This is a genomic window from Microbacterium martis, from assembly GCF_047246685.1.
In the GTDB taxonomy this organism is placed as follows: domain Bacteria; phylum Actinomycetota; class Actinomycetes; order Actinomycetales; family Microbacteriaceae; genus Microbacterium.
Genome location: NZ_JBFOKT010000001.1, coordinates 1,021,641 through 1,076,146, shown reverse-complemented (window position 1 = coordinate 1,076,146; position 54,506 = coordinate 1,021,641). Strand labels below are relative to the sequence as shown.

At 70.1% G+C, this 54,506-nt stretch carries 60 protein-coding genes (2 of these 60 cut by a window edge); 16 read left to right on the top strand and 44 right to left on the bottom strand.

Translation table 11 applies throughout. From position 1 onward, the window contains the following. The 9 genes from AB3M90_RS05160 to rpsB all read right to left on the bottom strand — a co-directional run. Positions 1-193, bottom strand: the beginning of a protein-coding gene (locus tag AB3M90_RS05160; RefSeq protein ID WP_412950378.1) for an alpha/beta hydrolase. 521 nt of this gene lie to the left of the window's left edge; the window shows 193 of its 714 coding nt (coding positions 1-193); its start codon is at positions 191-193; its stop codon lies beyond the left edge, outside the window. A 2-nt stretch (positions 194-195) separates the two neighbouring features. Then, positions 196-483, bottom strand: coding sequence for a hypothetical protein (locus tag AB3M90_RS05155; RefSeq protein ID WP_412950377.1), 288 nt, complete (start codon positions 481-483; stop codon positions 196-198). A 9-nt stretch (positions 484-492) separates the two neighbouring features. Then, entirely contained in the window at positions 493-1,176 is a 684-nt protein-coding gene (locus AB3M90_RS05150; protein ID WP_412950375.1) for an aggregation-promoting factor C-terminal-like domain-containing protein, read from the bottom strand. Between the two features lie 48 nt (positions 1,177-1,224). Then, on the bottom strand, positions 1,225-1,806 hold the full coding sequence (locus AB3M90_RS05145; protein WP_412950373.1) for a DivIVA domain-containing protein: 582 nt from the start codon (positions 1,804-1,806) through the stop codon (positions 1,225-1,227). Then, the gene (locus AB3M90_RS05140; protein ID WP_412950372.1) at positions 1,806-2,852 is read right to left on the bottom strand and encodes a phosphatidate cytidylyltransferase; all 1,047 of its coding nucleotides are present in this window, start codon (positions 2,850-2,852) and stop codon (positions 1,806-1,808) included. The genes AB3M90_RS05145 and AB3M90_RS05140 overlap by 1 nt, the downstream gene beginning before the upstream one ends. Positions 2,853-2,857: 5 nt before the next feature. Further along, the gene (frr, locus tag AB3M90_RS05135; protein WP_412950370.1) at positions 2,858-3,412 is read right to left on the bottom strand and encodes a ribosome recycling factor; all 555 of its coding nucleotides are present in this window, start codon (positions 3,410-3,412) and stop codon (positions 2,858-2,860) included. Between the two features lie 69 nt (positions 3,413-3,481). Beyond that, positions 3,482-4,198, bottom strand: coding sequence for a UMP kinase (gene pyrH / locus AB3M90_RS05130; protein ID WP_412950369.1), 717 nt, complete (start codon positions 4,196-4,198; stop codon positions 3,482-3,484). A 95-nt stretch (positions 4,199-4,293) separates the two neighbouring features. Beyond that, the gene (gene tsf / locus AB3M90_RS05125; RefSeq protein ID WP_412950367.1) at positions 4,294-5,121 is read right to left on the bottom strand and encodes a translation elongation factor Ts; all 828 of its coding nucleotides are present in this window, start codon (positions 5,119-5,121) and stop codon (positions 4,294-4,296) included. A gap of 48 nt (positions 5,122-5,169) precedes the next feature. Then, positions 5,170-6,117 carry a 30S ribosomal protein S2 gene (gene rpsB / locus AB3M90_RS05120; RefSeq protein ID WP_412950365.1) on the bottom strand — a complete coding sequence of 316 codons (948 nt, stop codon included), beginning with the start codon at positions 6,115-6,117 and terminating at the stop codon, positions 5,170-5,172. A gap of 323 nt (positions 6,118-6,440) precedes the next feature. Here rpsB and AB3M90_RS05115 point away from each other — a divergent pair, with 323 nt between their 5' ends. Continuing rightward, positions 6,441-6,974, top strand: a complete 534-nt coding sequence (locus tag AB3M90_RS05115) for a murein hydrolase activator EnvC family protein (RefSeq protein ID WP_412950363.1) — start codon at positions 6,441-6,443, stop codon at positions 6,972-6,974. 31 nt (positions 6,975-7,005) lie between these two features. Here the strand turns inward: AB3M90_RS05115 and AB3M90_RS05110 are convergent, their stop codons facing one another. Continuing rightward, complete coding sequence (locus AB3M90_RS05110; protein ID WP_412950362.1) at positions 7,006-7,908, bottom strand: tyrosine-type recombinase/integrase; 903 nt, start codon at positions 7,906-7,908, stop codon at positions 7,006-7,008. 65 nt (positions 7,909-7,973) lie between these two features. Here AB3M90_RS05110 and AB3M90_RS05105 point away from each other — a divergent pair, with 65 nt between their 5' ends. Further along, positions 7,974-9,695, top strand: a complete 1,722-nt coding sequence (locus tag AB3M90_RS05105; protein WP_412950361.1) for an alpha-keto acid decarboxylase family protein — start codon at positions 7,974-7,976, stop codon at positions 9,693-9,695. Here the strand turns inward: AB3M90_RS05105 and AB3M90_RS05100 are convergent. From AB3M90_RS05100 to AB3M90_RS05060, 9 genes are all read right to left on the bottom strand, one after another. Then, positions 9,676-10,404 (bottom strand): alpha/beta fold hydrolase, encoded by a 729-nt coding sequence (locus AB3M90_RS05100; protein WP_412950359.1) that lies wholly within the window; start codon positions 10,402-10,404, stop codon positions 9,676-9,678. The two genes, AB3M90_RS05105 and AB3M90_RS05100, sit on opposite strands and share 20 nt — an antisense overlap. A gap of 55 nt (positions 10,405-10,459) precedes the next feature. Next, positions 10,460-11,665, bottom strand: a complete 1,206-nt coding sequence (dprA, locus tag AB3M90_RS05095; RefSeq protein ID WP_412950358.1) for a DNA-processing protein DprA — start codon at positions 11,663-11,665, stop codon at positions 10,460-10,462. Then, positions 11,665-13,194, bottom strand: coding sequence for a YifB family Mg chelatase-like AAA ATPase (locus tag AB3M90_RS05090; RefSeq protein ID WP_412950357.1), 1,530 nt, complete (start codon positions 13,192-13,194; stop codon positions 11,665-11,667). Before AB3M90_RS05090 ends, dprA begins: the two co-directional genes overlap by 1 nt. Then, positions 13,191-13,553, bottom strand: a complete 363-nt coding sequence (locus tag AB3M90_RS05085) for a YraN family protein (RefSeq protein ID WP_412950356.1) — start codon at positions 13,551-13,553, stop codon at positions 13,191-13,193. The genes AB3M90_RS05090 and AB3M90_RS05085 overlap by 4 nt, the downstream gene beginning before the upstream one ends. A gap of 123 nt (positions 13,554-13,676) precedes the next feature. Further along, entirely contained in the window at positions 13,677-14,003 is a 327-nt protein-coding gene (locus AB3M90_RS05080) for a DUF2469 family protein (RefSeq protein WP_017204525.1), read from the bottom strand. Between the two features lie 94 nt (positions 14,004-14,097). Next, positions 14,098-14,757, bottom strand: a complete 660-nt coding sequence (rnhB, locus tag AB3M90_RS05075) for a ribonuclease HII (protein ID WP_412950355.1) — start codon at positions 14,755-14,757, stop codon at positions 14,098-14,100. Beyond that, positions 14,754-15,479: a signal peptidase I gene (gene lepB, locus AB3M90_RS05070; protein ID WP_412950353.1), complete on the bottom strand. Its 726-nt coding sequence runs from the start codon at positions 15,477-15,479 to the stop codon at positions 14,754-14,756. Before lepB ends, rnhB begins: the two co-directional genes overlap by 4 nt. Positions 15,480-15,597: 118 nt before the next feature. Beyond that, entirely contained in the window at positions 15,598-15,945 is a 348-nt protein-coding gene (rplS, locus tag AB3M90_RS05065; RefSeq protein ID WP_412950352.1) for a 50S ribosomal protein L19, read from the bottom strand. Between the two features lie 170 nt (positions 15,946-16,115). Continuing rightward, positions 16,116-16,604 (bottom strand): MFS transporter permease, encoded by a 489-nt coding sequence (locus AB3M90_RS05060; RefSeq protein WP_412950351.1) that lies wholly within the window; start codon positions 16,602-16,604, stop codon positions 16,116-16,118. 109 nt (positions 16,605-16,713) lie between these two features. Between AB3M90_RS05060 and map the strand changes: the two genes are divergently transcribed. Next, positions 16,714-17,496 (top strand): type I methionyl aminopeptidase, encoded by a 783-nt coding sequence (map, locus tag AB3M90_RS05055; RefSeq protein WP_412950350.1) that lies wholly within the window; start codon positions 16,714-16,716, stop codon positions 17,494-17,496. A gap of 8 nt (positions 17,497-17,504) precedes the next feature. On the opposite strand, the gene AB3M90_RS05050 is transcribed toward map, so the two are convergent. Beyond that, entirely contained in the window at positions 17,505-17,951 is a 447-nt protein-coding gene (locus AB3M90_RS05050; RefSeq protein ID WP_412950348.1) for a pyrimidine dimer DNA glycosylase/endonuclease V, read from the bottom strand. Then, positions 17,948-18,682 carry a class I SAM-dependent methyltransferase gene (locus tag AB3M90_RS05045; protein ID WP_412950347.1) on the bottom strand — a complete coding sequence of 245 codons (735 nt, stop codon included), beginning with the start codon at positions 18,680-18,682 and terminating at the stop codon, positions 17,948-17,950. Before AB3M90_RS05045 ends, AB3M90_RS05050 begins: the two co-directional genes overlap by 4 nt. Before the next feature lie 69 nt (positions 18,683-18,751). Between AB3M90_RS05045 and AB3M90_RS05040 the strand changes: the two genes are divergently transcribed. Continuing rightward, a complete protein-coding gene (locus tag AB3M90_RS05040; RefSeq protein WP_412950346.1) occupies positions 18,752-19,345 on the top strand; it encodes a histidine phosphatase family protein in 594 nt (197 codons plus the stop codon). A 14-nt stretch (positions 19,346-19,359) separates the two neighbouring features. On the opposite strand, the gene trmD is transcribed toward AB3M90_RS05040, so the two are convergent. Genes trmD through rpsP form a run of 4 tightly spaced genes read right to left on the bottom strand, consistent with a single transcriptional unit; the run spans position 19,360 to position 21,378 of the window. Continuing rightward, positions 19,360-20,076, bottom strand: a complete 717-nt coding sequence (gene trmD, locus AB3M90_RS05035; RefSeq protein ID WP_412950345.1) for a tRNA (guanosine(37)-N1)-methyltransferase TrmD — start codon at positions 20,074-20,076, stop codon at positions 19,360-19,362. A gap of 17 nt (positions 20,077-20,093) precedes the next feature. Beyond that, positions 20,094-20,708 carry a ribosome maturation factor RimM gene (gene rimM / locus AB3M90_RS05030; RefSeq protein WP_412950344.1) on the bottom strand — a complete coding sequence of 205 codons (615 nt, stop codon included), beginning with the start codon at positions 20,706-20,708 and terminating at the stop codon, positions 20,094-20,096. A 1-nt stretch (position 20,709) separates the two neighbouring features. After that, positions 20,710-20,940: an RNA-binding protein gene (locus AB3M90_RS05025; RefSeq protein WP_412950343.1), complete on the bottom strand. Its 231-nt coding sequence runs from the start codon at positions 20,938-20,940 to the stop codon at positions 20,710-20,712. A 6-nt stretch (positions 20,941-20,946) separates the two neighbouring features. After that, on the bottom strand, positions 20,947-21,378 hold the full coding sequence (gene rpsP / locus AB3M90_RS05020; protein ID WP_412950341.1) for a 30S ribosomal protein S16: 432 nt from the start codon (positions 21,376-21,378) through the stop codon (positions 20,947-20,949). 205 nt (positions 21,379-21,583) lie between these two features. On the opposite strand from rpsP, the gene AB3M90_RS05015 reads away from it, so the two are divergent. Continuing rightward, a complete protein-coding gene (locus AB3M90_RS05015) occupies positions 21,584-22,735 on the top strand; it encodes a glutamate--cysteine ligase (RefSeq protein WP_412950340.1) in 1,152 nt (383 codons plus the stop codon). A 3-nt stretch (positions 22,736-22,738) separates the two neighbouring features. Here AB3M90_RS05015 and AB3M90_RS05010 read toward each other — a convergent pair whose 3' ends face one another. Continuing rightward, positions 22,739-23,710 carry a sugar-binding transcriptional regulator gene (locus AB3M90_RS05010; protein ID WP_412950338.1) on the bottom strand — a complete coding sequence of 324 codons (972 nt, stop codon included), beginning with the start codon at positions 23,708-23,710 and terminating at the stop codon, positions 22,739-22,741. Between the two features lie 107 nt (positions 23,711-23,817). Between AB3M90_RS05010 and AB3M90_RS05005 the strand changes: the two genes are divergently transcribed. From AB3M90_RS05005 to glpK, 3 genes are all read left to right on the top strand, one after another. Beyond that, entirely contained in the window at positions 23,818-25,524 is a 1,707-nt protein-coding gene (locus AB3M90_RS05005; protein ID WP_412950337.1) for a glycerol-3-phosphate dehydrogenase/oxidase, read from the top strand. A 91-nt stretch (positions 25,525-25,615) separates the two neighbouring features. Further along, a complete protein-coding gene (locus AB3M90_RS05000; protein WP_412950336.1) occupies positions 25,616-26,371 on the top strand; it encodes an MIP/aquaporin family protein in 756 nt (251 codons plus the stop codon). Between the two features lie 39 nt (positions 26,372-26,410). Next, positions 26,411-27,925: a glycerol kinase GlpK gene (glpK, locus tag AB3M90_RS04995; RefSeq protein WP_412950334.1), complete on the top strand. Its 1,515-nt coding sequence runs from the start codon at positions 26,411-26,413 to the stop codon at positions 27,923-27,925. Between the two features lie 130 nt (positions 27,926-28,055). Here glpK and ffh read toward each other — a convergent pair whose 3' ends face one another. Together ffh and AB3M90_RS04985 are read right to left on the bottom strand one after the other, a co-directional pair. After that, positions 28,056-29,612: a signal recognition particle protein gene (ffh, locus tag AB3M90_RS04990; protein WP_412950331.1), complete on the bottom strand. Its 1,557-nt coding sequence runs from the start codon at positions 29,610-29,612 to the stop codon at positions 28,056-28,058. Between the two features lie 12 nt (positions 29,613-29,624). Then, entirely contained in the window at positions 29,625-30,236 is a 612-nt protein-coding gene (locus AB3M90_RS04985; RefSeq protein ID WP_412950329.1) for a TetR/AcrR family transcriptional regulator, read from the bottom strand. Positions 30,237-30,333: 97 nt separating this feature from the next. Here AB3M90_RS04985 and lipB point away from each other — a divergent pair, with 97 nt between their 5' ends. Further along, a complete protein-coding gene (gene lipB, locus AB3M90_RS04980) occupies positions 30,334-30,987 on the top strand; it encodes a lipoyl(octanoyl) transferase LipB (protein WP_412950328.1) in 654 nt (217 codons plus the stop codon). Next, positions 30,984-31,973: a lipoyl synthase gene (gene lipA, locus AB3M90_RS04975; RefSeq protein ID WP_412950327.1), complete on the top strand. Its 990-nt coding sequence runs from the start codon at positions 30,984-30,986 to the stop codon at positions 31,971-31,973. Before lipB ends, lipA begins: the two co-directional genes overlap by 4 nt. A 24-nt stretch (positions 31,974-31,997) precedes the next feature. On the opposite strand, the gene AB3M90_RS04970 is transcribed toward lipA, so the two are convergent. From AB3M90_RS04970 to smc, 3 genes are read right to left on the bottom strand one after another with little or no spacing between them, the layout of a single operon-like run. After that, a complete protein-coding gene (locus AB3M90_RS04970; protein ID WP_412950326.1) occupies positions 31,998-32,498 on the bottom strand; it encodes a DUF2004 domain-containing protein in 501 nt (166 codons plus the stop codon). Between the two features lie 55 nt (positions 32,499-32,553). After that, positions 32,554-33,426: a signal recognition particle-docking protein FtsY gene (gene ftsY, locus AB3M90_RS04965; protein WP_412950324.1), complete on the bottom strand. Its 873-nt coding sequence runs from the start codon at positions 33,424-33,426 to the stop codon at positions 32,554-32,556. Positions 33,427-33,452: 26 nt separating this feature from the next. Next, a complete protein-coding gene (gene smc, locus AB3M90_RS04960) occupies positions 33,453-37,001 on the bottom strand; it encodes a chromosome segregation protein SMC (protein WP_412950323.1) in 3,549 nt (1,182 codons plus the stop codon). Between the two features lie 515 nt (positions 37,002-37,516). Between smc and AB3M90_RS04955 the strand changes: the two genes are divergently transcribed. Together AB3M90_RS04955 and AB3M90_RS04950 are read left to right on the top strand one after the other, a co-directional pair. Then, on the top strand, positions 37,517-37,798 hold the full coding sequence (locus AB3M90_RS04955) for a hypothetical protein (protein ID WP_412950322.1): 282 nt from the start codon (positions 37,517-37,519) through the stop codon (positions 37,796-37,798). Between the two features lie 119 nt (positions 37,799-37,917). Then, positions 37,918-38,997: a GNAT family N-acetyltransferase gene (locus AB3M90_RS04950; protein ID WP_412950320.1), complete on the top strand. Its 1,080-nt coding sequence runs from the start codon at positions 37,918-37,920 to the stop codon at positions 38,995-38,997. Between the two features lie 18 nt (positions 38,998-39,015). Here the strand turns inward: AB3M90_RS04950 and mutM are convergent, their stop codons facing one another. The 6 genes from mutM to AB3M90_RS04920 all read right to left on the bottom strand — a co-directional run bounded on the left by mutM (position 39,016) and on the right by AB3M90_RS04920 (position 44,115). Next, positions 39,016-39,879, bottom strand: a complete 864-nt coding sequence (gene mutM / locus AB3M90_RS04945; protein WP_412950318.1) for a bifunctional DNA-formamidopyrimidine glycosylase/DNA-(apurinic or apyrimidinic site) lyase — start codon at positions 39,877-39,879, stop codon at positions 39,016-39,018. Further along, positions 39,872-40,564 (bottom strand): ribonuclease III, encoded by a 693-nt coding sequence (rnc, locus tag AB3M90_RS04940; RefSeq protein WP_412950317.1) that lies wholly within the window; start codon positions 40,562-40,564, stop codon positions 39,872-39,874. The genes mutM and rnc overlap by 8 nt, the downstream gene beginning before the upstream one ends. A 14-nt stretch (positions 40,565-40,578) precedes the next feature. Next, the gene (rpmF, locus tag AB3M90_RS04935; RefSeq protein WP_050721097.1) at positions 40,579-40,788 is read right to left on the bottom strand and encodes a 50S ribosomal protein L32; all 210 of its coding nucleotides are present in this window, start codon (positions 40,786-40,788) and stop codon (positions 40,579-40,581) included. 2 nt (positions 40,789-40,790) lie between these two features. Beyond that, entirely contained in the window at positions 40,791-41,339 is a 549-nt protein-coding gene (locus AB3M90_RS04930) for a YceD family protein (protein ID WP_412951221.1), read from the bottom strand. Positions 41,340-41,411: 72 nt separating this feature from the next. Beyond that, positions 41,412-41,909, bottom strand: coding sequence for a pantetheine-phosphate adenylyltransferase (gene coaD / locus AB3M90_RS04925; RefSeq protein WP_412950316.1), 498 nt, complete (start codon positions 41,907-41,909; stop codon positions 41,412-41,414). Between the two features lie 28 nt (positions 41,910-41,937). Next, the gene (locus tag AB3M90_RS04920) at positions 41,938-44,115 is read right to left on the bottom strand and encodes an ATP-dependent DNA helicase RecG (RefSeq protein ID WP_412950315.1); all 2,178 of its coding nucleotides are present in this window, start codon (positions 44,113-44,115) and stop codon (positions 41,938-41,940) included. Between the two features lie 62 nt (positions 44,116-44,177). On the opposite strand from AB3M90_RS04920, the gene rsmD reads away from it, so the two are divergent. Beyond that, complete coding sequence (gene rsmD / locus AB3M90_RS04915) at positions 44,178-44,795, top strand: 16S rRNA (guanine(966)-N(2))-methyltransferase RsmD (protein WP_412950312.1); 618 nt, start codon at positions 44,178-44,180, stop codon at positions 44,793-44,795. Here rsmD and thiL read toward each other — a convergent pair. Further along, a complete protein-coding gene (thiL, locus tag AB3M90_RS04910; RefSeq protein ID WP_412951219.1) occupies positions 44,765-45,760 on the bottom strand; it encodes a thiamine-phosphate kinase in 996 nt (331 codons plus the stop codon). The genes rsmD and thiL overlap by 31 nt on opposite strands. A 23-nt stretch (positions 45,761-45,783) precedes the next feature. Between thiL and AB3M90_RS04905 the strand changes: the two genes are divergently transcribed. After that, the gene (locus AB3M90_RS04905) at positions 45,784-46,266 is read left to right on the top strand and encodes a DUF3515 domain-containing protein (RefSeq protein ID WP_412950311.1); all 483 of its coding nucleotides are present in this window, start codon (positions 45,784-45,786) and stop codon (positions 46,264-46,266) included. Positions 46,267-46,288: 22 nt separating this feature from the next. Here the strand turns inward: AB3M90_RS04905 and AB3M90_RS04900 are convergent, their stop codons facing one another. The 6 genes from AB3M90_RS04900 to leuC all read right to left on the bottom strand — a co-directional run bounded on the left by AB3M90_RS04900 (position 46,289) and on the right by leuC (position 52,631). Continuing rightward, a complete protein-coding gene (locus tag AB3M90_RS04900) occupies positions 46,289-47,371 on the bottom strand; it encodes a D-alanine--D-alanine ligase family protein (protein ID WP_412950310.1) in 1,083 nt (360 codons plus the stop codon). Then, on the bottom strand, positions 47,271-48,413 hold the full coding sequence (locus tag AB3M90_RS04895; RefSeq protein ID WP_412950309.1) for an NAD(P)H-dependent glycerol-3-phosphate dehydrogenase: 1,143 nt from the start codon (positions 48,411-48,413) through the stop codon (positions 47,271-47,273). Before AB3M90_RS04895 ends, AB3M90_RS04900 begins: the two co-directional genes overlap by 101 nt. Continuing rightward, positions 48,403-49,158 carry a lysophospholipid acyltransferase family protein gene (locus AB3M90_RS04890; RefSeq protein ID WP_412951218.1) on the bottom strand — a complete coding sequence of 252 codons (756 nt, stop codon included), beginning with the start codon at positions 49,156-49,158 and terminating at the stop codon, positions 48,403-48,405. The genes AB3M90_RS04895 and AB3M90_RS04890 overlap by 11 nt, the downstream gene beginning before the upstream one ends. Before the next feature lie 5 nt (positions 49,159-49,163). After that, positions 49,164-50,531 (bottom strand): UDP-N-acetylglucosamine 1-carboxyvinyltransferase, encoded by a 1,368-nt coding sequence (murA, locus tag AB3M90_RS04885; RefSeq protein ID WP_412950308.1) that lies wholly within the window; start codon positions 50,529-50,531, stop codon positions 49,164-49,166. 61 nt (positions 50,532-50,592) lie between these two features. Next, entirely contained in the window at positions 50,593-51,189 is a 597-nt protein-coding gene (gene leuD, locus AB3M90_RS04880) for a 3-isopropylmalate dehydratase small subunit (RefSeq protein WP_412950307.1), read from the bottom strand. Between the two features lie 2 nt (positions 51,190-51,191). After that, positions 51,192-52,631: a 3-isopropylmalate dehydratase large subunit gene (leuC, locus tag AB3M90_RS04875; RefSeq protein WP_412950306.1), complete on the bottom strand. Its 1,440-nt coding sequence runs from the start codon at positions 52,629-52,631 to the stop codon at positions 51,192-51,194. Between the two features lie 192 nt (positions 52,632-52,823). Between leuC and AB3M90_RS04870 the strand changes: the two genes are divergently transcribed. Together AB3M90_RS04870 and AB3M90_RS04865 are read left to right on the top strand one after the other, a co-directional pair. Continuing rightward, the gene (locus AB3M90_RS04870) at positions 52,824-54,155 is read left to right on the top strand and encodes an O-acetylhomoserine aminocarboxypropyltransferase/cysteine synthase family protein (RefSeq protein ID WP_412950305.1); all 1,332 of its coding nucleotides are present in this window, start codon (positions 52,824-52,826) and stop codon (positions 54,153-54,155) included. Further along, on the top strand, positions 54,152-54,506 hold the start of the coding sequence (locus AB3M90_RS04865; RefSeq protein WP_412950304.1) for an LLM class flavin-dependent oxidoreductase. 959 nt of this gene lie beyond the right edge of the window; only the first 355 of its 1,314 coding nucleotides appear in the window; it begins with the start codon at positions 54,152-54,154; the stop codon falls past the right edge of the window. The genes AB3M90_RS04870 and AB3M90_RS04865 overlap by 4 nt, the downstream gene beginning before the upstream one ends.

Below are 54,506 nucleotides of genomic sequence, written 5' to 3'. Positions count from 1 at the left end.
CGGCCGCCTTGCGGAGGATGTGCGAGTCCATGAAGCCACCGGCCGTGGGCAGCGGATGCAGCGTCACCAGGGTCGCGACCGGGTCGCCGCTCTCCGGAAGGGCGAGCTCGCCGACGAGCGTCAGTCCGTCCGCCGTGCGCAGCTCGATGTCCTCCCGCCGGGCGGGCAGCTCGAGCGGTCCCCTGATCTCCATGCTCACGCGATCCTCCAGCAGTGTGTGTGCCAATGACGCCGTGCCGCCAGATCGGCGGCGTCGCCCAGCACGCCGTCCGCTCGCCAGGCGACCAGATGCGGGGTTCCCGCGGTGATGTCCTGCGCGCAGCCCGGACAGCGGTAGTCCTTCTGGGCCTGAACGGCCGACACGGGCTGAACGGTCCATTCGCTCCCGCGGCGGACCTCGGTGCGCTTCCAGCCCGCGAGCAGGCGATCGAGGGAATCCTCGGAGTCAGGGCGCGCAGGACGACGCCGACGAGAGCGTGGCACGGTGCCGGCTCACCACCAGTGGTTGCGCGTCCAGAAGGCGTGCGCGCCGGCCCAGCTGCCGTAGCGCCCGGTGGCGTATCCGGAAGCCCAGCGCAGATTGTCGACCGGGTCGTAGCCGTTCCCCGGGACCTTGCTGCACGGCAGAGCCTGGACCAGACCGCACGCACCCGACGACCTGTTCGTCGCGTTCGGATTCCAGCCGCTCTCCTTGGAGACGATGTAATCGACGTAGCCCCAGTCGCTCTCCGCGATGCCGGCCGCCGCCATCCACTCCGCAGGAGCACCGCCGCCGGTGTAGTACAGCGGGCCGCCTCCGCCGCTCGACCCCTGCTTGGCGGCGACCTTGGGGGCGGGCGGGGGCGTGGGCTTGGGGGTGACATAGACCGAGAACGAGCCGCGCTGCACCGGTGCGATCTCGGCTCCCTCGACCGTCACGGTGAGGTTCTGCGTGTCTTCGAGGGCCGCGGAATACGCCGACTCACTCGCTTCGGCGGGCGGCGGATCGGCGAGGGCGACGCCGGTCGGCGCGACCATGGCGCCCGCGAACCCGACCACGGCCAGGGCGCTGAACACGCCGACGACACCGCGTCGTCGCGACCACCGACGGCTGCCCGTGCGCGCGGAGACCACCGTCGCCGCGGGAGTCTGCGACGAGTCGTTCCGTCGGGGGGTCATGGTGTTTCGGGAGTTCACGATGTCCGACAGTCTACGCAAACCTCGCTGGGACGACCATCAGGAACGTCACCGGACGGCGAGGATCACGTCGATCGTCGCGTCGAGCAGGGCGTCGACCTGCTCTTCGCGGTAGCCGCCGCGCTGCATCCGGAAGGCCGCAGAGCGGAGCTGCTCCGCCGTCAATCCCTCGCCGTCGCGGAGGTAGCGGACGATCCGCGTGGCCACGTGATCGACCTCGTCGACGCGGTACCCGAAGGTCAGAACGCCGGTACGGGCGAACCGATGGCGCCGCGGGCGCGCGAGGTGGTCGAGGATCAGTTGCGCGTCCTCGCGCGCGCGCTCCACCCAGGCGCCTGCGCCCTGGGCGCGGACGATGCGCTCGCGCTCGCGCGCGGCGAAGGCGTCTTCCACGCGCCCGAGCGCGGCATCCACCTCGGCGACGACGTATCCGTTCTTGACCAGAGGGAACGAGGCCGTCCGCACGTCGGCCGCGCCCAGTTCCTCGTGACCGGTCTCGAACGCCCGCCGAGCCGAGGCGAGGAAGGTGTCGACCGCGGCGCGGTGATAGCCGCGGGTGCGTCCGCTGGTCAGCGTGAACGCCGGCGGCGCCTCGCCTGCGGCCTGCTCATCGATCCGTTCGTCAGTCATCACAGAACCACCCAGGGAGAGAGAAGGAAGTACAGTCCGAGCGCGGGGATCGTCGACGGCAGGATGCTGTCCAGCCGGTCGAGGAGTCCGCCGTGCCCCGGCAGCCACGAGCTCATGTCCTTGATCCCGAGGTCGCGCTTGAGCATCGACTCGCCGAGGTCGCCGAGCGTCGCCGTGAGGAGGATCGCCGCGCCGAAGACGAGGCCGGCCCACCACGGCAGCTCGAGCAGGAAGATCGCGAGCAGCACGCCGGCGCCGAGAGACGCGATCACCGCACCACCGAAGCCTTCCCAGGTCTTCTTGGGGCTGATGCGCGGGGCCATGGGGTGGCGTCCGAACGCCAGCCCGGCGGCGTAGGCGCCGGTGTCGGCGGCGACGGCGACGACGATGAAGCTGAGGACCCACCACTGACCGCCCTCCTGCTCGAGCAGGATGAGGGCGACGCCGGCCAGGAACGGCACGTAGATCTGCACGAATCCGCCGATGACCGCGTCAGCGAGCACCTCGCCGTAGGTGCGCCCGTCCTGGCTGAGCATCTGGCCGATCAGGCGCCACACGATCACGAACGCCACGGCGACGAAGAGCATCACCCAGCACAGCCACGCCTCGGCGAAGTAGGCCGAGAGCACGAGGAACCCGGCGGCGATCAGCTGCGGAACGGTGTCGACCCGACGGCCGGATGCACGCAGGGCGCGGGAGAGCTCGTAGACCCCCATCAGCGCCGCGGCCAGAGCGAAGGGGACGAACAGCGCCTTGATGAAGAGCAGGGAACCGAGCAGCGCCGCGCCGAACGCCAGGCCGATGACGATCGCGAGGACGAGGTCGCGACCGGTGCGCTCCTTGATGCGCTCGTTGGCCTGGTCGATCTGATCGCGGGCGTAGGAGACGTGGCTGTTCAGCTCGTCGCGGCGCGCACGCCACTGCTCGCGGATCGCGTGGTGATCGGCCGTGTTCAGGATGCCGGCCTCCCGAGGCGCATCCTCCGGCAGCGGAGGGCGCGGAGGGATGTCGGCCGCATCTCCCCCACCTCGCGTGTCGTCTGACATTCGGACTACACCTCGAGGAGTTCGGCCTCTTTGCGCTTGAGAGCGTCGTCGATGAGGTCGACGTGCTGGCGCGTCAGGGCGTCGAGCTCCTTCTCGGCGCGGGCGATCTCATCTTCGCCGAGCTCGCTCTTGAGCGCGTCGAGCTCGTCCTTGCCCTTGCGGCGGATGCCGCGGACGTGGACCTTGGCGTCCTCGCCCTTGGACTTCACCAGCTTGACGTACTCCTTGCGGCGCTCGGCGGTGAGTTCGGGCATCGTGACCCGGACGAGGTTTCCGTCGTTGGTCGGGTTGGCCCCCAGGTTGGGCATGTCGCGCACGGCCTGCTCGATGGCCTTCAGTGCGGACTTGTCGTAGGGCGTGATGATGAGCGTCCGCGCCTCCTGGTTCGCCAGCGAGGCCAGCTGCGCCAGGGGCGTCGGCGTGCCGTAGTAGTCGACCAGCAGCTTCTGGAAAAGCTGCGGGTTGGCTCGGCCGGTGCGCACCGTGGAGAAGTCCTCCTTGGCGGCCTCGACGGCTCGCGACATGCGGGAGGTGGTTTCAGCGAGGACGTCCGCGATCACGGTGGCTCCTATCGTCGGGGTGTTCAGGGGAATTCTATCGGGCCGAGTGCGCTCCGCCCGGTCGGACGGTCACGCGGTGACGAGTGTCCCGATCGGTTCGCCCAGCAGGGCGCGTGTGACGTTGCCCGCCGGCTCCATGCCGAAGACGCGCATGTCCATGCTGTTGTCCATGCAGAGGCTGAACGCGGTGGAATCGACGACCTTCAGGTCGCGCTGCAGTGCTTCACGATAGGTCACCCTGTCGATGCGCTCGGCGTCGGCATGCTTGTTCGGGTCGGCGGTGTAGATGGCGTCGACGCCGTTCTTCGCGACGAGCACCTCGGATGCGCCGATCTCGAGAGCGCGCTGCGCCGCGACGGTGTCGGTGGAGAAGTACGGCAGACCCGCACCTGCGCCGAAGATCACGACGCGGCCCTTCTCCAGATGCCGCTCCGCGCGACGCGGGATGTACGGCTCGGCGACCTGGGTCATCGAGATGGCGGACTGCACCCTCGTCGCGGCGCCGGCCTGCTCGAGGAAGTCCTGCAGCGCGAGCGCGTTCATCACCGTGCCGAGCATGCCCATGTAGTCGGCCCGGCCGCGGTCCATCCCCCGCTGGCTCAGCTCCGCTCCGCGGAAGAAGTTGCCGCCGCCGACGACGATGGCGACCTCGACCCGATCGACGGCCGCGGCGATGTCGCGCGCGATCTGCGAGACGACATCGGGGCTGACACCGAGCTGACCGGCTCCGAAAGCCTCACCGGAGAGCTTGAGAAGGACGCGACGGCGTCCGGTGCGTTCAGTCATCTGTGGGGGGTGTCCTCTCGTCCCGATTCAAGATAGCGCCTCGTGGGCATGAAGAAGGGGTCCGGATCGTGATGATCCGAACCCCTCCGACGGTGTTACGCGCCGACCTTGAAGCGCGCGAAGTCCGTCACGGTGATACCGGCATCCTTCGCCACCTGCGCGACCGACAGCTTGTTGTCCTTGGCGTAGTCCTGCTCGAGCAGTGCGACCTGCTTGATGAACGCCGACACGCGACCCTCGACGATCTTGGGCAGGGCCGCTTCCGGCTTGCCCTCGTTGCGGGAGATCTCGGTGACGATCTCGCGCTCCTTCTCGACGGCCTCGGCCGGGACATCGTCGCGCGAGAGGTACGACGGGTTGGCGAAGGAGATGTGCTGCGCGATGCTGCGCGCCGTGTCGGCGTCGTCACCCGAGTAGGCGACGACGACGCCGATCTGCGGCGGCAGGTCCTTGCTCGTGCGGTGCAGGTAGACCTCGACCTTGTCGCCCGAGATCGTGCGCACGCGACGCAGTTCGACCTTCTCGCCGATGATCGCGGCCTCTTCCGAGATGACGGTCTCGACGGTCTTGTCGCCGGACTGAGCGGCGAGGGCCGCCTCGACCGAGTCGGCCTTCACGGCGGCGACGGCGTCGGCGATCTTGTCGGCCAGAGCGATGAACCGCTCGTTCTTGGCGACGAAGTCGGTCTCGCAGGCGAGCTCGACGAGCGTCACGGCGCCGTCCTGCTCGCGGGCGACGACGAGTCCCTCGCTGGTCGAGCGATCGGCACGCTTCGCGTTGCCCTTGGCACCCTTCAGGCGCAGGATCTCGGTGGCCTTCTCGACGTCTCCGTCAGCCTCCTCGAGCGCCTTCTTGGTGTCGACCATGCCCGTTCCGAGCTGCTCGCGCAGCGCCTTGAGGTCGGCGATGGTGAAGTTGGCCATGTGTGGTGGCTCCTTGCTTCGAGATGTGTGTGCGGTGTCTTCGCGGGATTACTTGGCGTCGGCGGCCTCGGCGGCGGCGACCTCGGAGGCCTCCTCGCCCGACGCGGCGGCGATCGCCTCGTCGTGGGCCTCGGCGCCGGCAGCGTCCGCTGCGGTCTCGTCGGCCGCGGGGGTCTCGACGACGGCCGCCTCGTCGGCGGCCGGTGCGACGGCGCCGGCGTCAGCCGACTCCTGGACCTCGGCCGGGCTCTCGAGGAGCTCGCGCTCCCACTCGGCGAGCGGCTCGGCCTCGCCGGACTCGGGGTTGTGCTTCTGCTGCAGGCCCTCGGCCGCGGCGTCGGCGATGATGCGCGTCAGCAGCGAGACGGAGCGGATCGCGTCGTCGTTGCCGGGGATCGGGTACTGGAAGTCGTCCGGGTCGGCGTTCGTGTCGAGGATGCCGATGACCGGGATGCCGAGCTTCTTGGCCTCGTCGATCGCGAGGTGCTCGCGCTTGGCGTCGACGACCCAGAGCGCGGACGGCGTCTTGCTGAGGTTGCGGATGCCGCCGAGCGACTTGTGCAGCTTGTCGAGCTCGCGCTTCTTGAGCAGGAGCTCCTTCTTGGTGAAGCCGCTGTTCGCGGGGGTCTCGTAGTCGAGCTCCTCGAGCTCCTTCATGCGCGCGAGACGCTTGGAGATGGTGGAGAAGTTCGTCAGGAGTCCGCCGAGCCAGCGCTGGTTCACGAACGGCTGGCCGACGCGCGTCGCCTGCTCGGCGAGGATCTCCTGCGCCTGCTTCTTAGTGCCGACGAACAGGATGGTGCCGCCGTGCGCGACGGTCTCCTTGACGAAGTCGTACGCCTTGTCGATGTATCCCAGCGACTGCTGCAGGTCGATGATGTGGATGCCGCTGCGCTCCGTGAGGATGAAGCGCTTGACCTTCGGGTTCCACCGGCGGGTCTGGTGTCCGAAGTGCACGCCGCTGTCGAGCAGCTGGCGGATGGTGACCACAGCCATGGTCGTCTCCTTGTTCTGGCGCGTTTCTGCGCCGTTGAGGTTGTTCGGCCGACCGGATGATCGGACTTCCTGGTGCCCGGCGCACTCCCGCCCGCTCGTCGAGGGGACCTGTGGGAGTGGATGCCACGACCTTCGTCTCTGCAGACGGCGGTCGCTCTGGGCACGCGTAGTCACCCCGAGAACGAGGTGCCCGTCCAGCATACAGGATGCCGACCGTCCGACCTTCGCTCCCCACCGGCGGATTCCGACCGCCTCTCCCCCGTTTCCGGGTGCGGAGGCGAGACGGACGTGAAGACGGTGCACGCCGAGGGCAGGATGCCCCCATGCGCGCTGCTCCTCGAGTCGTTCTCGCGATCCTGCTCTGCCTCGTCCTGTCGGTCACGGCTGCGGCGCCCGGCTCCGCAGCCCCGCCGCCCGCGTTCGGCGACGGTCCCGTGTGGCTCTGGCCGCTCGACGGGCCCCGTCGGGTGGCCGAGCCGTATCGTGCACCCGCCCACGCCTACGGCGCGGGCCATCGCGGAGTGGATCTGGCGACTGCCGTGGGGGCCGTGGTGCGCGCGCCTGCCGCCGGGGTCGTGGCGTTCCGCGGGGTCGTGGTCGATCGTCCTCTGCTGACGATCGACCACGGCGACGGACTCGTCTCGACCTTCGAGCCCCTGGTCTCGCCGCTCTCTCCGGGTGACCCCGTGAGCGCCGGCGAGGAGATCGGCGTCGTGGACGTCGGAGGCCACACCGCTCCCGGTGCCCTTCACGTCGGCGTGCGGCTCGACGGCGAGTACGTCAACCCGCTGCTGCTCTTCGGCGCCGTCGAACGCGCCGTGCTGCTGCCGTGCTGCGATGCGATCCGAGCGCCGTGACGTGATCAGGCGCGCGGGTGCGCGAGCGAGATCAGGCGCGCGGGTGCGCGAGGCGATAGGTCGCAGTGAGACGCTCCGCCGAGACGTGCGTGTAGATCTGGGTGGTGCCGAGGCTCGCGTGCCCCAGGATCTCCTGAACGGCGCGCAGATCCGCCCCTCCGTCGAGCAGATGGGTCGCCGCGGTGTGTCGAAGCGCATGCGGTCCGACGGTCTCGGCCCCGACCACGGGGGCGAGCACCCGGGCGACGAGTCCGTACACCGAACGCGCCCCCAGGCGCGAGCCCCGTGCGCCGAGCAGCAGGGCCGGGGTCGCCGACGAGGCGCGCGCGGCCAGCGCCGGTCGTCCTCGGGTCAGGTAGGCCCCGACGGCGTCGCGGGCGGGGGTGCCGTAGGGCACGACACGCTCCTTCGAGCCCTTGCCCACCACGCGCGCGGTTCCGCGATCGAGATCCAGATCGTCGACGTCGAGGCCGCAGAGCTCGGACACGCGGATGCCGGCGCCGTACAGCATCTCCAGCACGGCGTGGTCGCGCATCGCGATGGGGTCGCCGGATGCCGCGGCGTCGCGGTGCGCATCGAGCAGCACGGCCATCGCGGCGCTCGACGCGACGGTGGGCAGCGTGCGCCCCCGCTTCGGCGCGACCAGACGAAGGCTCGGGTCGGTGTCGATGAGCCCCTCCTCGTGCGACCAGCTGAAGAACGATCGTGCGGCGGCGGCTCGTCGCGCGAGGGTGGATCGTGCGTCGCCCCGCTGCGTCGCCTGCCAGAGCCAGTCCCGCAGGACCTCCAGGTCGACCGCATCGACTGCAGGATCTCCGGCCGACGTCGCGAGGTCTCGCAGATCGGATCGATAGGCCCTGACGGTCGCCGGGGACAGCCGACGCACCCGTTCGAGGTGGACGACGAACGCCTCGATGGCGACCGTGAGATCCATGCGTCCAGCTTGCCCCCGATCGGAGTGGCAGGGATGTCGCCCCGCCGTCGCGATGCAGGTCTAGCATGCAGAGGACCGCCGAGACCGACGAAGGGACCGCTCCCGTGGCCTACACCGTGACCGACCGCCTGCTCGACCGCATCGCCGAAGCGGGTGTCGACCGCGTGTTCGGCGTTCCCGGCGATTTCACTCTCGGTCTCCTCGACCACGTCGAGGTGCACGAGCGGGTGACCTGGGTCGGCACCGCCAACGAGCTGGGCGCAGGGTACGCGGCCGACGGCTACGCCCGTATCCGCGGCCTCGGGGTGCTGTGCACGACGTTCGGCGTCGGCGAGCTGTCGGCCATCAACGCGGTGGCCGGCTCCTACGCGGAGCACGTTCCGGTCCTCCATCTGGTGGGCGCGCCGACCACGGCCACGCAGCGGGCGGCGCGCCCCACGCATCACACGCTCGGGGACGGCGACTTCCGCCATTTCGCCCGGATGAGCGACGAGATCACCTGCGTCCAGGGCTTCCTCACCGCCGACAACGCCGCGGAGGAGATCGATCGCGTGCTCACCGAGGTCATGCGCCGACGCGTACCCGGCTACCTGCTGCTCCCCGCCGATGTGGCCCAGGCCGAGAGCGCCCCGCCGACCTCTCCGTTCGTCGTCCCCGCTCCTCTCACCGAGGCCACGGCGCTCGCGGAGTTCCGGTCGGCCGCAGCGGAGCTCCTCTCCGGTGCGCCGTCGGTCGCCGTGCTCGCCGACATCCTGGTCCAGCGGATGGGTGCGCAGGATGCGCTGGACGCCCTGCTGGCCTGCGGGCTGCCGCATGCGACGCTCCTGTGGGGACGGAGGGTGGTCGACGAGCGCCGGCCGGGATATCTCGGCAGCTACATCGGTGAGATCAGTGCTCCGGAGGTGCGCGCGGGCATCGAAGGCGCCGACGTCCTGATCCAGGTCGGCGTGCAGTTCACGGATCTCACCAGCGGCTTCTACTCCCAGCACCTGCCGGCTTCGACCATCGAGATCCGCCCGAACAGCGCGCGCGTGGGGTCGCGGAGCTTCTCCCCCGTCGCGATGCACGACGCGCTGGAGGCGGTGACCGAGGTGGTGTCCGAGCGCCCGCGCCCGACGACCGTCGAGACCGACGATCCGGCTCATCCCGTGACCGCCGATCCCCGGATCGACGACGGCGCTCTGACGCAGATCTCCCTGTGGCAGACGGTCTCGGCCGCGCTGCGCCCCGGCGATCTCGTGCTCGCCGATCAGGGAACGGCCTTCTACGGCATGGCGACCCACCGTCTGCCGCATGATGCCCTGTTCATCGGGCAGCCGCTGTGGGCGTCGATCGGGTACACCCTGCCGGCTCTGCTCGGGGCGGCCACAGCAGCGCCGGAGCGACGGCCCATCGTGCTCATCGGTGACGGCGCCGCCCAGCTGACGATCGCCGAGCTCGGCACGCTCGCCCGAGCCGGTGTTCCGGCCACCGTGCTGATCGTCGACAACGACGGGTACACGATCGAACGCGCGATCCACGGTGCGCAGGCGCAGTACAACGACATCGCGCGCTGGGATTGGACGGCCCTCGCCGCGGCGCTGGCACCCTCGGCAGACGTCACCGCGGTGCGGGTCGAGACGGCGGCCGAGCTCGCCACCGCGCTCGACGAGATCGGGTCGGGTCTCACGGTGATCCAGGCGGTCGTCCCCCGGCTCGACATCCCCCCGTTCCTCGCCGCTCTCGCAGCGCTCGCCGCCCGCGCGAACGCCGATCCCCAGCGGGAGGTCAGCGACCCACGGCCGTGACGAGCAGGTCGGCCAGGCGATCCGGCGCAGCGAACGGCGACATGTGCGCCCACTCGTCCACGACGATCAGTCGGGCATCCGCGAATCCCTCCGACATCGCCCGCATCACCTCGGGAGGCGACACGCCGTCGAGTCCGGCTGCGATGACGGTGACGGGGGCGGAGACGGCAGCCGTCTCGCCGGTGGGCCGGTATCCGGCGATCGCCGTGAGGGCGGTGGCGTAGCGGTCGGGATCGGCGTCGCGCAGGCAGTCGGCGGCGTAGGCGACGGCGGGCGACGCGTCGGCGATCTCGTCGGCGGTGAACCATCTGCGCAGCGTGGACCGCCGGTCGGGCATGCCGTCGACGCGGACCGTGTCGGAGAGGGCCGCGAAGCCCGGGAACGGGGTGTCACGGGTGCAGAGCAGCGTCAGGCTGCCCAGCCGCCCTCCCAACTGCAGCGCCAGTTCGATGGCGACCTGCCCGCCGAAGGAATGCCCGATGACGTGGACGGGACCGCCGTCCAGTCGCGACAGCACCCTGTCCGCGAGGGCCCGTTGGAGAAGGCCGGGTCGCTCGCTCCGCCGTAGCGGATCGGCGACGCGCTCCCCGCGGAGGTCGGGGGCGATCAGACCACCGAGGGCCGCAGCGACCGGATCCCAGACCGCCGGGGTGAGCGGAACCCCGTGAAGCGCGACGATTGTCGGTGCAGACGCGTCACGCGGTGTCATCCCGTCACTCTAGCCGCGAGCGTCGACAGGAGAAGCGCGCACCCCGGAAGACGGATCAGGTCGGCCGCGCGCCCGAGGTGCGGCGCCAGCCCGCTCCGTCCGAGATCACGTCGCCGTCGAGCGCGAGCAGGCCGAGGAGGCTCCGCACCCGGTCGGCGGAGAGCCCGGAGCGACGAGCCAGCTCGACGACAGCGGTGCTCGACCGCGAGCTCATGGCATCGAGGAGCCGGATGCGCTCCGGTTCGGGAGTGCCGGAGAGAGTCTCCCTCGCGGCATCCGGATCCCAGAGTTCGCGCACCTCGGCGGCGCTGGTCACGCACAGGGCGTCGTACTCGCGGAGCAGGCGATGGCACCCGGCCGACGACGCGGAGGTCACCGGTCCGGGGACGGCGCCGAGCGGTCGACCCAGGGCTGCCGCGTGACCGGCGGTGTTCAGCGATCCGCTGCGCCACCCCGCCTCGACGACGATCGTCGCCTGTCCCACGGCCGCGATCAGACGATTGCGCGCGAGGAACCGCCACTTCGTGGGCGCGGTGCCGCACGGCGGCTCGCTGACCACCGCACCGTGCTCGGCGATCCGGCGCAGCAGCTCCTGATGCCCGGCGGGGTATGCGCGATCGACGCCTCCGGCGAGGAATGCGACGGTCGCGCCGTCGACGCCGAGGGCCGCCCGATGAGCCGCGCCGTCGATGCCGTAGGCGCCGCCCGACACGACGACCGCACCGGTCGAGGCGAGGTCGCCGGCGAGCTCGGCGGCGACGTGGTCGCCGTACCCGCTGGAGGCGCGGGCACCGACGATCGAGACCCGGGGACCGGCGACGAGAAGCTCAGGGCGTCCGCGCACCCACAGCCCAGCCGGGGCATGGGCTCCGAGGTCGTCGATCCCCGCGGGCCAGCATCCGTCGCCGGGTAGGATCAGCCGTGCGCCGACATCGTGCGCCCCCCGGAGCGCGTCCCGCACGGCTGCGGGATGCGCGCGCGGCGTCCACCGCTCGCGCGCCTCCGCCAGCGCCCGTCCGGAGGCCCGCGGAGCACCGGCTCGAGGGCTGAGCAGTCGCTCGGTCGGGTCCCCGAGTCCGAACGACAGCGCGTCTGCGGCACCGAGTTCCGCGATCAGCGTTCCGGCCACGACGTCTCCGGGCTCCGCGATCACCGTCCACGCCGCCCGCGCCACAGCGTCGTCCAGATCGTCCGTGTCAGTGCGGTCGCGGAGCCGGCGAGCGGCCTCACGCGTCTCGGCGTCCCGAAGAATCGGTGTCATCACGGTGTCGTCCCTCTCTTCACCTGCAGGGCGCGACCGATCTCGTCGATGCCGGGCGTGACGCGATCCGCGAGGTCGGCCATGGTCCAGGCGAGCCGCAGCACGCGGTCGTACCCGCGTAGCGTGAGCGCACCCCGCTCGAGTGCCCGATCGAGCGGAGCGCGGGCCGTCGCCGGCAATCGGAAGGCGCCCTGTCTCAGCCATGGGCCGGGCACGTCGGCGTTGCGCCGCCACGGCGTACCCCGCCAGCGGTCCGCTGCACGCTCACGGGCGGCGATGACGCGCTCGAGGGCCCGCGCCGTCGTGACGTCGGCGCGCCCGCCGGCGGCCGCTCGCGACGCGGCCACGCGCGTCACTGTCAGATCGATGTCGATGCGATCACGCAGGGGACCCGACAGACGGGTCGCGTAGCGCCGGATGGCCATCGGCGGGCAGACGCACTCGGCTCCCCTCACTCCGTGATGGCCGCAGGGACACGGATTCATCGCGAGCAGCAGCTGGAACCGTGCGGGGAAGCGTGCGGTGAATCCGGCACGGTTCACCTCGATCGCACCGGCCTCCAACGGCTGCCGCAGAGCGTCGAGGGCGACGCGCGAGAACTCCGCCGCCTCGTCGAGGAAGAGCACTCCGCGGTGCGCCCGGGCGATGGCTCCCGGCCGCGCCGCGCGCGAGCCCCCGCCGACCAGCGACGCCACCGAAGCGCTGTGGTGGGGTGATTCGAGCGGCGGCAGGAGGTCGAGCGCCGTCACGGCCTCGCCGCTGAGCGAGCGGATCGACGCGACTTCGAGCGCCTCGCTCTCGTCGAGAGGCGGCAGGATCCCCGGCAGACGTCGCGCGAGCATGGTCTTGCCCGCACCCGGCGGCCCGCTGAGGAGCAGGTGATGGCCCCCGGCCGCCGCGACCACGAGCGCCTCCACCGCCTCTTCCTGGCCGACGACATCGGCCAGATCGGGCACGGGTGCGATCCGGTCGCTCACGACCGCCGCCGCGACGGCTTCGACTTCCGGAACCACGACATCGGCGCCGTGCCACGCCGCCACCTCGGCGAGGGTCGCCGCGGCGCGGACGTCGACGCCGGGAACGAGCCTCGCCTCCGCCTCGTTCGCGCGTGGCACGATGACCTTCTCGAACCCCGCGCGCGCGGCGGCGAACACGGCCGGGAGAACACCGGGGACGGGTCGCACCCGGCCGTCCAGACCCAGCTCGCCGATGTGGATGGTGGTCGAGATCGCCCGCCGCGTGATCGAGCCTCCCGCCGCCAGGGCGGCGACCGCGATCCCGAGGTCGAATCCGGCTCCGTGCTTGGGCAGGCTCGCCGGCGACAGATTCACCGTGAGCCGTCGACGGGGCAGGTCGAGTCCGGCGTTCTTGCAGGCGTTGTGCACTCGCTGCACGGCCTCACCGAGCGACTTGTCCGGCAGTCCGATGATCTTGAACTCGGGGGTCTGGTTCGACAGGTCGGCCTCGACCTCGACCAGGTGTCCGTCGACGCCGGTGAGGGCGACCGCCCAGGTGCGCGCCGTGCTCACGCGAGATCCACGAGGTGCTCGAGCACGCCCACCGCCGGATCCGCGCCGGTGATCCCGATCGCCTCGAGGCGGAGCGCACGACCGTCCGCGAGGTCGGGGTGCGCCGCCATCCATGCGAACGCCAGGGACCACAGTCGGCGACGCTTGCGGTCGTCGATCGCCTCGAACGGATGGCCGAAGGCCGCCGATCGACGCGTCTTGACCTCGATCACCGCCAGGTGCGCCCCGCGGGCGGCCACGATGTCGATCTCGCCCTGCCCGCACCGCCAGTTGCGGTCCAGGAGGGTGTATCCCTGCCGGATCAGATGGTCCGCTGCCCGTTGCTCGCCTGCTCTCCCGAGCTCATCCTTCGCTGCCATCCCCACAGCATGGTTCGAGAGGAGGACGATGCGATCGTGGAATCGGTTCCGGAGACGGAGAACCGGGAGAACACGTGGATCATGCCACCTGTGGAGAGCGCAGGATGTCTCCGCTCGTCGATGTCACTCGCCGTCGAGGGAGAGCTCCTGGGGAAGCTCGAACTCCCGCCGCTGCAGCTCCTCGACGTTGACGTCCTTGAACGTCAGCACGCGCACGGCCTTCACGAACCGATCGGCGCGATAGATGTCCCACACCCAGACGTCGCTCATGGAGATCTCGAAGTAGAAGTCGTGCTCGGTGTCGCGACGGACGACGTTGACCTCGTTCGCGAGGTAGAACCGGCGCTCGGTCTCGACCACGTACTGGAACTGCGAGACGACGTCGCGGTACTCCCGGAACAGGGCGAGCTCGAGCTCACGATCGTAGTCGTCGAAGGCTTCCTCATCCATGATGTGTCCATCCTAGGGTCGCATCCCGCCGCACGCGGCATCCGTCGAGAGCGGACGTCCCGAAGCACGCCGACGACTGGACCGCGCGCCGACGTCAGAACAGGGTCGGCGCGTCAGTGATCGACCAGGACGCCCGGTGGAACGGCGACAGGCCGAGGGCGCGGATCGCCTCGCGGTGCTCAGGGCTGGCGTAGCCCTTGTTGCGATCCCACTGGTAGTCCCGGTGGCTGTCGTGCAGTTCGGCCATCAGCCCGTCGCGGGCGACCTTCGCGATGACCGAGGCCGCCGAGACGGAGGCGCAGTCGCGATCGGCCTTGATCACCGGGCGCACGCGCAGCGGAACGGGATGCACCTTCGACACGTAGTCGTGATTGCCGTCGAGGAGCACGAGCGCGTTCTCGACGGCGGCCCCCTGGGCCACGACGGCCTGGACGGCCCGCGACGCGGCGAGCCCGAGGGCGCGCATGATGCCGACCTCGTCGATCTCGGCCGCGCTCGCCCATCCGACAGCCGACGCCTGGACCCAGGCCGCGGCCCGCGCGGCGACGTCAGGACGGCGCTTCTCGGTGACGAGCTTGGAGTCCCTCAGCCCCTCCGGCACGCGCCGGCGCGCACCCGCGGCATCCATCACCGCCGCGCCGACGGCCACCGGACCCGCGAGTGCCCCGCGGCCCACCTCGTCCAGCGAGATGATCAGCTCGCACTCCCCCAGAAGACGGCGCTCCAGGGTGAGTCTCGGTGCGGCGACGGTCATTCGGGGTCCGGCACTCCGTTGAAGATCGCGTGGTGACCGTCGATGGTCCCCAGCCGATCGAGCGGCCATGTGGTCAGGAACGCCTTGCCCACGATGTTGTCCAGCGGGACGAAACCACCGCTCGGCAGCTCCTGATGCGCGCGGGAGTCGCGCGAGCGGTCGCGGTTGTCGCCGAGCAGCCACACCGAGCCCTCGGGCACCACGACATCGAACGGCTCGTTCGATGCGGCGGTGTCGCCCGCCGGCAGGTCGAGGTAGGCGAGTTCGTCGATCGCCGCCCCGTTGACCGTGATCTGGCCGAGCGCGTTGCAGCACACGACGTGGTCCCCCGGGGTGCCGATGACCCGCTTGACGAGGTGGTCCTGCGAGTCGGTCGCCGAGATCCCGACGAAGGTGAGCACCCAGTCGACGGCCTGGACGATCGGCGGCTGCGCGGGCGTCTGCGGCTGCGGGTCGAGCCAGCCGCCGGGATCCTTGAACACCACGACGTCGCCGCGCTCGTAGCCGGTCCACCGCGGGGTGAGCTCGTCGACGAGGATGCGGTCGTTGATGAGGAGCGTGCGCTCCATCGAGGCGGAGGGGATGTAGAACGAGCGCACCACGAACGTCTTGACGACGAACGACACCAGCGCGGCGATGAGGACGATCACCAGCACGTCGCGAAGGAAGATCAGGAATCCTCGACGGCGGCGGGTCGCAGGCGCGGACGGGGACTCGGTCATCAGGTTCCTTCGCAATCGTCACCGCCTCGAAGCGGCCGTATCAAGGTTCGCACACCCCGGGGAGAACAGAGCACCCCGGGACATCGTGTCCCGGGGTGCTCTCAGACCTGGAGGCGGCTCAGCGGTCGCGCTTCTCCTTGATCTTCGCCTTCTTGCCACGGAGCTGGCGGAGGTAGTAGAGCTTCGCGCGGCGCACGTCACCGCGCGTGACGACCTCGATGTGGTCGATCACCGGGGAGTGCACCGGGAAGGTGCGCTCGACGCCCACCTGGAAGCTGATCTTGCGGACGGTGAAGGTCTCGCGCACGCCGTCGCCCTGGCGGCCGATGACGACGCCCTGGAAGACCTGGATTCGGGAACGGTTGCCCTCGGTGATGTTCACGTGCACCTTCACGGTGTCACCGGGGTGGAAGACGGGGATGTCGGAGCGGAGCGAAGCCGCGTCGACTGCGTCGAGGATCTGCATGATCGTCTCTCTCTGCACTCGCCACAGGTCGGATGCATGATTTCGGAAGGGATGAGAACGGGAGTGTGCCGTACGGTGCTGATGCATCCGCGGGCTCCCCTGTGGCAGGGCCGGTCACGGCACAAGGAACCATTCTGCCATGGATGCCGAGCCCCGCCAAAACCGCTGCGTCAGATGCGGTCGTCTCTCTCGCGGACCACGATGACCTCGTGCGCCCGCGTCGGAGGCGACTGCTCGTCGACGGGCCGGATCGTCGACCAGGAGATGGTCTCGCGCAGGCGGGCGCCGCTGCCCTTCGCCTCGTTCCAGAGCTGCCACAGCTGCAGCCAGAACAGGCCGATGCCCACCAGGATCGCGGCCGTGAGGAGCCACCCGAACGCGCCGTCGATGAAGCATCCGACGGCGATCGTGAGCCCGTGCCAGAGGCCGAATCCGGCGACGTCCCACCACGACAGCGCCCGCTCGATGCGCACCGACGGACGGGACCGGGTGAGGAGCGTGAGCGCCAGCTGGCCGACGAAGACCGACGGGATGGCGATGAACAGCACCCAGATGATCGACCAGCCGCCCTGGAAGATCGCCCACCCGACGAAGAGCCACAGCGGCAGCAGGAAAGCCGCCGGGAACAGCCAGCGGAAGAACGCCTGTCGCAGCCACATGCTCCGATGCTACGTCGCCGACCCCCGGGCCGCACGGGTGTTCGCTGTGAGCGCGCGGACTCCCCCGGTCGCGACGTCAGGGAGAATGGGAGGGACGAGAGGACACCCGATGATCGAACTGCGCACCCCTGCCGAGATCGACGAGATGCGCGCCGCCGGACGCTTCGTGGCCGAGACCCTGGCGACGCTGCGCGACGAGACGAAGGTGGGGACGAACCTGCTCTCGATCGATCGCCGTGCGCACGACATGATCCGCAGGGCCGGCGCGGAGTCGTGCTACATCGACTACCACCCCTCGTTCGGTGCGAGCCCGTTCGGCAAGGTCATCTGCACCTCCGTGAACGATGCCGTGCTGCATGGGCTCCCCCATGACTACGCCTTGCGCGACGGCGACCTCGTCACCCTCGACTTCGCCGTCGCGGTCGACGGCTGGGTGGCCGATTCCGCGGTCTCGTTCGTGGTGGGCACGCCGCGGGAGGAGGACCTCCGTCTCATCGCGACGACCGAGACCGCGCTCGACGCCGCCATCGCCGCGTCGGTGGTGGGGAACCGCATCGGCGACATCTCCGCCGCGGTCGCGGCCGTCGCGCACGGCGAGGGGTACTCCATCAACACCGACTTCGGCGGTCACGGCGTCGGCCGCACCATGCACGGCGACCCCCACGTCGCCAACGACGGCCGCGCCGGACGCGGCTTCCCATTGCGGTCGGGACTCGTGCTCGCGCTGGAGCCCTGGTTCCTCGCGACCACCGACGAGCTCGTCACCGACCCCGACGGCTGGACCCTGCGCAGCGCTGACGGCTCGCGCGGCGCCCATTCGGAGCACACGATCGCCATCACCGAGACGGGACCGATCATCCTCACCGACCGCTCGTTCCTGGGCGTCGACTGACGAAGTACTCAGGCCGATGGCAGGGCGTGCTCCCACGAGGCGACCGCGCCCGGGACCTCGGTGAAGATCGGATGCGGCCGCGGAACGTCGACCGCCTTCCAGCGCGCCGCCACCTCCGGGCTGCGCGAGGTCAGCTTGGCGCGCAGGTGCTCCCACTCCCGCATCAGCTGGCCGGTCGTGACGGGGATCAGCACCGGATCCTCCGTCACGGGCCGCTCGATGCGCGACCGGTCGAAGCGATACCCCCGCGTGTCGGCCTCGTCGGCGAGCGACGAGAGATACGCCGCCACCGACGACAGCGGCTCGGGGACCGCACGGAATCGTTCGAGCTGGGGATGCCCCAGATATCCGCGGGTCCGCCCTGCGAGCACGGCCTGAGCGAGCAGCGTCTCGCGCCAGCAGGCGATCAGCCCCTGACGATCGAGGTACTCGGGATGCAGCGACCAGATCCTCATGCGCGTCGGTAGACGAAGACGTCGGTCACCTGCGGCAGCACGAGCTCGGCGCGGCCCCGCGTGTCCGGATCGGCGTCGAGGACGGCCTCGATCTCCGCGGTCATCCGGGCGCGCTCGGACGCCTCTGCCACGAGGAAGCTGCTGATCGTCGTCCATCGGCGCAGGTAGTGCTCTCGGGTGAGCGTCTCGGTCCATCGCACCTGTTCGCGCGAGACCGGGACGAAGCCGGGCAGCTCGGTCGCGCTGTCGGTCGTGCCGTCGGAGTCGCCGACCGCGGGGTGCGCGATGCGATGACTCGCCCGGTCCCACGCGCAGGAGGGATCGGAGCGGTTCCACAGGAGGCCGAGCACTCCGCCGGGCACGAGGATCCGCGCGATCTCGGCGCTGGCCGCTTCCCGATCGAACCAGTGGAACGCCTGCGCGACGGTCACGACGTCGACCGCGCCGTCGGGAACGGGGATCCTCTCCGCCGACCCGATGAGCGCCTCCGCGCGCGGCGACCGCGCTCGGAGGACGTCGAGCATCGGACGCGACGGCTCGACGGCGATGACCCGATCCGCGCGGTCGACGAGCAGGATGGTGAACTTGCCCGTCCCGGCACCCAGGTCCAGGGCGGTGGCGACGCGCACCGGGACGATGATCTGCGCGGCTTCGTCGGGGAAGCCGGGGCGGTAGCGGTCGTAGTCGTCGCCGATGCTCTCGAACGACCGTGCGAGTGCGTCAGCGGTCATCTGTCGACGGTATCAGGGCGCCTCGCGGCGTCGGAGACGGCGTGCGCGCACCTGTGCCATCCTGAGTCCATGATTCCGCAGGACCGTCACGTACCGGAACGGCTGTTCCTGGCGCGTCACGGGCAGTCGACATGGAATCTCGAACACCGGCTGCAGGGGCAGCTCGACTCTCCTCTCACCGCGGAGGGGGTGGCCCAGGCCCACGCGATGGCGGCACGCCTCATCGGCTCCGGCGTGACGACGGTGTGCTCGAGCCCGCTGGGCCGAGCGCTGCAGACGGCGCGCATCGTCGCCGCAGCGCTCGGGGCCGACCTGATAGAGGTCGCCGAGCTCGCCGAGCTCGACCACGGCCGACTGGCCGGGATGACCTGGGCCGAGATCGACGAGGCGCATCCCGGCCATCGCGAGGAGCGTGCCGCCAATCGCTACGGATGGGCGTTCCCCGGCGGCGAGAGCTACGCGGAGGCCCGCGGGCGAGCGCGCCGCGCCCTCAGCAGCTGCGGATGGGCGTCCGCCGGGACGCCGCTGCTGGTGAGTCACGAGATGATCGGGCGGATGCTGCGCGCCGAGCTGCGCGGCCTCGACGCGACCAGCGCCCTGGCGCTGCGGCATCCGCACGGGGTGGTGTTCGAGATCGAACGGGGCGTGGAGCGGATGCTCTGAGCCGCCTCGGCCGCTCAGCCTTCGTCGGCGTCGTCGGTCGGCAGCAGGTCGGGCCGACGGAGCCGGGTGCGCTCGAGCTGCTGTTCCCTGCGCCACCCCGCGATCGCCCCGTGATTCCCGCTGAGGAGCACGTCGGGCACCGCGCGATCGCGCCAGAGCGCCGGCTTGGTGTACGACGGGTACTCGAGCAGGCCGTCCTCGTGCGACTCCTCCACCAGGCTGTCGGGGTTGCCCACCACGCCCGGCACGAGTCGGCCGATCGCCTCGATCATCGCCATGGTGGCGACCTCGCCGCCGTTGAGCACGTAGTCGCCCAGGCTGATCAGCCGCACCTCGCCGAGGCCGGCCGCGTCCTCGAAGACCCGCTCGTCGATGCCCTCGTAGCGCCCGCAGCCGAAGATCAGGTGCTCGCGCGCCGACAGCTCCCTCGCCGTCGCCTGGGTGAAGACCTCGCCCGCAGGAGACGGGAAGACGATCGTCGGCCGGCCGGCCGCCGCCGGCGTCGTGCCGGCCAGCTCATCGAGGGCGAGTCCCCACGGCTCGGGCTTCATCACCATGCCGGCCCCGCCGCCGTACGGGGTGTCGTCGACCGTGCGATGGCGGTCGGAGGTCCAGTCGCGCAGGTCGTGCACGTGCAGGTCGAGCAGACCCGCGGCGCGCGCCCGTCCGAGCAGCGAGAGCGCGAGGCCGTCGAAGTACGAGGGGAAGATCGAGACGACGTCGATGCGCACGCGAACCGTCTCCGCCGTCACTCGGACGCGTCGGCGCCGGATGCTGCGTCGTCGGTGGCATCCGTCCCGTCGGTCAGCTCCTCGAAGAGCCCGGCGGGCGGGGTCACGATCACACGACCCGCTGCGACGTCGACCGTCGGCACGATGGCCTCGACGAACGGCACCATCACCTCGCCGCCTCCGCCGGATTCGGTGGACGGAGTGACGATCAGCAGATCCTGCGCCGGAAAGTGGTCGACACGGGCGACGCGGCCGATCACCTCGTCGTCGCGCACGACGTCGAGGCCGACCAGCTGGTGGTCGAACCACGCGTTGTCCTCGACCTCGTCGTCGTCGTGATCGATCCAGAGGATCGCCTTGACGAGGCTCTCGGCCGCATCGCGGTCGGCGACGTCGTGGAAGAAGACGACCGGGTTGCCGTTCATGACCCGGTACTCGCGAACCGTGACGTCCTTGCCGTGCCAGGGTGACGCCTCGGGCACCTGCAGCGTGAAGACGGCCCCCGGGACGAAGCGCCCCTCGGGATTGTCGGTGTACAGCTCCAGCTTCAACGCGCCCTTGAGGCCGTGGGCCTTGACCAGGCGGCCGACGCGGAGTTGGTTCTTGCCCTTGTTGCGGTCTTTCGGCACCACGTCAGTCGTCCGCGACGTCGACACGGACCCGACGTCCGTCGGCCAGAGCGCTGACCAGGGTGCGAAGGGCCTTGGCCGTGCGGCCGCCGCGCCCGATCACGCGTCCACGGTCGTCGGGGTGCACGCGCACCTCGAGGAGGTCGCCTCGCGGCGACGAGGACTCGTGGATGCGGACGTCGTCCGGGTGATCGACGATTCCCTTGACGATGTGTTCGAGCGCGGCGGCGAGCACGACGGATTACTCGGCGTCGGCGGCGGGAGCCTCGGCGGCGTCCGCGTCGGCGGCAGGGGTCTCCTCGGCGGGAGCCTCGGCCTTCTTCTCGACCTTCGGCTTCACGACCGACTTCTTCGAGGCGTCGGCCTCGAAGGCGCTCTTGGGCTCGGCGACCTTGAGGGTCGACTTCGCGTCCTTGTCGCCCTTGAAGGTGCCCCAGTCGCCGGTGATCTTGAGGATCGCGGTGACCTGCTCGGTCGGCTGCGCGCCGACGGAGAGCCAGTACTGCGCACGCTCGGAGTCGACCTCGATGAAGGAGGGCTCCTCGGTCGGGTGGTACTTGCCGATCTCCTCGATGACGCGACCGTCGCGCTTGGTCTTGGAGTCGGCGACGACGATGCGGTAGTACGGAGCGCGGATCTTGCCCAGGCGCTTGAGACGGATCTTTACAGCCACGATTCTCCTGAATTGTGTGGAAGGGAGGAACTGATCGCCTGGAGCGTGGGGTGCACACCCGGCGGAAGCTCAAAGGGAGGACGACTGCTGGATAGAGGGTCGAGCAGGTCGTCCGACCCTCTATTCTGCCAGATGCCGGGCGCGGGCGCGAAACGCGGAACGCGCGGCTCGCCGTGTCGTGACGCGTGCGTGTCAGACTGTGCTCGTGAAGCTCGAGTTCGCCTCATCGGCCCGATCCACTGTCGGCATCGAGTGGGAGATCATGCTCGCCGACCCGGTGAGCGGCGATCTCGTCGGGCGCGCACCGGAGTTGCTCGCCGCCCTGGAAGCCGCGAGCGCCGATGAGCGTCATACGGTGACCGGCGAGCTGCTGACCAACACCATCGAGGTGACCAGCGGCGTCGGCGACTCGGTCGCGCACGCCGTCGACGACATCGCGAACGCGATCTCGGCCGTGCGCTCGGCGACCGACCCCGCGGGCATCGAGCTGCTGTCGGCGGGGAGCCACCCGTTCGCGCAGTGGTACGACCAGCAGGTGACCGACAAGACCCGGTACCACACGCTCATCGAGCGCACCCAGTGGTGGGGCCGCAACATGATGATCTGGGGCATCCACGTGCACATCGGCGTGGAGGACCAGCGCAAGGTGTTCCCCATCATCAACGCCCTCGCCGCCTACCTCCCCCATCTGCAGGCGCTGTCGGCATCCAGCCCGTTCTGGGCGGGCGAGCGGACCGGGTACGCGTCGAACAGGGCCCTCGTCTTCCAGCAGCTCCCGACGGCGGGGCTCCCCTGGCCGCTGCGCGACTGGTCCGAGTACGAGTCGTACCTCGACGACATGGTGCGCACGGGCGTCATGGCCGATGCCACCGAGGTGCGGTGGGACATTCGGCCGGCGCCGCGCTGGGGCACGATCGAGATCCGCGCCTGCGACGGCATGTCGACGCTGCCCGAGCTCGCCTCGCTCGCAGCCCTGGTGCAGGTGCTTGTCGAGAGCCTTTCGCGGCAGCTCGACGAGGGCCGCACCCTCGCGGAGATGCCCGCGTGGTTCCATCGGGAGAACAAATGGCGCGCCGCCCGCTACGGTCTCGACGCCCGCGTGATCGTCGATGCCGAGGGGACCCAGCGCCCCGTGCGGGAGCATCTCGCCGAGACCCTCGAGGAGCTCGCCCCCGTGGCCGTCGAGCTCGGATGCGTCCGTGAGTTCGGCGGCATCACGACGATCCTCGACGCCGGCGCGAGCTACGAGCGTCAGCTCACGATCGCGAACGCCACCGCAGGCGACCTCGGGGCCGTGGTGCAGCATCTCATCCGGGAGTTCCGCTCCGGGCCGGAGTCGTCGATCGACGAGTCCTGAGCCTCACTCCTCCACGAGACGACGCGCGAGCCCCTCGTCGAGCACGACGTCCGTCACGATGTCCGCTGCGATCGCGGCACGCAGGCTGACCAGCTTCGGGATGCCGGAGACCACGCACATCCGCCGGGGAACGCGACGCAGGCGATCGAGTCCCGGCCCCGTCGCCCGGGCGTTGACGCGGATGTCGCGCCAGGTCCCGTCGGCGCGGAAGAAGACGGTGGCCACGTCGCCGATCGCGTGGTCCTCGCGCAGACTGCGATAGTCGTCGCGCCCCAGATAACCTCCGACATACACCCGGCTGGGCACTTCGGCAGCCGGCGACCCGAGGCTGAAGACGGCGATGTCCATCTTCGCCTGGAGGTCGAGCACGCGCCGGGTGCTGCGCTCGCGCCACATCGCCTCGCGCGTCGCCGGGTCGTCGAAGAAGGCGGGCACGGGGAAGTGCTGCACCTGGGCGCCGAACGCGCCGCCGAAGCGCTGCAGGATGTCGCTGGAGTACTCCACACCGCTGGTCTGCGTGTTGCCGGCTCCGTTGAGCTGGACGAAGGTCGTGTTGTGGGTCTCCTTCTGCGTGAGCGCACGACTGACCGCGCTGATGGTCGATCCCCAGGCGACTCCGATCACCATGTTGGAATCGACGAACTGCGACAGCAGTCGCCCCGCCGTCAGCGCGACGCGCTCGAGCCGCTCCACCTCGCTCACGATCTCCGGCATCGGTACGACGTGAGCGGCCACCCGATGCCGATCGCGGATGCGCTGCTCCAGCATCCCGAGCCGCTCCAGTGGTGAGTTGATGCGGATGTCGACGAGCCCGCTCTCGCGTGCGAAGCTGAGCAGCCGCGAGACGGAGGAGCGCGAGGTGCGCAGCTCCTTCGCGATGACCTCCATGGTCTTGTCCTGCATGTAGTAGAGCTGCGCCGCGGTGAGCGCGGCGATCAGCTTGGCGTCGCGGGATTGCGCTCCGGAAGCAGTCATGGATTCCTCCTCGCCGTCGATCCTTGCACATATGTGCAGGGGGGTTGCGCGTGATGGTCGCCCAGGTCGATGCTGGGGGCGAGCAAGGAAAGAGAGTTCGAGGAATCATGGAATCGACGCACTCATCGCCCGAGCGGACCGAGGTCCGCGCGATCCGCGAAGCGGGACGCACGAACGTCCTCGTCATCGGCGGCGGCATCAACGGCATCTCGACGTTCCGCGACCTGGCCCTCCAGGGCGTCGACGTCGTGCTGGTCGAGCGCGGCGACTTCGCCTCGGGCGCCTCGGCGGCCTCCAGTCACATGATCCACGGCGGCATCCGCTATCTCGAGAACGGCGAGTTCCGGCTCGTCCGCGAGTCCGTCGAGGAGCGCAACGGACTGCTGCGGATCGCGCCCCACTACGTCAAGCCGCTCCAGACCACGATCCCGATCTACTCGACGTTCTCGGGCATCCTCTCCGCTCCGCTGCGGTTCCTCACCCACAGGAGCGGCAAGCCGCAGGAGCGGGGCGCCTTCCTCATCAAGGTCGGGCTCACGATCTACGACACGTTCTCACGCGACGGCGGCACCGTTCCGCGTCACCGCTTCCTCGGACGCAAGAAGTCTCTCGCCGAGCTGCCCTCCCTCGATCCCGACGTCAAGTACACCGCCACCTACTACGACGCGTCGATGCACGACCCCGAGCGCCTCGCGCTCGATGTGCTGCAGGACGGACGCGCGGCGCACCCCGGTGCGCACGCGTTGAACTACGTCGAGGCGATCGGCCTCGACGGCGACGCCGTCGTCGTGCGCGACCGCGAGAGCGGCACGGAGTTCCGGATACGGGCCGACGTCGTCGTCAACGCGTCGGGCCCGTGGACCGACCTGACCAACGACGCGCTCGGCGTCGACAGCAGGTACATGGGCGGCACGAAGGGCTCGCACATCGTGCTCGACCATCCCGAGCTCCTCGAGGCCACCCGAGGACGCGAGATCTTCTTCGAGCACTCCGACGGCCGCATCGTCCTCATCTACCCGCTCAAGGGCCGAGTCCTCGTCGGCACCACCGACATCGACGCCGAACCGACCGAGACCGTGGTGTGCACCGAGGAGGAGGTCGACTACTTCTTCGACCTGATCCACCACGTGTTCCCGAGCATCCCCGTGACGCGCGAGCAGATCGTCTACAGGTTCTCCGGCATCCGCCCGCTCCCCCGCCACGAGGACACGGCCCCCGGATTCGTCTCGCGCGACTACCGCATCGAGGTCGACGAGAAGGGCGCCGTACCCCTGGTGAGCCTCGTGGGAGGCAAATGGACCACCTTCCGCGCCCTCGGCGAATCGCTGTCCGACGTCGTGCTCGGACTCATCGACCGCACGCGCACCGTCTCGACGGCCGGACGCGCCATCGGCGGCGGACGCGACTTCCCCCGGACCGAGAAGGCCAAGCGCATCTGGATGCAGGACCACCTCGCCGGCGCCGGGACTCGCGGCGACCTGCTCCTCGCGCGCTACGGGACCAGGGCCGCACAGGTGTGGGCGCACATCGAGCAGGGCGACGACACCCCGCTCGCCGGTGGCGACCTCTCCACCCGCGAGCTCGAGTGGATGGTGGAGAACGAGATGGTCGCGCGCCTGGAAGACGTGGTCCTCCGCCGCACCAGTATCGCCTTCGTCGGCGACGCCGACGCCGCCGTGCTCGATGAGATCGCCGACGCGCTGGCACCCTTGCTCGGCTGGGACCGCGAGCGGCAGGATGCTGAGATCGAACAGAGCCGCATCCTGCTCAACGAACGACATGGACTCCACATCTCGTCCCGCGCCCGCGGCTGACGAGACTCCGACCGCCGCCCTCCGGGCGGCGCGGCTCCCATAAGGTGTCCGGGCTGAGGGGCCCGGACGCAGAAGAAAGGTCAATGAAGACATGGACGAAGTGAATCTCGGTCTCTACTTCCTGTCGGAGTTCGTCGGCACCGCGATGCTGATCCTCCTGGGTTGTGGTGTCGTCGCCAACGTCGCCCTCGCGAAGAACAAGGGCTTCGGCGGCGGCTTCCTCATGGTCAACTGGGGATGGGGCCTGGCGGTCTTCGCCGGTGTGCTCGTCTCCGCGTACTCCGGGGCGATCCTCAACCCGGCCGTCGGCATCGGGCTTCTCGTCGCAGGGAAGATCTCGTTCGTGATGTTCCTCACCGCGACCGGCGCGGAGCTCGTCGGAGCCATCCTCGGCGCCATCCTGGTGTGGCTCGCGTACAAGCAGCACTTCGATGAGGAGCCGGAGCCGGCCAACAAGCTGGGCGTCTTCTCGACCGGCCCCGCGATCCGTTCCTACGGCTGGAATCTCATCACCGAGATCATCGGCACCTTCGTGCTCGTGTTCGTCATCTTCGCATTCGCCGACTACGGCGACATCGAGGTCGGCACGCCCGGCGGGCTCGGACCGCTCACGGCGCTGCCCGTCGCGCTCCTGGTCGTGGCGATCGGCGCCTCGCTCGGCGGTCCGACCGGGTACGCGATCAACCCGGCTCGCGACCTCGGTCCGCGCATCGCTCACGCCATCCTGCCGATCAAGGGCAAGGGGTCGAGCGACTGGTCGTACTCGTGGGTCCCCGTCGCGGGTCCGCTCATCGGTGGCGTGATCGCCGCCCTGGCCGCTCCCGCGCTGCTCGGCCTCGCCGGCTGACGCCCGCCCCATCCGCACACCTATTCAAAGGAGAAGCAAGTGGCTGACTACATCATCGCCATCGATCAGGGAACCACCTCGAGCCGTGCCATCATCTTCGACAAGAAGGGAAGCATCGTCGCATCCGGCCAGAAGGAGCACGAGCAGATCCTCCCGAAGGCCGGTTGGGTCGAGCACGACGCCATGGAGATCTGGCGCAACGTGCAGGAGGTCATCGGACTGGCACTCAGCCGCGCCGACCTCACGCGCCACGACATCGCCGCCGTGGGCATCACCAACCAGCGCGAGACCGCCGTGGTGTGGGATCGGACGACGGGCAAGCCGGTCTACAACGCGATCGTCTGGCAGGACACGCGCACCCAGGAGATCGTGGACCGCCTCGCCGCCGACGGCGGCGGCGACCGCTTCAAGGACATCGTGGGTCTGCCGCTGGCGACCTACTTCTCGGGAACCAAGATCACCTGGATCCTCGAGAACGTCGACGGGGCGCGCGAGAAGGCCGAAGCGGGCGACCTGGCCTTCGGGACCACCGACAGCTGGGTGCTGTGGAACCTCACCGGGGGCACCGACGGCGGCGTCCACGCGACCGACGTCACCAACGCCTCCCGGACGATGTTCATGGACCTCGAGACGCTCGAGTGGCGCGACGACATCCTCGAGGTCTTCGGCGTGCCGCGGTCCATGATGCCCGAGATCCGCTCCTCCTCCGAGGTCTACGGTGCGGCCGAGAGCTCGTCGCTGCTGCGCGAGACGCCGATCGCCGGCATCCTGGGCGACCAGCAGGCCGCGACCTTCGGTCAGGCCGCGTTCGACACCGGCGAGAGCAAGAACACCTACGGCACGGGCTGCTTCCTGATCTTCAACACGGGCGAGGAGATCGTGCGCTCGAAGAACGGACTGCTCACCACCGTCGGCTACAAGCTGGGCGACGGTCCGACGCATTACGCGCTCGAGGGCTCGATCGCGGTCACCGGGTCGCTGATCCAGTGGCTGCGCGACCAGCTCGGCATCATCTCCTCGGCCCCCGAGGTCGAGGAGCTGGCCGACAAGGTCGACGACAACGGCGGCGTGTACATCGTCCCGGCGTTCTCGGGTCTCTTCGCGCCGTACTGGCGCCCGGACGCCCGGGGGGCGATCGTCGGTCTCACCCGCTACGCGAACAAGAACCACATCGCTCGCGCGGCACTCGAGGCCGTCGCTTTCCAGACGCGCGACGTGCTCGACGCGGTCAACGCCGATGCCGGCGTCGACCTTTCGGAGTTGAAGGTCGACGGCGGCATGGTCGCGAACGACGCCCTCATGCAGTTCCAGGCCGACGTGCTCGGCGTTCCCGTCGTGCGCCCGGTCGTCGCGGAGACCACCGCCCTGGGTGCGGCGTACGCCGCCGGACTCGCGGTCGGCTTCTGGAGCGGCCTCGACGACCTGTCCGCCAACTGGCAGGAGGACAAGCGCTGGGAGCCCTCGATGGACGAGGGCGAGCGCGACCGTCAGCTGCGCCTGTGGCGCAAGGCCGTCACGAAGTCGATGGACTGGGTCGACGACGACGTTCGGTAGTCGCATCCATCAGGAAGCGGGCCCGGGGAACTCCTCCGGTCCGCTTCTCGTTCTCGCCGATGTCGGAAACCGTCGATCGCCGGAGCCGCAGGCCCCGGTCGGACTCGATGTCGAGAGGCTTTGAATCCCGTCAGTTCTTCCCGAACAGCTTCTGGATCTCGGCGAGATCGGCCTCGCTCGGTGCCTTCGCTCCCCCACCGAGACCGAATCCGGAACCGGTCGGCGTCGATGCGGCGGCCAACCCGGCGTTCTCGGCCGCCCGCTTCGCCGGGTTGCCCGACCGCGAGCCGCCGGAGGACTTGCCCTTCTTCCCGCGCTTCGACGAGGCCCCGGGGCGCCCCATACCGGGCACGGGTCCCATGCCGGGGATGTTCGGCGTGCCGCCGCGGGCGACGGTCTTCATCATCTTGGCGGCCTGCTCGAATCGCTGCACCAGCTGATTGACGTCGGTCACCGTCATGCCCGATCCACGCGCGATGCGCAGCCGGCGCGATCCGTTCAGCACCTTGGGGTTGCGGCGCTCCCCCGGCGTCATCGAGCGGATGATCGCCTCGGTGCGGTCGATCTCGCGTTCGTCGAAGTCGTCGAGCTGCTGCTTCATCTGTCCCATGCCGGGCAGCATGCCGAGCATCTTCTTCATCGAGCCCATCTTCTTCATCTGCTGAAGCTGGTCGAGGAAGTCCTCGAGGGTGAACGCCTCGTTCGCGATCTTCGCCGCCATCTTGGCGGCTTCCTCCTCGTCGAAGGCCTGCTGCGCCTGTTCGATGAGGGTGAGGATGTCGCCGAGGTCGAGGATGCGGCTCGCCATACGGTCGGGGTGGAAGGGTTCGAGGTCTTCGAGACGCTCGCCGGTCGAGGCGAAGATGATGGGGCGGCCGGTGACGGATGCCACGGAGAGAGCGGCTCCACCGCGCGCATCGCCGTCGAGCTTCGAGAGCACGACGCCGGTGAAGTCGACGCCCTCCTGGAAGGCCTTCGCGGTGTTCACGGCATCCTGACCGATCATCGCGTCGATGACGAAGAGGACCTCGTCGGGGTCGACCGCCTTGCGGATGTCGGCGGCCTGCTTCATGAGTTCGGCGTCGACGCCGAGTCGGCCGGCGGTGTCGATGATGACGACGTCGTGCTGCTGTCGGCGCGCGTGCTCGACACCGTCGCGCGACACCCGCACGGGATCGCCGACGCCGTTGCCGGGTTCAGGAGCGTACACTGCGGCGCCCGCCTGCTCGGCGACGACCTGCAGCTGATTGACGGCGTTCGGACGCTGCAGGTCGGCGGCGACGAGGAGCGGGGTGTGCCCCTCGCCCTCGAGCTGCTTGGCGAGCTTCCCGGCGAACGTGGTCTTTCCCGATCCCTGGAGCCCGGCGAGCATGATGACCGTCGGAGCGGTCTTCGCGAACTGCAGGCGGCGCTGCTCTCCGCCGAGGATCTGGACGAGCTCCTCATTGACGATCTGCACGACCTGCTGTGCGGGGTTCAGCGCCTTGTTGACCTCGTCGCCGAGCGCGCGCTCGCGCACCTTCGCCGTGAAGTCCTTGACGACGGCGAGGGCGACGTCGGCATCGAGGAGGGCACGGCGGATCTCGCGGACGGTGCCGTCGACGTCGGCCGCACTGAGCTTTCCCTTCGTGCGCAGATTGCGGAAGGTGTCGGTGAGCCGATCGGAGAGCGTGCCAAACGTAGCCATGGTGGTTCGATTCTACGCGAGCACCGCGGCGTCGCCGGGCGCATCCCAGGGCAGGTCGTGGATGGTCGAGAGGGCCTCGCGCAGCACGGCATCCGGAGTGCCGCGGCCGGCGCCGTGCTCCGCCCAGACGCGCAGGGCCGACATCACGGCCGCGGCATGGGCCGCCCCCGCGATGTCGGCGCGGACCACGTCGATGCCCGAGGCCCTCGCGGCCCCCGACACCGCCGCTGCGAGCCGCGCCAGGCGCAGCCCCGTGTCCTTGACCAGCTCGTGCTGCAGACCCATCGGCGCGGCGTTGCGCAATGCGAGCGCCAACGGGTCGGGCTCGAAGTCGCGCACGACCGTCAGGAGGATGGCTCGGACCGTGTCGCCGTCGGCGCCGCGGCCGAGTCGATCGAGGGAGGCGATCGCGTGATCGATGCGCTCGTCGACGCCCGACCACAGCACGTCGCTCTTCGAGGTGAAGTAGTTGAAGAAGCTGGAGCGGCTGACGCCCGCACGCTGCGTGATGTCGGCGACCGATGTGCCGTCGTATCCGCGTTCCAGGAAGAGTTCGCACGCCGCTTCGGCGAGCGTCTCCCGCGACGACGCCTTCGGGCGACCCGCACGACCGGTGGAAGTCATGCCCACACGCTACCGCGCCGCCGTTCGGCGACGCGCGCGGTCGCCGGGAGGAGTATTGTTGGACGCAATCCATCAACCAGGGAAGGCGGAAGCGGGCATGCTCGACATCCTCACGCCCGGGTTCGGCCCGAATGCCGTGCCCTATCTCGAGGGATGGGAGCTGCAACGTCGCATCCACGCCGACGTGGTGAGCGGCACCCGCCCCGACACCCTCATCCTGCTGGAGCACGAGGCGGTCTACACCGCAGGCAAGCGAACGGAGGCGCACGAGCGGCCGCAGGACGGAACGCCGGTGATCGACGTGGACCGCGGAGGGAAGATCACCTGGCACGGACCGGGCCAGCTGGTCGGCTATCCCATCGTCCGGCTGCTCGAACCGATGGACGTCGTCGCGCACGTGCGGCGCCTCGAACGCCTGCTGATCGAAGTCCTCCGTCCGTTCGGCGTCGACGGCCACCAGGTCGACGGGCGCAGCGGCGTCTGGGTCCGTCGGCCTCTCTCCGAGGACAAGGTCGCGGCGATCGGCGTACGCGTCCAGCAGGGGGTGACGATGCACGGTTTCGCCGTCAACTGCGACAACACCCTCGCCGGCTTCCGCGGCATCATCCCCTGCGGCATCACCGATGCCGGGGTGACCACGGTGAGCGAGGTCGTCGGAGCCACCGTCGGGCCGACCGATCTGGTGGATGCCGTCATCGCCGCGTTCCGCGCCGACCACGCACGCATCGAGCTCGAAGGAGCATACGCATGACCGCCGCACCGGAAGGTCGAAAGCTCCTGCGTCTCGAGGTGCGCAATGCCGAGACCCCGATCGAGCGCAAGCCCGAGTGGATCAGGACGAAGGCGAAGATGGGCCCGGAGTACACGGCGCTGCACTCGCTCGTGAAGAGCGAGGATCTGCACACGGTGTGCCAGGAGGCCGGGTGCCCGAACATCTACGAGTGCTGGGAGGATCGCGAGGCGACATTCCTCATCGGCGGTTCGCAGTGCACCCGGCGCTGCGACTTCTGCCAGATCGACACCGGAAAGCCCGCCGACTACGACACCGACGAGCCGCGCCGCGTGGCCGAGAGCGTGGTGCGGATGAACCTCCGGTACGCCACCGTGACCTGCGTCGCCCGCGACGACCTGCCCGACGGCGGGGCATGGCTCAACGCCGAGACGGTCCGGCAGATCCATGCGCACAATCCGAACACCGGTGTCGAGCTCCTCGCGACCGACTTCAACGGGGACCCGGCGCAGCTCGGCGTCGTGTTCGACGCGCGACCCGAGGTGTTCGCGCACAACGTCGAGACGGTGCCGCGCATCTTCAAGCGCATTCGGCCGGCATTCCGCTACGAGCGCTCGCTCGGCGTCCTGACCCAGGCTCGACAGGCCGGGCTGATCACGAAGTCGAACCTGATCCTGGGAATGGGTGAGGAGCCGGAGGAGGTCGTCCAGGCCCTGCGCGACCTGCACGACGCCGGATGCGACATCATCACCATCACGCAGTACCTGCGACCGTCTCCCCGGCACCTCCCCGTCGCCCGCTGGGTCAAGCCCGACGAGTTCGTGGCTTTCAAGGAGGAGGCAGAGCGCATCGGATTCCTGGGCGTGCTCGCCGGCCCTCTCGTGCGGTCGTCGTATCGGGCCGGCCGCCTGTGGGCGCAGTCGATGGCGTCGAAAGGACGGGAGATACCGGCGCATCTGGCGCACATCGCCGAGGGGGCCGACCTGGGCTTCGCACAGGCCGTGTGAGTCGTTCCGGTCGGACCGCGCGCGTCAGTCGGCGCTCATCACCGACTGCACGCTGCCGTCGGAGCCGAGGTTGACGAGCAGGACGTCGTCGGTCGAACTGTCGTCGAGCGCGTATTCGAGCACGGCGAACGGCTCGGATCCCCCGTGCTCGTCGGCGAGGATCGTCATGCTCACGAGGCGGAGCGAACGGATGATGTCGACGGCGGCATCGCCCGAGACGTCGATGAGGACATCGGGCAGGTCGTCGCCGAAGACTTCCTGCTGCTGCAGGATGTACTCGGTGACTTCGCTGGTGCGGTCGTCGACCTCGGCGAGCATGCCCCGACGCGCCGTGGCATCGACGTTCTCGAGACCCGCGATCAGGGCCGCCGCGATGTCGAGCGCGTCGGCGGACACGTCGTCCTGGTCGGGTGCCGTCAGGTCGACGGTCACGCTCTGGTCACCGAGCTCGACCGTCTCCGACCAGAAGATCGAGCCGTCCGGGCCGGACGACAGCAGTCCGAAGTAGTCGTGTTCGATCGCCATAACGCTATGAAACCAGCCTCGTGCTCGGTGCGGTAGTCCTGTCGGGGCCGTGTCGTCAGCCGACCAGCGACTGCACGAAGACGTGGGGGGTGAACCCGGTCAGATCGTCGATCCCCTCGCCCTGCCCGAGCAGTTTCACGGGGATGCCGGTGCGCTCCTGGACGGCGAGCACGAAGCCTCCCTTGGCCGATCCGTCGAGCTTCGTGAGGACGAGACCCGTGACCCCGGCGTGCTGCAGGAATGCCTCCGCCTGCATCACGCCGTTCTGTCCGGTAGTCGCGTCGAGGACGAGGAGGACCTCGCTGATGGGAGCCTGCTTCTCGATGACTCGTCGGATCTTGGTGAGCTCGTCCATGAGTCCGCCCTTGGTGTGCAGGCGACCGGCGGTGTCGATGATCGCGATCTCGATGGCCTCACGCTTGGCGAACTCGATCGTCTGGAACGCCACGGATGCCGGATCCTGGCCCTCCTGCTGAGGACGCACGATCGCCGCTCCCCCGCGCTGCGCCCAGGTCGCGAGCTGGTCCACCGCCGCGGCGCGGAACGTGTCGGCCGCGCCGACGACGACACTGCGCTGGTAGCCGCGGAGGAACTTCGTGAACTTCCCGATCGTGGTGGTCTTCCCCACGCCGTTGACGCCGACGACGAGCACGACGGCCGGACGCTCGGTGAGCTTCAGCGTCGTGTCGAACTTGGCGAAGTGCTCCTCGAGCGTCTCGCGCAGCATCCGCTGCAGGTCTCTCGGATCGGTCGTGCGATAGCGATCGACCTTCGCACGCAGCTCGTCGACGACTCGTTCGCTGATGTCGGGGCCGAAGTCGGCGGTGATGAGCGCGGTCTCGAGGTCCTCCCACGTCGTCTCGTCGATCGTGGGCTTGACGAACATGCCGCGCAGCGCGCGACCGAGAGACCAGGACTTCTCCGCCATGACTCCAGCCTATCCGCGCCGCGCGCTCAGACAGCCGCGGCGGCGGCGCGGTCTCCCACGCGCTGCCCGACGACGGCCGATACGCCGTCCTGACGCATCGAGACGCCGTAGAGGGCGTCGGCGATCTCCATCGTGCGCTTCTGGTGCGTGATGACCAGCAGCTGCGAACTCTCGCGCAGCTGCTCGAACACCGTCAGCAGGCGTCCGAGGTTGGCGTCGTCGAGTGCCGCCTCGACCTCGTCGAGGATGTAGAACGGACTCGGGCGGGCCTTGAAGATCGCCACGAGGAGTGCGACGGCCGCGAGGGATCGCTCCCCGCCCGAGAGCAGCGACAGCCGCTCGATCTTCTTGCCGACCGGTCGCACCGAGACCTCGATGCCCGTCGTGAGCATGTTGTCGGGGTCCGTGAGCGAGATGCTCCCCGATCCGCCGGGGAACAGCAGCGGGAAGACCTCGCCGAACGCCTCCTTCGTGTCGTCGAACGCGCTGGCGAAGATCGTCTGCATCCGCTCGTCCAGGTCGGCGATGATCGTGAGCAGATCCTGCCGGGTCTGGGTGAGATCGGCGAGCTGCTCGGTCAGGAACGCATGGCGCTGCTCGAGGGCCGCGAACTCCTCCAGAGCGAGCGGATTGACTCGGCCGAGCTGAGCGAGCTTGCGTTCCGCGTCGGCGAGACGGCGCTGCTGGATGCGGCGGTCGAACGGAATCGCCGTGTCGTCCACGAGCTCGCCGTCGGCGGGCTCCGCCCCCGGATCCCGCGGAACAAGCTGGTCCGGCCCATATTCCGCAACGAGAATATCTTCGTCGAGCGCCAATTCCGAGGCGACGCGTTCGAGGAGGCTGTGCAGGTGGAGCTTCTTCTCGTGGATCTGCAGCTCGAGCCCGTGGACGCTCTCGGTCAGTCCCGCGAGCCGCTCGCGGAGTGAGGTCTCCTGAGCCCGCAGCGCGACCAGCTCCTCGTTCTGGGCGGACCGAGCCGCCTCCGCCTCCCCGAGTGCGATGCGCGCCTCGGTGACCGACCGGTCGAGCGAATCGAGGATGCGCGGCAGCTCGTCCGCCACCGCGGAAGCCGACTCGCGCTGAGCGCGGCGCACGACGGCTCGCCGCGCCGCCTCGGCCGCGGCATCGCGCTCCTGCTCGCGCTGACGCTCGAGCGACGCCACGCGCGCCTGCCCGGCGCGCACCCGCTCGCGAAGGGTCTCGATCTCGAGGCGTGCGCGTACCTCGGCCTCCCTGGCCGCCTCGAGGGCTGCGAGAAGGCCATCCCGCGCGCTGGCATCGAGCACGGGCCTCGGTGTGGCGACAGCCGTCTCGAGTTCGTCCTTCGCAGCCGTCGCCTTCCGCTCCGCCTCCGCCACGGCCGCCTGCGCCTGAGCGGCGCCGGCCTCCAATCGCTCGCACTCGGCGACGGCGGATTCGTGGCGCACGGTGATGCGGTTGACCTGCTCGGCGTGACTGGCGAGAGCCGCGTCGTGCTCGCGGAGCGCGTGCAAGGCGTCCCTCGACTGTCGACGGGTGGCCTCCACGAGTTCGTCGGCGTCTTCGCGCGCTTCGCGCAGCGAATCGACGATGACCTTCACCTCGGCGAGGCGCTCGTTCGCGGAATCGCGCTCGGCGGCGAGCTCGAGGCGGGACCGCTCCCCGCCGGATCCGGTGCGCAACGTCTGGGCGGTGACGACGTCGCCGGTGGTCGTGACGAGGGTGGTCGTGGTGTCGCCGAGTGCATCGAGCGCCGTCCGCGCTCTCCTCGCCTCATCCAGATCGCCGGCGATCAGCACGTGCGACAGGATGCCGAGCACGCCCTCCGGTGCCGTCACCGTCTCGACGGCCGAGGTCACACCGGCGATCTCCGGCAGCTGCACCGCCGGCCGGATGGCGTCGGCGACGACGAAGTCGACCACTCCCCTGCGCTGCTCGGCCGCCAGCTCCGCGAGGGTGAACGCGTCGGCGGCGGCCTCCACGAGCACGCCCTCCGCCAAGGGTCCGAGCACCGCGGCGATCGCGGCCTCGAAGCCCGATCTCACCTGCACGGCATCGCCGACGAGACCGCGGATGCCGTCTCCGCCGGACTTCACGATCTCGGCCGCGCCCCCCGAGAGCGCCAATGCGCTGCCGAGGGCCGCGGCCTTCGCGGTGAGGGCGTCCACCTCGCGCTCCGCAGCGTGCAGGCGCTCGCGCAGGGTCTCGCGTTCCGCCTCGGCCGCCGTGGCCGCGCGCTGCGCGCTCTCGTACGCGGCCGAGTGTTCGGCAGCCGTGCCCTCCGGGGCCTCCGCCGTGTCGATCGCCTCGAGCGCCTCGGCCGCCTCGCGCCGCCGGGTGTCCGCCGCCTCGAGCGCGTTCTCCTGGCGCAGCACGGCACCCCGGACGGCCGCGAGGGCCGATGCGGCGGCATCCGCCGTGCCCCGCAATGTCGACAGACGCATGTCGTACTGCGACACCAGGGCGCTCTGCTCGGCGATGTCGACGTCGAGCGTGTCGAGCTCCCCGCGGGCGCTGACGACCTCGCGGCTCGCTGCTGTGGCGGCATCCTGGGCATCGCCGAGCCCGGCCGAGATCCGGTCGATCTCGGCCTTCGCCTCGTCGATGGTGCTCTGGGTCACGGTGACCGCCGTGACGGCTGCGACATCCTCCTCCGAGCCGAGCAGGGCCAGGCGCTGATTCGCCAGGGTGTAGAGCCCGCGCATCCGCTCCTGCACCTGCTCGAGGCCGAACGCCACGCCGCGAGCCGCGTCGACCGCCACGGAGTTCTGATCCTGCTCGAGGCGCGCGATGCCGGCACGCACCGCCTCCACCTGGTCGGAGAGGACCAGCCGCTCGGTGTGGCGCTCCTGCTCGGTGCGGGTGTGGTCGGCGATGGCGGCGCGCAGCGCCACGACGTCATCGGCGAAGAGGCGGGCCTTGGCGTCGCGCACGACCGCCGCGATCGTCTGCGCCTCGCGTGCGATCTCCGCCTGCCGACCGAGCGGCTTCAGCTGACGCCGGATCTCGCCCGCGAGATCGCTCAGACGCGTGAGGTTCGTCTCCATGGCGTCGAGCTTGCGAAGGGTCTTCTCCTTGCGCCGACGGTGCTTGAGGATTCCGGCGGCCTCTTCGATGAATCCGCGGCGGTCCTCCGGCGAGGCCTGCAGGACGGTGTCGAGGCGCCCCTGCCCCACGATGACATGCATCTCGCGGCCGAGACCCGAATCGCTGAGCAGCTCCTGCACGTCGAGCAGTCGGCAAGACTCGCCGTTGATCGCGTACTCGCTCGACCCGTTCCGGAAGAGCGTTCGGCTGATCGTGACCTCGGCGTACTCGATCGGCAGTGCGCCGTCGGCGTTGTCGATCGTCAGCTGCACCTCGGCACGACCGAGCGGTCCTCGGGTCGAGGTGCCGGCGAAGATGACGTCCTCCATCTTGCCGCCGCGCAGCGTCTTCGCGCCCTGCTCGCCCATCACCCAGGCGAGGGCGTCGACGACGTTGGACTTGCCGGAGCCGTTCGGGCCGACGATGCAGGTCACTCCCGGTTCGAAGACGAAGCTGGTCGGTTGCGCGAACGACTTGAACCCCTTGAGCGTCAGGCTCTTCAGATGCATGCGGGCACCGCGCTTCCGGGCTGGATCACGCCCTCACGCTACCGGAATCCCGCGCCAGCATCGGCATCCCGCGCGGTGCGGAGGGCATCGAGGAGATGCCGCGACACGCCGGACACGCCCGGGATGCTTGACGTCAGCTGTGAGCCTTCGCTACCGTGAACCTCCGGATCGCCACACGAGAGGAGGTTACCGATGATGATCACGAAGCTGAACGCACAGGCCACAGGCCTCGCCGCGCGCGCCCATTCCGCGCCGCGCCATGCGCACTCGGTAACCACCGGCGTCCGCACCAGCGCCCTCGCGTAGACCCTCGCAGTTCCGACCTCCGTCGGGTCGAACTCCGCCCGTCACGCCGCGCTTCCTCCCGATCTCCTCGGACGATCAGGCATCACCGCCGTCTTCGGCGTCACCTCACCCGTGCCGCCGCCTCCGGCTTCCGTCCGCTCCCCGTCGCCGTCACCGGCGGTCGACCGGGCGCGAACCCACCCAACCGCACCCATCTCGAAGGACACATCGTGAACACGACGCTGCATCGCGGCATCTCCCATCCGCCCGATACCGAGGACCGGCAGGTCCTCTCGATCCCCCGCTCCGACGAGCTGCGACAGCTTGCTCTCGCAGACCGTCTCTCCCTTCGCATCGGCCTCTGGCTGCTGCAGAGGGCGCATCGACCGCGGCGCATCCGCCCGGCCATGCACCTCGATCCGATCGAATCGCTCCGTCTGCGGGCGCGCAACTCCAGCCCCGCCGAATGCGCCGCGCTGCTGGCCTTCGACCTGCAGCGCGGAATCCGTTGACCGGATCGCCGATCATGACCACCTCCCTCCACGCCGGTGCCGCCCCGCATCCGCTCGTGCCTCGGGCACGGGTGGATGCGGGTGCCGCACGGCGGCGGCCCCGAGACCCGGAACCTCCCATGACGAACCTCGCCCTGACCATCACACCGCTCGTCGTGCCCGTCGCGCTCGACGCGCCCGACGCCGACGAGTTCCGCGCCTACGGCGAACTCAACCGACTCATCTGCGACGAAGCCGTCGGGCTGCCGGACCTCGCGCCCGACGCGGCGCAGATGCTGCCGGCCTGGCACGACCAGACCGACACGCTGCAGACGGGGTTCGTCGCGCGAATCGACGAGGAGATCGTCGGGATCGTGACGGTGTCCTTCCCGCAGGAGGCCGCGGCACAGGCGGCCGAGGTCGATGTGCTCGTCCCCGCCGAGCACGCGGGGCGGGGCATCGAGGCCGCGCTGCTGTCGCACGCGGAACGCGAGGCACGAGACCGCGGGCGCAGCATCCTTCAGACCTGGACCATGCATCGTCCCGTGGAGGCGGAGCGGATGCTGGCGCCGCGCACCGGCTGGGGCCGGATTCCGCAGACCGCCCTGGGTCAGGTGCTGGAGGAGCACGGCTACCTACTCGAGCAGGTCGAGCGGAACAGCGAGTTCGATCTGCGTGCCGACCCCGAGCCGTTGCGTCAGGCTCTCGCTGCGGCGCGCGAGATCGCAGGCCCCGACTACCGCACCGTCGAGTGGATGCTTCCGACCCCGCCCGAGCTCCGGGAAGGCTACGCCGGGGTACTGGCACGTCTGTCGACGGACGCTCCGAGTGGCGACATGGACTTCGTCGCAGAGGAGTGGAACGCCGAGCGCGTGGTGCGCCGCGACAAGCGGCTCACCGGTGCAGGGCAGGCCGTCTCGGTCGTCGCCGTCGAGCACGTGCCCAGCGGAGAGCTGGTGGCGTACAACGAGCTGCTGATCGGGGCAGACCGCTCCGGTGTCACCCACCAGTTCGGCACGCTCGTGGCGGAGAGCCATCGCGGGCACCGATTGGGCATGATCGTGAAGTGCACGAACCTGCTGCGCTGGCGTGAGCTCATGCCGGGCTCCCCGGTCGTGTCGACCTTCAACGCGGAGGAGAACCGGCCGATGCTCGGCATCAACGAGGCGATCGGCTTCGCCCCCGTGTCGTACGGCGGCGCCTGGCAGAAGAGGATCTGAGACCGGCCTCGCGCATCGTCAACGGCGGCGCTGACAGCGCGGACAGTAGTGGCTCGACCGGTTCATGAAGGCCGCTCGGAGGATGGGTCCGCCGCACCGCGGGCAGGGCCGACCGCCGCGCCCGTAGGCGTTGAGGGAGTGCGCGAAGTACCCGGCCTGACCGTTCACGTTGACGTACTGGGCATCGAAGCTGGTGCCGCCCTCGGCCAGCGCTTTGGCGAGCACGTGACGCACCTCCGCCAGAAGTCGGCGGGCGGCGGCGCTCGAGAGCCGGTCGGCCGGTGTCTCGGGGTGGATCCGCGCCGCCCACAGCGCCTCGTCGGCGTAGATGTTGCCGATTCCGCTGACCACACTCTGGTCGAGGAGCACTCGCTTGACGGCGCTCGTCTTCCGTGCGAGCGCCCGGACGAATCGGTCGTCGTCGAACGCCTCGTCGACGGGATCGCGGGCGATGTGCCCGACCTGGATCGGGATCAGTGAGGCGCCGTCGTGGATCAGGGCGTCGACGGCCAGGGAGCCGAAGGTGCGCTGGTCGGAGAACACGATCGCGAGCTCGCCGTGCACCGGATGAGCGAGGTGGAGCCGCACTCGCTCATGTCGTTCGGCGGGGCTCTCCGGGGCGCGCAGCAGCAGCTGTCCGCTCATGCCCAGGTGTGCCACCAGAGCGGACGCGCCGTCGTCGAGCGGCAGCCACAGGAACTTGCCCCGACGCGACGCCGCCGTGAAGAGCCGCCCCTCCAAGCGGGCGACGAAGTCGGCGACACCCGCCGGATGCCGCGTCAGCGCGCGCGGGTCGAAGACGCTCACGGCGGTGATGGTCGATCCGACCGCCGCGGGCTCGAGTCCGGCGCGGACGACCTCGACCTCGGGGAGTTCAGGCACGCTCGTTGAGCATGCGCCAGGCGCTGAGCGCCGCGGCCATCTCGGCCGTCTTCTTGCTGCTGCCCGTGCCGGTCATCCGGACGTCGCCCACGGCGACCGTCGCGGTGAACCGTCGGTCATGATCGGGACCGCTCGCCTCGACGGAGTACTGCGGAGGAGTCGCCCCCGCTCGCGCGGCCAGCTCCTGAAGACTGGTCTTCGGATCCATCGCCGCACCGTAGCGCTCCGGGTCGGCGAGCAGCGGCGCGGTCAGCCTCAGCACGAGCTCGGTCGCGGCATCCGGTCCGGCCGACAGATAGGTCGCCCCGATCACCGCCTCCATGGTGTCGGCAAGGATGGAGTCCTTGTCGCGCCCGCCGGTCTGCTCTTCGCCTCGGCCGAGCAACAGGTGCCGGCCGAGATCGATGCCGCGCGCCACCTCGGCCAGGGCGACGGTCGACACGACGCTCGCGCGGCGCTTGGCCAGCTCGCCCTCGTCGAGTTCGGGATGAGTGGTGAACAGCATCACCGTCACCGCCTGCCCGAGCACCGAGTCGCCGAGGAACTCGAGGCGCTCGTTGTGGGGGATGCCGCCGTGCTCATAGGCGTAGGAGCGGTGTGTGAGGGCCAACTCCAGAAGCTCCGCGTCGATGTCGACGCGGAGCTTGGTTGGGAGAGGTCTCGTCCCCCCGGGGACCTCTGTCACGATGGGTTCGCGACTCAGACGTCGGCGACCTTGCGGCCCTTGTACTCGAGGAAGAGCTCGGTGCCCTGCGAGTCGGTGACGACCTTCGCCTGGTGAGGACGGCTGTAGACGACCTTGCCGTTCTCGACGGTCTTGACGAGCGCGGGAGCCTCCGCCTTCCACTGCGCGCGGCGCGAGCGGGTGTTCGAACGGGAGACCTTGCGCTTCGGGGGGTTACCAGCCATGACTAGCTCTCTTCTTTCTCGGCGGCGCCGCTCTCTGCCGCGCCGTCTTGGTCTGTGATCTGCTGGAGCGCGCTCCATCGAGGATCGATGGGAGCCGCCTGCTCCGATCCGGTGCTCTCGGTCAGCCTCTCGCCCGTGACCGGGTCGAGCCCGGGGCAATCCGGCTGACACACCGGCTGAAATGGAAGCGACAATACGGCCGCGTCCCTGACGAGAGTTTCAAGATCCACGTGGTCGTCTTGAACCTCGAAGTCAGTTTCTTCCTCACCAGGATACGCGAAAAGCTCCTGGAACTCGACTTCGACGGGCCGGGCGATGTCGGTGAGGCATCTTCCGCAGACGCCGACGTACTCGCCCTCCGCCGTTCCGGACACGAGGATGCCCTCGTGCACCGACTCCAGCCGCACGTCGATGTCGAGCTCGCTGCCCGACTCGAACGAGACGATGCCCTCACCCCACTGCTCGGCGAGAGACACCGTGAACGCGTGCTCGCGCATCTCTCCGGGGTGCCGGACGATGTCGCGGACGGGGAGCAGGAACGGGCCGTTCAGTCGAGATCGCACCCGGCAATCGTACCGGCTCCACCTGCGTGCAGGGCCGGGATGCCCGCAGTCGACGCGACGTCAGATGCCCCGCGCGCCGGTGTCGAGGAACGCGGCGACGGCAGGGGGGACGAAGGGACTCACGTCGCCGCCGAGCGACGCCACCTGACGCACCAGCGAGCTGGACACCATCGCGTGCGACGGGTCGGGGAGGAGGAAGACCGTCTCGATGTCGGCGAGGTGCCGGTTGACGATCGCCATCGGCGATTCGTAGGCCACGTCGACCTGCGACCGGATGCCCTTCACCAGCACGCCGGCACCGACGTCACGGGCGTAGTCGACGAGGAGCCCCATGCTCCAGGAGCCGATGACGATGGTGCCGTCCATCCCGTCGTCGGCGATCGAGCGCTCCAGCAGCGCGAGACGCTGTGCGATCGGGAGCATCGCCTCCTTGCCCGGATTGTGCACGACGAGCACGTGGAGCTCGTCGTACAGGGCGGCCGCTCGACGGATCACGTCGAGGTGACCCAGCGTGGGCGGATCGAAGGAACCCGGGACGACGGCGATCCGGCTGCTCATGCGTCCAGCCTAGGGCACCGCCCTGCGCTCAGTTCTTCGCCAGCGCGGCGCGATCCTCGTCGCTCACCCGGCGGGCGATCGCCTCGCGGAGTCCGGCGTGCCGAGCCAGCTCGGGATCTTCGGCGAGGATCGTCTCGGCGGCCTCCCGCGCGCGGGCGATGAGCGCGGCGTCCTTCACCACCCGCAGCAGCTTCAAAGACGACCGCGCGCCCGCCTGGGCGGCACCGAGCACGTCGCCCTCTCCGCGCAGCTCGAGGTCGACCTCGGCGAGGGCGAAGCCGTCGAGCGTGGCCGCGACCGCGTCGACGCGCTCACGCGCAACCGTTCCGGATTCGGCCTCGGTGACGAGGAGGCAGAGGCCCGGCACGCCGCCGCGACCGACGCGCCCGCGCAACTGGTGCAGCTGCGACACGCCGAACCGATCGGCGTCGAGCACGATCATCGTCGAGGCGTTCGGCACGTCGACGCCCACTTCGATGACGGTGGTGGCGAGCAGCAGGTCGATCTCACCCCGGGCGAACGCCTGCATGACGGCATCCTTCTCGTCCGCGGGCATCTTGCCGTGGAGCACCGCGCGGCGCAGCGAGCCCAGCCGCGGATGCGTCGCGAGGGCCTCGTCGAGCTGCACCACACCCCATCGCGGGCCGGCGGCACCGCCGTCGGCGACGAGAGCCGCCTGCTCCCCCTGCTCCGCCGTCTTCTTCGCCGTGTCGATGGCCGCGCAGACGGCGAAGACCTGTCGCCCCTGGGCGATCTCCTCGGCCGCGCGCTCCCACACGCGGTTGAACCAACCGGGGTGCTCGGCGAGCGGGGCCACGAACGACTCGATGCCCGCGCGCCCGGCCGGCATCGTGCGGATCACCGACGTGTCGAGGTCGCCGAAGACGGTCATCGCCACGGTCCGCGGGATCGGCGTCGCCGTGAGGACGAGGGCGTGAGGGCTCGAACCCTTCGCGCGGAGCGCCTCGCGCTGCTCCACGCCGAACCGGTGCTGCTCGTCGACCACGACCAGACCGAGATCGGCGAACGTCGTCTTCTCCCCCAGCAGCGCGTGGGTCCCGACGACGATGAGGGCCTGGCCCGAGGCGACGCGCAACGCGGCCTTGCGGCGAGCGGCGGCCGGCAGCTGCCCGGTGAGGAGCGTCGGCATGGCCTGGGGCGCCAGCTCGGGCCCGAGCATCTTCGTGATCGACCGCAGGTGCTGACCGGCGAGGACTTCGGTCGGAGCGATGAGCGCCGCCTGGCCGCCGCTCTCGGCCACCTGCAGCATCGCGCGCAACGCGACGAGGGTCTTGCCCGAGCCCACCTCTCCCTGCACCAGCCGGTTCATCGGCCAGCTGCCGACCAGATCATGCGCGACCTGATCGCCGACCGTCTGCTGGTCGGGCGTGAGGGAGTACGGGAGGGCGGCGTCGAACCTCTCGAGAAGGCCGCCGGGACGGGCCGGGCGCGCCGTGGCCGAGAGTGCGCGCACCGCGTCGCGCTGCTGGAGGAGTGCCGTCTGCAGGGTCAGCGCCTCGTGCATCCGCAGAGTGCGGACCGCCGGGTCGACGTCGTTGCGCGTGCGGGGTCGATGGATCCTCTCGAGCGCATCGCGCGCCGTCAGCAGCTCCTCCCCGATGCGCAGGCTCTCGGGCAGGGGGTCGGGAACGGCCGTGAGGCCGTCGAGCACGCGACCGACGAGCTTGGCGATCTGCCACGTCTGCAGGCTCGACGTGGCCGGGTAGATCGGGATGAGCACGGCGGCGCGGGCGTCGGCTCTGCGCCGAGCGGCGTCTTCATCGTCGAACAGCTCGTACTCGGGGTGCGCGAACTGCGTGACGTCGTTGAACATGCCGACCTTGCCGGAGAACACGCCGCGTCGTCCGACTGCGAGATCCTTGGAGCGCCATTCGGCCGCTCCGATGTTCTTGGCGAAGAACGTCAGCGACATCCGGCCGATGCCGTCGCCGATGACGACGTCGACCATGGCTCCCGGCCGGTTGCGCATGCGCCGGAAGCTCGACGAGAGCACCTCGGCGACGATGGTCACGGTCTCGCCGACCGGAAGGTCACGGATGGGGGTCAGCTCGCCCGGATCGGCATACCGCCGCGGGTAGTGCGAGAGGAGGTCGCCGACCGTCTCCATCGCGAACGCGCGCCCCAGGGCCTTCGCCGTGGTCGCCCCGAGGGCGTCCTCCAACGAGGAATCGAGCGTGAGCGACATGGTCCGAGTCTAGGGAACGCCGCCGAGAGGGCAGGCACCGGCGACTGCCGTATCGTGAACGGGTGACCAGGATCATCGCAGGGAGCGCGCGTGGCGTCCGGCTCCAGGTGCCCGGCAGCGGCACGCGGCCCACCAGCGACCGGGTCCGCGAATCGCTCTTCGGCGCCCTCGAGGCCCTCGATGCCGTCGACGGGGCCCGAGTGCTCGATCTCTACGCCGGCTCCGGCGCGCTGGGACTCGAGGCACTGAGTCGCGGTGCCGCCGGCGTCGATCTCGTCGAACGCGGTCGCCAGGCCGCGGCGATCATCCGCCGCAACGCGACGACGGTGGCACAGTCGGCCGGAGAACGCGTCGCCCGCGTGCACGAGGTCTCCGTCTCCGCGTTCCTCTCGCGCTCGGCCGGCCCGTACGACCTCGTCTTCTCCGATCCGCCATACGACCTCGATGACGCGGCGATGACCGCCGACCTGGTGGCTCTCGCACCGCTTCTGAGTACCGACGCGATCGTGGTCGTCGAACGGGCGCGTCGATCGACGTCACCCGACGTCGGAGCCGCGGGACTCGTGCTGTTCCGCGAGAAGGTCTACGGCGACACGACGCTGTGGTGGGCCGAACCGGCCGCGCGAGGCGCCGAGCCGGCAGCGGACGGTCACCCCGCGACGGAGTCCCAGTCCCGATAGGGATCCCACCCCGACGGATCGACCGGCCGATCGTCGCAGAGCAGATCGTCGTCGGCGCGGGGCCGCACGCGGCCGATGACACGGAACCCCGGTGGCAGCACCCCCTCGGGGAACGTCGCGAGGAGCGCGTGGTCCTCGCCGCCCGCGAGGGCACGCGCGGGATCCTCCCCCAGCGCCGCCGCGTCGAGGGCGATGGTGACGCCGGATGCCGCGGCGAGCCGCCGGGCGTCGAGGGCGAGTCCGTCCGACACGTCCATCATCGCGGTCGCTCCCGCGTGAGCGGCGACGGTGCCGAGGCCGATCGGCGGCGCGGGCCGCAGCTGCGCCGCCACGGCCGCGCCCTCACCGTGGCCGAGCCGCGCGGGATCGACGGCCACGGGCGCGTCGCCGTCGCGGAACCGCCCGAACAGCACCCCCAGCCCCCGCGCCGCGAGGCCGAGCTCCCCGGCGACGGCGACGACGTCGCCGGCCCGCGCACCGCTCCGCGTCACCGCGGCGCGACCCTCCAGGTCGCCGAGGGCCGTCACCGCGACGGTGAGCACGTCGGAGACGGTGAGATCGCCTCCGACCACCGCGCACCCGGGAGCGAGGGCCGCACAGGCGTCGCGGAAGCCGTCGGCGAGCCGCTCGACGAACGACAGGCGCAGGTCGCGCGGCACGGCCAGGGCCACGAGCAGGGCGGTCGGACGGGCGCCCATCGCCGCGACGTCGGCGAGGTTGACGGCCGCCGCCTTCCAGCCGAGGTCGTATCCGCTCGACCACGCCAGGCGGAAGTCCGGCCCGTGCACAAGCGTGTCGGTGGTGGCGACCACGGTGCCCGATGGCGCGGCGATCACCGCCGCGTCGTCGCCCGGCCCGAGCAGAGCGTAGGCGGCGGGTGCGGTGCGGGCGAGGATCGCCCGCAGGATCGCGCCCTCGGAGAGGTCGCCGAGTGCGGGATCATCGTCGACGCGGCGGGAGGGCATGCTCACAAAGGTAGCCTGGAAGCATGCTCTCCTTCCGTCGCCTCGCAGCCGCGGCGGGCGCCGTGACCCTGACCGCGCTCCTGGGCGCCTGCTCGACGACCGTGCACCTCGAACCGGCCGACGACGCGAACGACCCCGGCTGCGCGGCCGTCTCGGTGCTGCTGCCCGACACGGTCGGCGGGTTCGATCGGGTCTGGACAGACGCCCAGGCGACGGGCGCCTGGGGCGATCCCACGATCGTGCTGCGCTGCGGCGTCGAACCGCCCGCACCCTCCGCGCTCGTGTGCACGACTCTCGGCGGCGTCGACTGGCTCGTCCTCGACCAGGAGGAGGAGCGCCAGCGCCTCGTCACCTACGGACGCGAGCCGGCGGTCGAGGTGAACATCCGCCGGGGCGAGCAGATCGACTTCCAGTCGATCGTCGACACCATCTCGTCGAGCATCCAGCCCGGCCTCGCGCCGGCGACCGCCGAGTGCACCGACCGCGTGGACTTCCCGGCCGGCTGAGCGGCCGGACGGCCGATCGGCGTCAGCGCCGCAGACCGGCCTCGACGAGCTCGGTGATGAGGTCGCCGTAGCTCAGGCCCGAGGCCACCCAGCACTTCGGGAACATCGAGATCGGCGTGAAGCCGGGCATCGTGTTCAGCTCGTTGACCACCAGCTCCCCCGACGCGCCGAGGAACATGTCGACGCGGGCGAGTCCGCGCCCGTCGACCGCCTCGAAGGCTCGGACGCCGACCGCCTGGACGGCCGCGATCTCGGCATCCGTCAGTTCGGCGGGGCACACGACGTCGACGCCGTCGCCGCCGAGGTACTTGCCTTCGAAGTCGTAGAATCCCCGCGAGGTGAGCACGATCTCGCCCGGAACGGAGGCGCGGATGCCGTCGGCGCCCTCGAGCACGGCCACCTCGATCTCGCGCCCGCTGATGCCCGCCTCGATGAGCACCTTGTCGTCCTCGGCGAAGGCGAGTGCCAGCGCGGCATCCAGCTCGTCGGCCATCTGCACCTTCGACACGCCGACGCTCGACCCGGCTCGTGCCGGTTTCACGAAGAGGGGCATCCCGACCTCCGCGGCACGTGCCCGCACGGAGGCGGCATCCCGATCCCACTCGCGGCGCCGCACGGTGACCCAGGGAGCGACGGCGATGCCGGCGGCCTGCAGGGCGATCTTCATGAAGTGCTTGTCCATGCACAGCGCCGAGTCCAGCACCCCACCCCCGGCATAGGGCACCTCGAGGGTGTCGAAGAAGCCCTGGATCGTGCCGTCCTCGCCATGCGGCCCGTGCAGGATCGGGAGCACGACGTCGATCTGGCCCAGGCCTTGCGCCCGGCCGTCGGGATGAACGACCCGAAGCGTGCGATCGCCACCCGGCTCCGGCCAGAGCACGCGGGTGCCGTTGTCGACCACCTCGGGCAGATGCGCGGCGTCGAGCGGGAACTTCGCCGGGTCGTCGTCCTCGAGCACGAAGGCGCCCTCGCGGGTGATGCCGACCGGGATCACCGCGTAGCGATCACGGTCGATCGCTCCGAGAACGCCCCCCGCCGTTGCGGAACTGATCGAATGCTCGCTGGAGCGCCCGCCGAAGAGCACCACCACCGTCTGCTTGTCCATGGCTGGTCCTCTCACCCTGCGGGGTGTCGTCGTCCGTCGTCAGGTGGGGTGCGATGTCGCGCGGGTCCATCTTCCCGTCGAGCACCATCTTCACCTGTTCGACGATGGGCATGTGGATGTCGGCTTCGCGGGCCAGCTGCAGCACGGGCGCGACCGATGCGAGCCCTTCGGCGGTCTGCTGCATCTGCTTCACCACGTCCTGGAAGCTGTAGCCCTGGCCGAGCAGACGCCCGGCGGTGTTGTTGCGGCTCAGTGGCGACTGGCACGTCGCGATCAGGTCCCCGAGGCCCGCGAGGCCCTGCAGGGTCTCGGGGTGAGCCCCGTTGGCGACGGCGAAGTCGGTCATCTCGACGAGTCCTCGGGTGATGATCGAGGCCTTCGTGTTCTCGCCGTACCCGACGCCGTCGACGATGCCGATCGCGACGGCGATGAGGTTCTTCAGAACGCCGCCGAACTCGGTGCCGATCACGTCGGTGTTCACGAAGGTGCGGAAGTAGCCGTTGCGCGCGGCTCGGGCCACCTGGTCGGCCGTGTCCTGACTGCGCGACGAGATGACCGCGGCGGTCGGCTGCTCGCGGGCGATCTCGAGCGCCAGGTTGGGCCCCGACGCCACGGCGATGCGGTCGGGATCGCAGCGGAGCTCCTGCTGGATCACCTGGCTCATGCGCAGACCGGTTCCGCGCTCCACGCCCTTCATCAGGCTGACGATCCTCGCGTCGCTCTCCGCGAGGAGCGGCCGCAGCGCCTTGAGGTTCTCGCGCAGCGACTGACTCGGAACCGACAGGTAGACCTGTTCGGCGCCGTCGAGCGAGGTGGCGAGCTCGTGCGTGGCCGCCATCGAGCGCGGCAGGTTGATCCCGGGCAGATAGCGCGAGTTGCGCTTGGCCTCGTCGATCTCGTGCGCGAGTTCGGCGCGACGCGCCCACATGGTCACCTGTGCGCCACCGTCGGCGAGGATCTTGCCGAACGTCGTGCCCCAGCTGCCGGCGCCGATGACGGTGACGCGGGGGCCGGCGGGGACCGGGGGCCTTCTAGGAGTCAAGACGACCGGTCTCCTTCTGGCCGTGGGTCGCGGGATTCCAGCGCTCCGCGGGGGCCTTCTCGTCGCGCAGTTGCTCGAGCAGCGCGGTGATGGCGTTCATCAGTCGGGTGCTCGCCTCGTTCAGGGCGGCGGGCTCGGACGCCCTCCCGCGCAGGTCGGACACGTCGACCGGATCGCCGATGATCACCTGCACCGGCTTGCGCAGCGGCCACAGGCTCAGACCCTTCTGGTAGCGGCCCATGATGGCCTGCGTGCCCCACTGCGCCATCGGGATGAGCGGGATGCCGTCGGCCAGGGCCAGGCGCACGGCGCCGGACTTGCCCCGCATGGGCCACAGGTCGGGATCGCGGGTGAGCGTGCCCTCCGGGTAGACGATGACGCCGCGGCCGTGCTCGACGAGCTCCTCAGACTGCCGCATGGTCTGCTTGGCCGACGAGGCCGACGACGAGCGAGCGACCGGGATCATGCCGGTGCCGCGCAGGGCGGCGCCGAGCACCGGCACCCGGAACAGGCTCTCCTTCGCCATGAAGCGGGGCGCGCGGCCGATGCGCCACACGGCGACGGCCACGATGAGCGGGTCGAACTCGGAGTAGTGATTCGGCGCGAGGACGTAGGCGCCCTCGCGCGGCAGCTTCTCGGCGCCCTGGATGCGGATCTTCGCCAGGAGCGAGATCAGCGGGACCACGACGGCCGCGAGCAGCCAGAACAGGCTCGGCCGAGACTTCTCCGGAGACCGGGCACGCATCGCGCTCACCGGATGACGTCGAAGTCGGCGCCCAGGGCGTCGAGCTTGGCGAGGAACTTCTCGTAGCCGCGGCTGAGAATGTCGACACCCGACACCTTCGACTCGCCGGTGGCCGTGAGCGCCGCGATGACCTGGCTGTAGCCGCCGCGGAGGTCGGGGACCACGATGTCGGCGCCGTGCAGCGGCGTCGGACCGGTGATGACGGCGGCCTGCTCGAGCTCGCGGCGCGGCACGCGCCTCGGCCCGGCCTGCAGTCCGTGCGGATGCACCACGATGTCGGCGCCCATCTTGACCAGTGCGTCGGTGAAGCCCATCCGGTTCTCGTACACCGTCTCGTGGACGACCGAGCGTCCCTGCGCCTGGGTGAGCGCGACGACCAGGGGCTGCTGCCAGTCGGTCATGAAGCCGGGGTGCACGTCGGTCTCGACGACGACGGGACGGATCTCGCCGTCGCGGCGGAAGAGGATGCCGTCCTCCTGCACGTCGAACCACCCGCCGGCCTTGCGGAAGACGTTGAGGAAGGTGAGCATCTCCTGCTGCTTGGCGCCGCCGACGAAGATCTCACCGTCGGTCGCGAGCGCCGCGGACGCCCACGAGGCGGCCTCGTTCCGATCGAAGATCGAGCGGTGGTCGTATCCGCGGAGCTTCTCGACGCCCTCGATGACGATGACCCGGTTGGGCTCGTACGAGATGATCGCGCCCATCTTCTGCAGCACGGCGATCAGGTCCATGATCTCGGGCTCGATGGCCGCGTTGCGCAGCTCGGTGGTGCCCTCGGCGCGGACCGCCGTCAGCAGCACCTGCTCGGTGGCGCCGACGCTGGGGTACGGCAGGTGGATGTTCGCCCCGTGCAGCCGTCCGTGCGGCGTGGAGAGACGGATGCCGCTGGGCAGCTTCTCGACCACCGCGCCGAACTTGCGCAGCGCGTCGAGGTGGAAGTCGATGGGGCGGTCGCCGATGCGGCAGCCGCCGAGGTCGGGGATGAAGGCCTGGCCGAGGCGATGCAGCAGCGGGCCGCAGAACAGGATCGGGATCCGGGAGGCCCCGGCGTGGGCGTCGATCTCCTCGAAGTGCGCCGACTCGACGTCGCTCGGGTCGAACACGAGCGACCCGGGCTCGTCGCCGTCGCTGACGCGCACGCCGTGGACCTCGAGCAGCGAGCGCACCACCGCGACGTCGCTGATGCCCGGCACGTCGCGCAGCGTGCTGGCCGTCTCGCCGAGGAGCGTGGCCACCATCGCCTTGGTCGCGAGGTTCTTCGCACCCTTGACGTCGACGCGCCCGCGCAGCGGACGACCCCCTCGGATCGCGAGGACGTCTCCGGTGAGTGCGGGGATTCCGTCCGGGAGAGCGTCGCGCACGGGTGTCGTCATTCGGAGCCTCACTTCAATCGTCGGGGGCGGGTTTGCCCCTGGCTCCTCCGCCCCCGCCGTCTCACTGGACGGGAAGGGTCCGGGGCCGCCACGACTCGCGACGGGCCTCGAACTGCGCGATCTTGTCTTCGTTGCGCAGCGTGAGCCCGATGTCGTCGAGCCCTTCGAGGAGCCGCCATCTAGTGTAATCGTCGATGCCGATGTCGGCCTGGACGCCGCCGATCGCGGCGGTGCGCGCCTCGAGGTCGATCGTGATCTCAGTGCCGGGTGCCCGGTCGATCTCGGCCCAGATGCGCTCCAGGTCTGCCTCCGAGATCGTGGCGGCGAGCAGGCCCTGCTTGCCGGAATTGCCTCGGAAGATGTCGGCGAAGCGCGGGCTCAGGACGACCTTGAAGCCGAAGTCGCGCAGCGCCCAGACGGCATGCTCGCGGCTGGAGCCCGTGCCGAAATCGGGGCCGGCGACCAGGACGGACGCGCCCTGATACGGCTCCTGATTGAGCACGAACTCGGGGTCCTGACGCCAACCGTGGAACAGCGCGTCCTCGAAGCCGGTCTTGGTCACCCTCTTCAGGAAGACGGCGGGGATGATCTGGTCGGTGTCCACGTTCGAGCGCTTCAGCGGCGCCGCGACGCCCGTGTGGGTGGTGAACTTCTCCATGCTCAGGCCTCCAGGTCGCTCGGGCTGGACAGGGTGCCGCGGATCGCGGTCGCCGCGGCGACGAGCGGCGACACCAGATGCGTGCGTCCTCCCTTGCCCTGGCGTCCTTCGAAGTTGCGGTTCGAGGTCGACGCGCAGCGCTCCCCCGGTGCGAGCTGATCGGGATTCATGCCGAGGCACATCGAGCAGCCCGCGAACCGCCACTCCGCCCCGAAGTCCTTGATGACCTGGTCGAGCCCCTCGGCTTCGGCCTCGAGCCGCACGCGGGCGGACCCGGGCACCACCATGACGCGCACCCCGTCGGCCTTCTTCTTGCCCTGGATGACGGAGGCGAACGCGCGGAGGTCCTCGATGCGGCTGTTCGTGCACGACCCCATGAACACCGCGTCGACGGGAACCTCCTTGAGCGGGGTGCCGGGCGTGAGGTCCATGTATTCGAGCGCTCGCTCGGCCGCGGCGCGCTCGTTCGGGTCGGCGATCTCCGCCGGGTTCGGGACGGATGCCGAGAGCGACGACCCCTGTCCGGGGTTGGTGCCCCAGGTCACGAACGGCTCGAGCTCGTCGGCGTCGATGAAGACCTCGGCGTCGAACTCGGCGCCCTCGTCGGTCGGCAGCGTGCGCCAGTACGCGACGGCATCCTCCCAATCCTGACCCTTCGGCGCGTGCGGCCGGCCTTCGAGGTAGGCGAAGGTCGTCTCGTCGGGGGCGACCATTCCGGCACGCGCGCCCGCCTCGATCGACATGTTGCAGATCGTCATGCGCCCCTCCATCGAGAGGGCGCGGATCGCGCTGCCGCGGTACTCGAGAACGTAGCCCTGACCGCCGCCGGTGCCGATCTTCGCGATCACGGCGAGGATGATGTCCTTCGCCGTCACACCGGGGCGCAGGGTTCCCTCGACGGTGATCGCCATCGTCTTGAACGGCTTCAGCGGCAGCGTCTGGGTCGCCATGACGTGCTCGACCTCGCTCGTTCCGATGCCGAACGCCATCGCGCCGAAGGCGCCGTGGGTCGACGTGTGAGAGTCGCCGCAGACGACGGTGATGCCGGGCATCGTCAGCCCGAGCTGCGGGCCCACGACGTGCACGATGCCCTGCTCGGCGTCCCCGAGCGAGTGGAGACGGACGCCGAACTCCGCGGCGTTGCGCCGCAGCGTCTCGATCTGGGTGCGACTGGTGAGGTCGGCGATGGGCTTGTCGATCTCCCACGTCGGCGTGTTGTGGTCCTCGGTGGCGATCGTCAGGTCGAGTCGGCGCAGCGGCCGGCCCTCGCTGCGCAGACCGTCGAAGGCCTGCGGGCTCGTGACCTCGTGAACGAGGTGCAGGTCGATGTAGATGAGGTCGGGTTCACCGTTCTCGCCCTTGACGACGAGGTGGTCGTCCCAGACCTTCTCGGCGAGGGTTCTCCGGCGTGCGGCATCGGCACCTGATGCGGGCGTGTTCATGGCTGTTCTCCTGAAGATGGCGGGTCGGCCCACGATGGACTCCGCGACGAGGAGGGGCTCAGAACGAGGTCTCGTCGCGGCCGCTAAGAAGAAGGAGCACGGTCCGCATGACGTCAGATTACCACCGCTGAGACACGCGCCGACGCCGCGTGACACTCTGATGCTCACCGCAACGACCTGGAAGGCATACGTATGACCGTCGACTCCGCCCGCTTCGCCACCCGCGCGGTGCACGCTGCCAGGGGACGCGAGTCGGCGGCGTCGAGGGCGACGCCGATCTACCTCACGGCCGGGTTCGAGTTCGAGGACTTCGACCACGCCGCCGACCACTTCGGCACCGGCGCGGGTTTCGGGTACACGCGAACCGGCAATCCCACGGTGCGCGCCGTCGAACGTCAGATGGCCGCGCTCGAGTCGGGCGCCGACGCCCTGCTGGTCGCGAGCGGGCAGGCCGCGGTCGCGACCGCTCTGCTCACCGTCGCGGGCGCCGGAGACCACATCGTCGCCTCGACCCACATCTACGAGGGCACCCGCGGACTCTTCCTCGACAACCTCGCTCGACTCGGCATCGAGGTCACCTTCATCGACCGCTCCGCCGACCCGGCGGAGTGGCGCGGTGCGGTGCGGCCGAACACGCGCGCCTTCTTCGCCGAGTCCCTCGCCAACGCCCGCAACGATGTGCTCGACGTGGCGGCGATCAGCGGCGTCGCCGACGAGCATGCGGTCCCGCTGATCGTCGACAACACTCTGGCCACGCCGGCTCTGCTGCGTCCGCTCGAGCACGGCGCCGCGATCGTGGTGCATTCCGCGTCGAAGTTCCTCGCGGGGCACGGCTCGGTCCTCGGCGGGGTCGTCGTCGACGACGGGCGCTTCGACGCCGAGCGCGCCGGCCACAACGCGCCGCATCTCGTGCTGCCGGGTCGCGATGGCGCTCCGAGCCTGTGGACTCGTCACGGCGGACGCGCGCGGATCGCGTACGCCCGCGAATCGGTCGCTCCCCGCTTCGGCGCTTCGCCCTCGCCGCTCAACGCCTTCCTCATCGGACAGGGCGCCGAGACCCTGGGTCTGCGCGTCGAGCGCCAGTCGCGCAACGCACTCGAGGTCGCGCGCTGGCTGGAGGCGCACGACGACGTCGAGAGCGTCGACTACGCGGGCCTGCCGTCGCACCGCGATCACGCGACAGCGGTGCGCTATCTCGACGGCGGCTTCGGGTCGATCTTCACTGTCACGCTCCGCGGCGGCCTCGCCGCCGCCCGTCGGTTCGTCGAGCACGTCCGCGTCTTCACGCACATGACGCACATCGGCGACGTGCGGTCGCTGGTGCTGCATCCGGGAACGACCAGCCATGCGCAGCGCACCGACGAGGAGCGCCGGATCCTCGGCGTCGGTCCGGGCACGCTGCGCCTCTCGATCGGCATCGAAGACGTCGCCGATCTCGTCGCCGACCTGGCCACGGCACTCGACGCCGCGCGTCAGCCGCTCGACGAGACGCTGCACGAGCCCCTTCAGGGGTCGGCGGCATGAGCCGGCCGCAGCACTTCGGGTGGTTCCTCGCCCGCGGCTTCGGGCCGCAGGGCTGGGGCTATCCGTCTCTCGACTGGGACTACGACTGGACCGCGCCGGGTATCTATCAGGAGGCGGCGCGCACCCTCGAGCAGGCCGGGTTCGATCTGGTCATCATCGAAGACGCTCCCTCGCTCGGTTCCCCGTCGACGATCGACCTGCGGATCCGCCACGCGTTCGGTGGCCCCAAGCACGACCCGCTGCTGCTGGCGCCCTACCTCTTCCAGGCGACCCGTCATCTCGGCGTGGTGCCGACGGTCAACCCGGCCGCACTCCTCCCCTACACCGCGGCGCGGCAGTTCTCGACCCTTC

What these genes read in the sequence shown, in the direction of transcription:
- AB3M90_RS05145 (WP_412950373.1), bottom strand. Translation starts at nt 1,806, where the DNA reads ATGACTGACGAACGGATCGATGAGCAGGCCGCAGGCGAGGCGCCGCCG.
- AB3M90_RS05140 (WP_412950372.1), bottom strand. Translation starts at nt 2,852, where the DNA reads ATGTCAGACGACACGCGAGGTGGGGGAGATGCGGCCGACATCCCTCCG.
- pyrH (WP_412950369.1), bottom strand. Translation starts at nt 4,198, where the DNA reads ATGACTGAACGCACCGGACGCCGTCGCGTCCTTCTCAAGCTCTCCGGT.
- tsf (WP_412950367.1), bottom strand. Translation starts at nt 5,121, where the DNA reads ATGGCCAACTTCACCATCGCCGACCTCAAGGCGCTGCGCGAGCAGCTC.
- rpsB (WP_412950365.1), bottom strand. Translation starts at nt 6,117, where the DNA reads ATGGCTGTGGTCACCATCCGCCAGCTGCTCGACAGCGGCGTGCACTTC.
- AB3M90_RS05115 (WP_412950363.1), top strand. Translation starts at nt 6,441, where the DNA reads ATGCGCGCTGCTCCTCGAGTCGTTCTCGCGATCCTGCTCTGCCTCGTC.
- AB3M90_RS05110 (WP_412950362.1), bottom strand. Translation starts at nt 7,908, where the DNA reads ATGGATCTCACGGTCGCCATCGAGGCGTTCGTCGTCCACCTCGAACGG.
- AB3M90_RS05105 (WP_412950361.1), top strand. Translation starts at nt 7,974, where the DNA reads ATGCAGAGGACCGCCGAGACCGACGAAGGGACCGCTCCCGTGGCCTAC.
- AB3M90_RS05100 (WP_412950359.1), bottom strand. Translation starts at nt 10,404, where the DNA reads ATGACACCGCGTGACGCGTCTGCACCGACAATCGTCGCGCTTCACGGG.
- dprA (WP_412950358.1), bottom strand. Translation starts at nt 11,665, where the DNA reads ATGACACCGATTCTTCGGGACGCCGAGACGCGTGAGGCCGCTCGCCGG.
- AB3M90_RS05085 (WP_412950356.1), bottom strand. Translation starts at nt 13,553, where the DNA reads ATGGCAGCGAAGGATGAGCTCGGGAGAGCAGGCGAGCAACGGGCAGCG.
- AB3M90_RS05080 (WP_017204525.1), bottom strand. Translation starts at nt 14,003, where the DNA reads ATGGATGAGGAAGCCTTCGACGACTACGATCGTGAGCTCGAGCTCGCC.
- rnhB (WP_412950355.1), bottom strand. Translation starts at nt 14,757, where the DNA reads ATGACCGTCGCCGCACCGAGACTCACCCTGGAGCGCCGTCTTCTGGGG.
- lepB (WP_412950353.1), bottom strand. Translation starts at nt 15,479, where the DNA reads ATGACCGAGTCCCCGTCCGCGCCTGCGACCCGCCGCCGTCGAGGATTC.
- rplS (WP_412950352.1), bottom strand. Translation starts at nt 15,945, where the DNA reads ATGCAGATCCTCGACGCAGTCGACGCGGCTTCGCTCCGCTCCGACATC.
- AB3M90_RS05060 (WP_412950351.1), bottom strand. Translation starts at nt 16,604, where the DNA reads ATGTGGCTGCGACAGGCGTTCTTCCGCTGGCTGTTCCCGGCGGCTTTC.
- map (WP_412950350.1), top strand. Translation starts at nt 16,714, where the DNA reads ATGATCGAACTGCGCACCCCTGCCGAGATCGACGAGATGCGCGCCGCC.
- AB3M90_RS05050 (WP_412950348.1), bottom strand. Translation starts at nt 17,951, where the DNA reads ATGAGGATCTGGTCGCTGCATCCCGAGTACCTCGATCGTCAGGGGCTG.
- AB3M90_RS05045 (WP_412950347.1), bottom strand. Translation starts at nt 18,682, where the DNA reads ATGACCGCTGACGCACTCGCACGGTCGTTCGAGAGCATCGGCGACGAC.
- AB3M90_RS05040 (WP_412950346.1), top strand. Translation starts at nt 18,752, where the DNA reads ATGATTCCGCAGGACCGTCACGTACCGGAACGGCTGTTCCTGGCGCGT.
- AB3M90_RS05010 (WP_412950338.1), bottom strand. Translation starts at nt 23,710, where the DNA reads ATGACTGCTTCCGGAGCGCAATCCCGCGACGCCAAGCTGATCGCCGCG.
- AB3M90_RS05005 (WP_412950337.1), top strand. Translation starts at nt 23,818, where the DNA reads ATGGAATCGACGCACTCATCGCCCGAGCGGACCGAGGTCCGCGCGATC.
- AB3M90_RS05000 (WP_412950336.1), top strand. Translation starts at nt 25,616, where the DNA reads ATGGACGAAGTGAATCTCGGTCTCTACTTCCTGTCGGAGTTCGTCGGC.
- ffh (WP_412950331.1), bottom strand. Translation starts at nt 29,612, where the DNA reads ATGGCTACGTTTGGCACGCTCTCCGATCGGCTCACCGACACCTTCCGC.
- AB3M90_RS04985 (WP_412950329.1), bottom strand. Translation starts at nt 30,236, where the DNA reads ATGACTTCCACCGGTCGTGCGGGTCGCCCGAAGGCGTCGTCGCGGGAG.
- lipB (WP_412950328.1), top strand. Translation starts at nt 30,334, where the DNA reads ATGCTCGACATCCTCACGCCCGGGTTCGGCCCGAATGCCGTGCCCTAT.
- lipA (WP_412950327.1), top strand. Translation starts at nt 30,984, where the DNA reads ATGACCGCCGCACCGGAAGGTCGAAAGCTCCTGCGTCTCGAGGTGCGC.
- AB3M90_RS04970 (WP_412950326.1), bottom strand. Translation starts at nt 32,498, where the DNA reads ATGGCGATCGAACACGACTACTTCGGACTGCTGTCGTCCGGCCCGGAC.
- ftsY (WP_412950324.1), bottom strand. Translation starts at nt 33,426, where the DNA reads ATGGCGGAGAAGTCCTGGTCTCTCGGTCGCGCGCTGCGCGGCATGTTC.
- smc (WP_412950323.1), bottom strand. Translation starts at nt 37,001, where the DNA reads ATGCATCTGAAGAGCCTGACGCTCAAGGGGTTCAAGTCGTTCGCGCAA.
- AB3M90_RS04950 (WP_412950320.1), top strand. Translation starts at nt 37,918, where the DNA reads ATGACGAACCTCGCCCTGACCATCACACCGCTCGTCGTGCCCGTCGCG.
- rpmF (WP_050721097.1), bottom strand. Translation starts at nt 40,788, where the DNA reads ATGGCTGGTAACCCCCCGAAGCGCAAGGTCTCCCGTTCGAACACCCGC.
- coaD (WP_412950316.1), bottom strand. Translation starts at nt 41,909, where the DNA reads ATGAGCAGCCGGATCGCCGTCGTCCCGGGTTCCTTCGATCCGCCCACG.
- AB3M90_RS04920 (WP_412950315.1), bottom strand. Translation starts at nt 44,115, where the DNA reads ATGTCGCTCACGCTCGATTCCTCGTTGGAGGACGCCCTCGGGGCGACC.
- thiL (WP_412951219.1), bottom strand. Translation starts at nt 45,760, where the DNA reads ATGCCCTCCCGCCGCGTCGACGATGATCCCGCACTCGGCGACCTCTCC.
- AB3M90_RS04905 (WP_412950311.1), top strand. Translation starts at nt 45,784, where the DNA reads ATGCTCTCCTTCCGTCGCCTCGCAGCCGCGGCGGGCGCCGTGACCCTG.
- AB3M90_RS04900 (WP_412950310.1), bottom strand. Translation starts at nt 47,371, where the DNA reads ATGGACAAGCAGACGGTGGTGGTGCTCTTCGGCGGGCGCTCCAGCGAG.
- AB3M90_RS04890 (WP_412951218.1), bottom strand. Translation starts at nt 49,158, where the DNA reads ATGCGTGCCCGGTCTCCGGAGAAGTCTCGGCCGAGCCTGTTCTGGCTG.
- murA (WP_412950308.1), bottom strand. Translation starts at nt 50,531, where the DNA reads ATGACGACACCCGTGCGCGACGCTCTCCCGGACGGAATCCCCGCACTC.
- leuD (WP_412950307.1), bottom strand. Translation starts at nt 51,189, where the DNA reads ATGGAGAAGTTCACCACCCACACGGGCGTCGCGGCGCCGCTGAAGCGC.
- leuC (WP_412950306.1), bottom strand. Translation starts at nt 52,631, where the DNA reads ATGAACACGCCCGCATCAGGTGCCGATGCCGCACGCCGGAGAACCCTC.
- AB3M90_RS04870 (WP_412950305.1), top strand. Translation starts at nt 52,824, where the DNA reads ATGACCGTCGACTCCGCCCGCTTCGCCACCCGCGCGGTGCACGCTGCC.